This window comes from Pseudomonas putida (genome assembly GCF_028682475.1).
Taxonomy (GTDB): domain Bacteria; phylum Pseudomonadota; class Gammaproteobacteria; order Pseudomonadales; family Pseudomonadaceae; genus Aquipseudomonas; species Aquipseudomonas putida_AG.
The window spans coordinates 54601-111407 of the sequence record NZ_JANHLE010000017.1 but is presented as its reverse complement, the minus strand read 5'-3'; the positions used below and the strand labels follow the sequence as shown (position 1 = coordinate 111407).

51 protein-coding genes (2 of these 51 only partly in view) are annotated in these 56807 nt (G+C 61.7%); 27 read left to right on the top strand and 24 right to left on the bottom strand.

What is annotated here, in order from left to right:
- Positions 1-719 carry the 3' portion of an RNase adapter RapZ gene (gene rapZ, locus NPS47_RS15865; protein ID WP_274295797.1) on the top strand. 136 nt of this gene lie to the left of the window's left edge, so 719 of the gene's 855 nt are visible here — the last part of the coding sequence; its start codon lies beyond the left edge, outside the window; it ends in the stop codon at positions 717-719.
- A gap of 20 nt (positions 720-739) precedes the next feature.
- Positions 740-1012 carry an HPr family phosphocarrier protein gene (locus NPS47_RS15860; RefSeq protein WP_274295796.1) on the top strand — a complete coding sequence of 91 codons (273 nt, stop codon included), beginning with the start codon at positions 740-742 and terminating at the stop codon, positions 1010-1012.
- 16 nt (positions 1013-1028) lie between these two features.
- Here the strand turns inward: NPS47_RS15860 and NPS47_RS15855 are convergent, their stop codons facing one another.
- From NPS47_RS15855 to pmbA, 6 genes are all read right to left on the bottom strand, one after another.
- The gene (locus NPS47_RS15855; RefSeq protein ID WP_274295795.1) at positions 1029-1922 is read right to left on the bottom strand and encodes a ZIP family metal transporter; all 894 of its coding nucleotides are present in this window, start codon (positions 1920-1922) and stop codon (positions 1029-1031) included.
- Positions 1923-1933: 11 nt separating this feature from the next.
- The gene (locus NPS47_RS15850) at positions 1934-2545 is read right to left on the bottom strand and encodes a superoxide dismutase (protein ID WP_274295794.1); all 612 of its coding nucleotides are present in this window, start codon (positions 2543-2545) and stop codon (positions 1934-1936) included.
- Between the two features lie 2 nt (positions 2546-2547).
- Positions 2548-3009, bottom strand: coding sequence for a hypothetical protein (locus tag NPS47_RS15845; protein WP_274295793.1), 462 nt, complete (start codon positions 3007-3009; stop codon positions 2548-2550).
- A gap of 20 nt (positions 3010-3029) precedes the next feature.
- Entirely contained in the window at positions 3030-4406 is a 1377-nt protein-coding gene (locus NPS47_RS15840; protein ID WP_274295792.1) for a class II fumarate hydratase, read from the bottom strand.
- Positions 4399-4800, bottom strand: coding sequence for a FagA protein (locus NPS47_RS15835; RefSeq protein ID WP_274295791.1), 402 nt, complete (start codon positions 4798-4800; stop codon positions 4399-4401). The genes NPS47_RS15840 and NPS47_RS15835 overlap by 8 nt, the downstream gene beginning before the upstream one ends.
- 120 nt (positions 4801-4920) lie before the next feature.
- Positions 4921-6267: a metalloprotease PmbA gene (pmbA, locus tag NPS47_RS15830; RefSeq protein ID WP_274295790.1), complete on the bottom strand. Its 1347-nt coding sequence runs from the start codon at positions 6265-6267 to the stop codon at positions 4921-4923.
- Between the two features lie 108 nt (positions 6268-6375).
- Between pmbA and yjgA the strand changes: the two genes are divergently transcribed.
- Entirely contained in the window at positions 6376-6897 is a 522-nt protein-coding gene (gene yjgA, locus NPS47_RS15825) for a ribosome biogenesis factor YjgA (RefSeq protein ID WP_274295789.1), read from the top strand.
- Positions 6898-6939: 42 nt separating this feature from the next.
- Here the strand turns inward: yjgA and tldD are convergent, their stop codons facing one another.
- The 8 genes from tldD to mreB all read right to left on the bottom strand — a co-directional run bounded on the left by tldD (position 6940) and on the right by mreB (position 18078).
- Positions 6940-8379 (bottom strand): metalloprotease TldD, encoded by a 1440-nt coding sequence (gene tldD / locus NPS47_RS15820; protein ID WP_274295788.1) that lies wholly within the window; start codon positions 8377-8379, stop codon positions 6940-6942.
- Positions 8380-8381: 2 nt separating this feature from the next.
- Positions 8382-9233: a carbon-nitrogen hydrolase family protein gene (locus NPS47_RS15815; protein WP_274295787.1), complete on the bottom strand. Its 852-nt coding sequence runs from the start codon at positions 9231-9233 to the stop codon at positions 8382-8384.
- Positions 9234-9247: 14 nt separating this feature from the next.
- Complete coding sequence (locus NPS47_RS15810) at positions 9248-13057, bottom strand: YhdP family protein (protein WP_274295786.1); 3810 nt, start codon at positions 13055-13057, stop codon at positions 9248-9250.
- Between the two features lie 85 nt (positions 13058-13142).
- Positions 13143-14600, bottom strand: coding sequence for a ribonuclease G (rng, locus tag NPS47_RS15805; protein ID WP_038614418.1), 1458 nt, complete (start codon positions 14598-14600; stop codon positions 13143-13145).
- Between the two features lie 81 nt (positions 14601-14681).
- Positions 14682-15287: a Maf family protein gene (locus NPS47_RS15800; protein ID WP_274295785.1), complete on the bottom strand. Its 606-nt coding sequence runs from the start codon at positions 15285-15287 to the stop codon at positions 14682-14684.
- A 34-nt stretch (positions 15288-15321) separates the two neighbouring features.
- Complete coding sequence (gene mreD, locus NPS47_RS15795) at positions 15322-15810, bottom strand: rod shape-determining protein MreD (protein WP_274295784.1); 489 nt, start codon at positions 15808-15810, stop codon at positions 15322-15324.
- The gene (mreC, locus tag NPS47_RS15790) at positions 15810-16844 is read right to left on the bottom strand and encodes a rod shape-determining protein MreC (protein WP_274295783.1); all 1035 of its coding nucleotides are present in this window, start codon (positions 16842-16844) and stop codon (positions 15810-15812) included. The genes mreD and mreC overlap by 1 nt, the downstream gene beginning before the upstream one ends.
- Positions 16845-17040: 196 nt before the next feature.
- Positions 17041-18078 carry a rod shape-determining protein MreB gene (gene mreB, locus NPS47_RS15785; protein ID WP_008371426.1) on the bottom strand — a complete coding sequence of 346 codons (1038 nt, stop codon included), beginning with the start codon at positions 18076-18078 and terminating at the stop codon, positions 17041-17043.
- A gap of 202 nt (positions 18079-18280) precedes the next feature.
- Between mreB and gatC the strand changes: the two genes are divergently transcribed.
- The 6 genes from gatC (at position 18281) to NPS47_RS15755 (ending at position 23467) form a co-directional block, all read left to right on the top strand.
- On the top strand, positions 18281-18568 hold the full coding sequence (gatC, locus tag NPS47_RS15780) for an Asp-tRNA(Asn)/Glu-tRNA(Gln) amidotransferase subunit GatC (protein ID WP_038614429.1): 288 nt from the start codon (positions 18281-18283) through the stop codon (positions 18566-18568).
- Between the two features lie 16 nt (positions 18569-18584).
- The gene (gatA, locus tag NPS47_RS15775; protein WP_274295782.1) at positions 18585-20036 is read left to right on the top strand and encodes an Asp-tRNA(Asn)/Glu-tRNA(Gln) amidotransferase subunit GatA; all 1452 of its coding nucleotides are present in this window, start codon (positions 18585-18587) and stop codon (positions 20034-20036) included.
- Between the two features lie 11 nt (positions 20037-20047).
- A complete protein-coding gene (gene gatB, locus NPS47_RS15770; RefSeq protein ID WP_274295781.1) occupies positions 20048-21493 on the top strand; it encodes an Asp-tRNA(Asn)/Glu-tRNA(Gln) amidotransferase subunit GatB in 1446 nt (481 codons plus the stop codon).
- Positions 21494-21601: 108 nt separating this feature from the next.
- Entirely contained in the window at positions 21602-21973 is a 372-nt protein-coding gene (locus tag NPS47_RS15765; protein WP_274295780.1) for a septal ring lytic transglycosylase RlpA family protein, read from the top strand.
- 62 nt (positions 21974-22035) lie between these two features.
- The gene (locus NPS47_RS15760) at positions 22036-23079 is read left to right on the top strand and encodes a calcium/sodium antiporter (protein ID WP_274295814.1); all 1044 of its coding nucleotides are present in this window, start codon (positions 22036-22038) and stop codon (positions 23077-23079) included.
- A gap of 10 nt (positions 23080-23089) precedes the next feature.
- The gene (locus tag NPS47_RS15755) at positions 23090-23467 is read left to right on the top strand and encodes a carboxymuconolactone decarboxylase family protein (protein WP_274295779.1); all 378 of its coding nucleotides are present in this window, start codon (positions 23090-23092) and stop codon (positions 23465-23467) included.
- A gap of 22 nt (positions 23468-23489) precedes the next feature.
- On the opposite strand, the gene NPS47_RS15750 is transcribed toward NPS47_RS15755, so the two are convergent.
- The 4 genes from NPS47_RS15750 to NPS47_RS15735 all read right to left on the bottom strand — a co-directional run bounded on the left by NPS47_RS15750 (position 23490) and on the right by NPS47_RS15735 (position 27854).
- Positions 23490-24863 (bottom strand): amino acid permease, encoded by a 1374-nt coding sequence (locus tag NPS47_RS15750; RefSeq protein WP_274295778.1) that lies wholly within the window; start codon positions 24861-24863, stop codon positions 23490-23492.
- 51 nt (positions 24864-24914) lie between these two features.
- The gene (locus NPS47_RS15745; RefSeq protein ID WP_274295777.1) at positions 24915-25856 is read right to left on the bottom strand and encodes an AEC family transporter; all 942 of its coding nucleotides are present in this window, start codon (positions 25854-25856) and stop codon (positions 24915-24917) included.
- A 181-nt stretch (positions 25857-26037) separates the two neighbouring features.
- Positions 26038-26598, bottom strand: coding sequence for a response regulator transcription factor (locus NPS47_RS15740; RefSeq protein WP_038614443.1), 561 nt, complete (start codon positions 26596-26598; stop codon positions 26038-26040).
- Positions 26598-27854 (bottom strand): ATP-binding protein, encoded by a 1257-nt coding sequence (locus tag NPS47_RS15735; protein WP_107023588.1) that lies wholly within the window; start codon positions 27852-27854, stop codon positions 26598-26600. Before NPS47_RS15735 ends, NPS47_RS15740 begins: the two co-directional genes overlap by 1 nt.
- Before the next feature lie 202 nt (positions 27855-28056).
- Between NPS47_RS15735 and NPS47_RS15730 the strand changes: the two genes are divergently transcribed.
- The 9 genes from NPS47_RS15730 (at position 28057) to NPS47_RS15690 (ending at position 39734) form a co-directional block, all read left to right on the top strand.
- Positions 28057-28767, top strand: a complete 711-nt coding sequence (locus tag NPS47_RS15730; protein ID WP_274295776.1) for an SIMPL domain-containing protein — start codon at positions 28057-28059, stop codon at positions 28765-28767.
- A gap of 311 nt (positions 28768-29078) precedes the next feature.
- On the top strand, positions 29079-30704 hold the full coding sequence (locus NPS47_RS15725; RefSeq protein WP_274295775.1) for an ABC transporter substrate-binding protein: 1626 nt from the start codon (positions 29079-29081) through the stop codon (positions 30702-30704).
- Positions 30705-30956: 252 nt separating this feature from the next.
- On the top strand, positions 30957-32549 hold the full coding sequence (locus NPS47_RS15720; protein ID WP_274295774.1) for an ABC transporter substrate-binding protein: 1593 nt from the start codon (positions 30957-30959) through the stop codon (positions 32547-32549).
- Between the two features lie 216 nt (positions 32550-32765).
- Positions 32766-34091: an OprD family porin gene (locus NPS47_RS15715; protein ID WP_274295813.1), complete on the top strand. Its 1326-nt coding sequence runs from the start codon at positions 32766-32768 to the stop codon at positions 34089-34091.
- A 75-nt stretch (positions 34092-34166) separates the two neighbouring features.
- A complete protein-coding gene (locus NPS47_RS15710; protein ID WP_274295773.1) occupies positions 34167-35762 on the top strand; it encodes an ABC transporter substrate-binding protein in 1596 nt (531 codons plus the stop codon).
- 74 nt (positions 35763-35836) lie between these two features.
- Positions 35837-36847, top strand: coding sequence for an ABC transporter permease subunit (locus NPS47_RS15705; protein WP_038614460.1), 1011 nt, complete (start codon positions 35837-35839; stop codon positions 36845-36847).
- Between the two features lie 10 nt (positions 36848-36857).
- Entirely contained in the window at positions 36858-37787 is a 930-nt protein-coding gene (locus tag NPS47_RS15700; RefSeq protein WP_274295772.1) for an ABC transporter permease subunit, read from the top strand.
- A gap of 10 nt (positions 37788-37797) precedes the next feature.
- Entirely contained in the window at positions 37798-38766 is a 969-nt protein-coding gene (locus NPS47_RS15695; RefSeq protein ID WP_274295771.1) for an ABC transporter ATP-binding protein, read from the top strand.
- On the top strand, positions 38766-39734 hold the full coding sequence (locus NPS47_RS15690; RefSeq protein ID WP_274295770.1) for a peptide ABC transporter ATP-binding protein: 969 nt from the start codon (positions 38766-38768) through the stop codon (positions 39732-39734). The genes NPS47_RS15695 and NPS47_RS15690 overlap by 1 nt, the downstream gene beginning before the upstream one ends.
- 199 nt (positions 39735-39933) lie before the next feature.
- On the opposite strand, the gene NPS47_RS15685 is transcribed toward NPS47_RS15690, so the two are convergent.
- Positions 39934-40836: a hypothetical protein gene (locus NPS47_RS15685; protein WP_274295769.1), complete on the bottom strand. Its 903-nt coding sequence runs from the start codon at positions 40834-40836 to the stop codon at positions 39934-39936.
- A gap of 249 nt (positions 40837-41085) precedes the next feature.
- On the opposite strand from NPS47_RS15685, the gene NPS47_RS15680 reads away from it, so the two are divergent.
- The 4 genes from NPS47_RS15680 (at position 41086) to NPS47_RS15665 (ending at position 44873) form a co-directional block, all read left to right on the top strand.
- Positions 41086-41895: a helix-turn-helix domain-containing protein gene (locus NPS47_RS15680; RefSeq protein WP_274295768.1), complete on the top strand. Its 810-nt coding sequence runs from the start codon at positions 41086-41088 to the stop codon at positions 41893-41895.
- A gap of 63 nt (positions 41896-41958) precedes the next feature.
- The gene (locus NPS47_RS15675; protein ID WP_274295767.1) at positions 41959-43365 is read left to right on the top strand and encodes an NAD(P)/FAD-dependent oxidoreductase; all 1407 of its coding nucleotides are present in this window, start codon (positions 41959-41961) and stop codon (positions 43363-43365) included.
- 32 nt (positions 43366-43397) lie between these two features.
- On the top strand, positions 43398-43739 hold the full coding sequence (locus NPS47_RS15670; protein ID WP_274295766.1) for a cupin domain-containing protein: 342 nt from the start codon (positions 43398-43400) through the stop codon (positions 43737-43739).
- Positions 43740-43793: 54 nt separating this feature from the next.
- Entirely contained in the window at positions 43794-44873 is a 1080-nt protein-coding gene (locus NPS47_RS15665; protein ID WP_274295765.1) for a polyamine ABC transporter substrate-binding protein, read from the top strand.
- A gap of 81 nt (positions 44874-44954) precedes the next feature.
- Here NPS47_RS15665 and NPS47_RS15660 read toward each other — a convergent pair whose 3' ends face one another.
- Entirely contained in the window at positions 44955-46538 is a 1584-nt protein-coding gene (locus tag NPS47_RS15660; protein ID WP_038614477.1) for a peptide chain release factor 3, read from the bottom strand.
- Between the two features lie 117 nt (positions 46539-46655).
- Entirely contained in the window at positions 46656-47228 is a 573-nt protein-coding gene (locus tag NPS47_RS15655; protein ID WP_274295764.1) for a hypothetical protein, read from the bottom strand.
- Positions 47229-47603: 375 nt separating this feature from the next.
- Here NPS47_RS15655 and NPS47_RS15650 point away from each other — a divergent pair, with 375 nt between their 5' ends.
- Genes NPS47_RS15650 through NPS47_RS15635 form a run of 4 tightly spaced genes read left to right on the top strand, consistent with a single transcriptional unit; the run spans position 47604 to position 51041 of the window.
- Positions 47604-48317, top strand: coding sequence for an ABC transporter permease (locus NPS47_RS15650; protein WP_274295763.1), 714 nt, complete (start codon positions 47604-47606; stop codon positions 48315-48317).
- A 14-nt stretch (positions 48318-48331) separates the two neighbouring features.
- Complete coding sequence (locus tag NPS47_RS15645) at positions 48332-49240, top strand: glycine betaine ABC transporter substrate-binding protein (RefSeq protein ID WP_274295762.1); 909 nt, start codon at positions 48332-48334, stop codon at positions 49238-49240.
- A complete protein-coding gene (locus NPS47_RS15640; protein ID WP_038614486.1) occupies positions 49237-49890 on the top strand; it encodes an ABC transporter permease in 654 nt (217 codons plus the stop codon). The genes NPS47_RS15645 and NPS47_RS15640 overlap by 4 nt, the downstream gene beginning before the upstream one ends.
- Positions 49887-51041: a betaine/proline/choline family ABC transporter ATP-binding protein gene (locus NPS47_RS15635; RefSeq protein WP_274295761.1), complete on the top strand. Its 1155-nt coding sequence runs from the start codon at positions 49887-49889 to the stop codon at positions 51039-51041. The genes NPS47_RS15640 and NPS47_RS15635 overlap by 4 nt, the downstream gene beginning before the upstream one ends.
- Positions 51042-51160: 119 nt before the next feature.
- Here the strand turns inward: NPS47_RS15635 and NPS47_RS15630 are convergent, their stop codons facing one another.
- From NPS47_RS15630 to NPS47_RS15620, 3 genes are all read right to left on the bottom strand, one after another.
- Entirely contained in the window at positions 51161-53614 is a 2454-nt protein-coding gene (locus tag NPS47_RS15630; protein ID WP_274295760.1) for a TonB-dependent siderophore receptor, read from the bottom strand.
- A gap of 121 nt (positions 53615-53735) precedes the next feature.
- The gene (locus tag NPS47_RS15625; RefSeq protein ID WP_274295759.1) at positions 53736-54710 is read right to left on the bottom strand and encodes a FecR family protein; all 975 of its coding nucleotides are present in this window, start codon (positions 54708-54710) and stop codon (positions 53736-53738) included.
- A gap of 17 nt (positions 54711-54727) precedes the next feature.
- Positions 54728-55216, bottom strand: coding sequence for a sigma-70 family RNA polymerase sigma factor (locus NPS47_RS15620; RefSeq protein ID WP_274295758.1), 489 nt, complete (start codon positions 55214-55216; stop codon positions 54728-54730).
- Between the two features lie 659 nt (positions 55217-55875).
- On the opposite strand from NPS47_RS15620, the gene NPS47_RS15615 reads away from it, so the two are divergent.
- On the top strand, positions 55876-56807 hold the 5' portion of the coding sequence (locus tag NPS47_RS15615; RefSeq protein WP_036993923.1) for a type III PLP-dependent enzyme. 232 nt of this gene lie beyond the right edge of the window; the window shows 932 of its 1164 coding nt (coding positions 1-932); the start codon lies at positions 55876-55878; the stop codon falls past the right edge of the window.

Here is a 56807-nt window from a genome sequence, read left to right as displayed (position 1 = left end):
TCAACACCGAGCTGATGCAGCCCAAAGTGGCCGTTTCGATCGATGCGCGCAACCTGCCCAGCCATCTGACGCGCTTCCCCGAGCTGCTCGAAGATGCCCGCAACAAGCATATCCAGTGTGATGTGCTGTACCTGGACGCCGACGAAGAAACCCTGCTCAAGCGTTTCTCGGAAACCCGCAGGCGTCACCCGCTGACCAACGCCAATCGCTCGCTGGCCGAAGCGATCAAGGTCGAGACCGAGCTGCTGGGCCCCATCGCCGACCTCGCCGACCTGAAGATCGATACCACCAATCTGAACCTCTATCAGCTGCGTGACTCGATCAAGCTGCGCCTGCTTAACCAGCCGGAACCCGGGACCGCATTCCTGGTCGAATCCTTCGGCTTCAAGCGTGGCATGCCGGTGGACGCCGACCTGGTGTTCGACGTGCGCTGCCTGCCCAACCCTTACTGGAAGCCGGAGCTACGCGATCACTCCGGCCTGGAACAGCCGGTCATCGATTACCTGGCCAGCCAGCCTGACGTCGAAGAAATGTTCCAGGACATCTCCAGTTACCTGCTCAAATGGTTGCCGCGCTTTGCCGCCAGCAACCGCGCTTACGTCACCATTGCCATTGGCTGTACCGGTGGACACCACCGTTCGGTTTACCTCACCGAGCGCCTGGGCCAGTTGCTGCAGCAATCCCTGAAGAATGTCCAGGTTCGCCACCGCGACCTCTAGCCCACAGGACTACCGCTGCGATGCCCGCTCGTGAAATCACCATCATCAACAAGCTGGGGCTGCACGCCCGGGCTGCGGCAAAGTTTGTCGGCGTGGCCGGACGCTTTCCTTGCACCGTGCGTGTCGGTCGCGCGCCTGACAAACTGATCGACGGCAAGAGCATCATGGCCGTGATGATGCTCGCGGCGGGCAAAGGCACCCAGGTACACCTGCATACCGAAGGCGAGCAACAGGACGAAGCGCTGGATGCGTTGATCGAGCTGATCAACAACTACTTTGACGAGGGCGAGTAATCGTCCCCTTTCCCGCTCAAGACAGCGCCGTATCCATCACCATCATCAGGCAGAAGCCGACGCTCAGTCCCAGGCTGGCCAAGCGATGATGACCATTGCTACGTGATTCAGGAATGATCTCCTGAGTCACCACCAGCAACATGGCCCCGGCCGCACACGCCAGCCCCAGCGGCAATAACAACTCCGCAACAGTCACCAGCCAGGCGCAAATCACCGCAGCCACCGGCTCGACCAGTCCAGACGCCGCACCAATAGCGAATGCCTTGAAGCGCGCCATGCCGGCCCCGGCCAATACCAGGGCAATGACCAGGCCTTCAGGCACATCCTGCAAGGCGATGCCCATGGCCAGACTGTCGGCATCTGCCATCCCACCTCCGGCCGACACACCGATGGCCATGCCTTCCGGGATGTTGTGGGCAATGATGGCAATGACGAACACCCAGACCCGAGCGGCGATCACCGGCTGCTGGGCAGTGCCGACCAAGGCTTCTGGCGAAGCGCCAGACACCTTGAGATCGACCAGGTAAAGGCAGAAAGCGCCGAACAGCAAACCGAAACTGATCAGCCCTCCGGCGCCCCATTTGCCCAGGCCAATGGCCTGGGCGGCGTCGAGCCCGGGGATGATCAGGGAAAATGCTGTTGCCGCCAGCATCACCCCGGCCCCGAAACCCAGCAAGGTATCAGCCAACGCTACCGGCATGCTGCGGATCACCAGCACCGGCACTGCCCCCAGCGCTGTGCCCAAGGCACACAGGGCCCCTCCTTCAAGCGCACGCATCATGCGCGGCTCAAGGTCCAGCCAGGCCAAGCCCTGCGCTGCCAGCAAAGCGCAGCCGACCAGCAGCAACAGGGTACCCAGCGCCAGGCGGAACAAACGCACGCTGCTGATGGACATCACATCCGTACGCATAGCGGGACGACTCACACCAGGGCGGCTACATAACGGCGCTCTACCTCGGACCAGTCGATCACGTTGTAGAAGGCATTGATGTATTCAGGACGGCGGTTCTGGTACAGCAGGTAATACGCATGCTCCCAGACGTCCAGCCCCAGGATCGGCGTATTGCCGTGCATCAGCGGGCTGTCCTGGTTACCGCTGCTCTCCACCACCAGCTTTTTCTCCGGGGTCACGCTGAGCCAGGCCCAACCGCTGCCGAAACGGGTCAATGCCGCCTTGGTGAAAGCGTCCTTGAAGGCCTCGAAGCCGCCCAATTGCTCATCGATCGCCTTGGCAACCGTGCCCTGGGGCTGACCACCGCCCCGGGGCGACATGACCGTCCAGAACAGCGAGTGGTTGGCATGTCCGCCGCCCTGGTTGATCACCGCCGCCTGCAGGCTCGATGGCAACTGCTTGACCGCGGCCACCAGTCGCTCGACCGGCCATTCGGCCCATTGGCTGCCTTCGACGGCGGCATTGAGGTTGTTGATGTAGGTCTGATGGTGCTTGCTGTGGTGAATCTGCATGGTCTGGGTATCGATGTGCGGTTCCAGAGCATCGTAGGCGTACGGCAATGCAGGCAAGGTATAAGGCATTCTCAATGGATTCCGTATTGATGTGCAGAAGACCCGGCGCGTTCCTGACCGGCGAGTACCGCCGGTTGCGGGCCATGGCTGTGGAGCAGGCGTTCGGTTCGTGGGTACTGGCCGTAATCACTGATGAAATTGAGCAACTCGGTGTAGGTCTTGCCGCTGTGACGCAGCGCCGCTTCGCGCAGCGCTGGCGTCAGGCGTTGATCCTGCATGGCCTGCAACAGCCGTTGATGGATGGCACAGAGGTACTCCGCGCTCTCCTGCGGCTGATTCAGGCGCAGGTGCAGGTCGGCCAGGTTGTGGTGAGCAATCACGCACACGGCCACCGCCTCATCGGCGTCATGCCAGCGCTCGAACAACACCTGGGCCAGGGCCAGGGCCTGCAGATACAACTCGCGGGCATCGACCAACTCGCCCTGGTCGAACAGGCGGTTGGCGATTTCGGTGGTGCGATTCCAGTGCTGCATGACAAACCTCCAGGGCCTTATCAGATACCGCCAGCGGTGAGCTTTTCCGGGTCGAGCAGCACTTCCAGCTGGCTGCGCGGCAAGTCGGTGTGCTCCAGGGCCACCTCGATGATCGGACGCCCTTGCTTGTAGGCGGTCTTGGCGATCACGGCGGCTTTCTGGTAGCCGATGATCGGGTTCAGTGCCGTCACCAGAATCGGGTTACGCGCCAGTGCCTCCTTGAGCTTGGGTTCATTGACCTTGAAGCTGGCGATTGCCTTGTCGGCCAGCAAGCGGCTGACATTGGCCATCAACTCGATGCTGCTCAGCAGGTTCTGGGCGATGATCGGCAGCATCACGTTGAGCTCGAAATTGCCCGACTGACCGGCCACGGCGATGGTCGCGTCGTTACCGATGACCTGCGCAGCGACCATGGCGGTGGCTTCCGGGATTACCGGGTTGACCTTGCCCGGCATGATCGAGGACCCAGGCTGCAAGCCCTCCAGCTCGATTTCGCCCAGGCCCGCCAGCGGCCCGGAGTTCATCCAGCGCAGGTCGTTGGCGATTTTCATCAAGGCCACAGCGGTGGTCTTGAGTTGACCCGACAAGGCAACGGCAGTGTCCTGGGAGCCGATCAGGGCGAATAGATTCTGCCCCGGGGTGAATGGCACCTTGGTGAGTTCAGACAGCTGCTGGCTGAATCGCCCGGCAAATTCGGGATGCGCATTGATCCCCGTCCCCACCGCCGTACCGCCTTGGGCCAGCAACTGCAGAGCAGGCAAGGTCGATTCAATATGCGCGGTGGCAGCAGAGATCTGCGCAGCCCATCCGCCGAGCACCTGGCTCATGCGCACCGGCATGGCGTCCATCAGGTGGGTGCGGCCGGTCTTGATGAACGGATGAACCTCGACTGCCTTGCGCTCGATCACCTGCACCAGGTGCTTGAGGGCCGGCAACAGCTGCTCATGCAAGGCCAACGTGGCACTGACATGAATGGTGGTGGGAATGATGTCGTTGCTGCTTTGCCCGCAGTTGACGTGATCGTTCGGATTGATCTTGTCGCCGAAGATCCGGCTTGCCAGGGTGGCAATCACTTCGTTGGCGTTCATGTTCGAGCTGGTGCCGGAACCGGTCTGGAAGATATCCACCGGGAAGTGCTGGATGAAATCACCCGCCAGCAGTTGCTCGACTGCTTTGACAATGGCCGTGCCCTGCCCGTCGTCCAGTTGCTTGAGTTCGATGTTGGCCTTGGCCGCAGCGGCCTTGGCCAGCAGCAGGGCACGTATGAACTGGGTCGGCATGCGCTGCTGGCTGATCGGGAAGTTGTTCACCGCGCGCTGGGTCTGAGCGCCATACAGGGCCTCGGCCGGCACCTGCAGTTCACCCATGCTGTCACGCTCGATACGGGTATTACTCATCATCAAGTCCTTGCATCAGTTCAGCGAAAGAAATCGAAGGCAGTAGCGTGCAGTTCGCCAGCTGCAGGGCGAGAGGCTGCCAACGCTGGCCGTGCTCGCCACCGTCGAGCTTGCGCAGCTGCAACAGCGGCTTCCAGGCCTGATCCAGGCACAGGCAGCGCCAATGCCAGGGCAGCATGCGGTCGCACGCGGTATCCAGAAGCAGGCGGAATGAGGTCAGGGCGACGGTCCATGCCGAGGTCTCGGTGCAGCACACCAAGTAGCGGCCTTCGGCCAGGTAATGGTCGATCAAGCGCGGTTCGTCCGGCTCTATCGCACAACGGATACGACGGCTGAGCCAGCGCCAGTTTTCGAGGTAGGGCAATTCGTGAAGGACGGGTTTCATGAACATCATCGCCTAGATAATGATATTCATTATTATGTGATAATCAGAATCACTTCAAGAAGAGCTAAGAAGAAAAACAAAAAAGCCCGACACATGGCCGGGCTTCAAGGGGACACACTAGTTGACCGCTTAACTACCCGCCACAGTCATCCGCTCGATCAACACCGAGCCGGTGTGAATGTTGCTGCGGGTTTCAAGATCATTACCGATCGCGACAATCTGCTGGAACATATCCTTCATATTGCCGGCGATCGTCACTTCCTGAACAGCAAACTGGATCTCGCCATTCTCGACCCAATAACCTGCGGCACCACGGGAGTAGTCACCGGTCACCATGTTCAGGCCATGGCCCATCAATTCGGTAACCAACAGCCCACGGCCCATGCGCCGGATCAGCGCGGCCTGATCCTCAACCCCGTGGGTGACGTACAGGTTATGCACGCCACCGGCATTGGCAGTACTCGGCAAGCCCAGTTTGCGTCCGGAATAAGTACCCAGTACGTAGGAGACCAACTCGCCTTTTTCGACGAACGGTTTTGCGTAGGTGGCCAGGCCATCGCCATCGAACGCCGCACTGCCCAGGGCGCGCATCAGGTGTGGACGTTCATCCAGGGTCAACCAGCTGGGGAACAGGCGCTGGCCCATGGTGCCCTCAAGGAACGATGATTTGCGGTACAGGTTGCCGCCCGAGATCGCCGACAGGAAACTGCCGAACAGGCCGCCGGCCAGCTCTGCCGAGAACAGCACCGGCACTTCGCAGGTTGGCACCGGCCGCGCGCCTAGACGGCTGGCCGCCCGTTGCGCAGCGCGCTGGCCGATGCTGCGCGGATCGGCAAGCAACTCGCCCTGGCGATTGACGTCATACCAGTAGTCACGCTGCATCTGCCCGTCGGCTTCGGCGATCATCACGCAGCTCAGGCTGTGACGGGTCGACGCATAGCCACCGATAAAGCCATTGCTGTTGCCATACACGCGGCAGCCCTGATGGGTATTGAGCGTGGTGCCGTCGGCGTTCTTGATCCGCGCATCGGCATCAAAGGCTGCCGCTTCGCAAGCCAGTGCCTTTTCGATTGCCTGCTCCGGGGTGATGTCCCAGGCGTGATACAGATCGAAGTCAGGCAGATCGCGGGCCATCAACGCCGGATCGGCAAGCCCTGCACAATCATCCTCGGAGGTGTGCTTGGCAATCGCCAGTGCCGCGGCGACGGTCTCGCGAATGGCCTCGCTGCCGCTGGCCGAGGTGCTGGCCGAACCTTTGCGCTGGCCAACGTACAGGGTGATACCGAAACCCTGGTCGCGGTTGAACTCCACGGTTTCCACTTCACGCTGGCGTACCGAGGTCGACAAGCCCTGCTCCAGCGATACTGCGACTTCACAGGCGCTGGCCCCCTGGCGCTTGGCTTCGGCGATGATCTGTTCAACCTGCTCCTGCAACGCCGGCAGGGCCTGTGGACCTACGCTCTGGACTGCACTCATGGTTTTCTCCACTCAAATTCTGCGTTCGGCACGGGTCAATCTACGACCGGGCCGGACAAGCGGCCCCCGACTGGTTATCATGGCGGCGATTCTCAGCGGACTGCCCCCATGGTTGATTCTTACGACACCGCCTTCGAAGGCGAAAAAAGCAAAACCCAGATCAAGCGCGAAATGCAGGCGCTGGTCGATATGGGCGAGCGACTGACACTGCTCAAGCCCGACATCCTGGCCAAACTGCCCTTGACCGACGAACTGCGCGCGGCCCTGGAAGAGCACAAACGCCACACGGCGAACGAGGCCAAAAGGCGTCACAAGTCGTTCATCGGCAAGCTGATGCGCGACCAGGACATCGACGCGATCACTGCGTTGCTTGACCAGCTCGACGCCTCCTCGCGCCAGTACAACGAGCGCTTCCACGGCCTCGAACGCTGGCGCGACCGGCTGATCGACGGCACCGACGAAGTCCTGGAGAAATTCGTCCAGGAATACCCGGAAGCCGACCGCCAGCAGCTGCGCTCGCTGATCCGCCAGGCCCAGCATGAGCTCAAGACCAACAAGCCGCCTAGCGCCAGCCGCAAGATCTTCAAGTACATTCGCACCCTCGACGAGGTTCAACGCGGACTGCGTTAAGCCCCGCGACCGGGCAGGCGCCCTGCCCGCCCGGTTTCAACTTCATGCGCCCGTGCCACCCACGGTGATCGCATCGATCTTCAAGGTTGGCTGGCCGACGCCAACCGGCACCGACTGACCATCTTTGCCACAGGTGCCCACACCGCTGTCCAGGGACAGGTCGTTACCGACCATCGACACCCGGCTCATGGCTTCCGGACCGTTGCCGATCAAGGTCGCGCCTTTGACCGGAGCGGTAATTTTGCCGTCTTCGATCAGATAGGCTTCGCTGGTGGAGAAGACAAACTTGCCGCTGGTGATGTCCACCTGGCCGCCGCCGAGATTGGCGCAGTAGATACCGCGCTTGACCGACTTGATGATTTCTTCCGGATCGCTTTCGCCGGCACGCATGTAGGTGTTGGTCATCCGCGGCATGGGCAGGTGCGCATAAGACTCGCGGCGCCCGTTGCCAGTGACCGCCATGCCCATCAGCCGGGCATTGAGTTTGTCCTGCATGTAGCCCTTGAGAATGCCGTTCTCGATCAGCGTGGTGCATTCGGTTGGCGTGCCTTCGTCATCCACGCTCAACGAACCGCGACGACCTTCCAGGGTGCCATCATCGACGATGGTGCACAGGCTCGAAGCAACCTTTTCGCCCATGTGGCCGCTATAGGCCGAGCTGCCCTTGCGGTTGAAGTCACCTTCCAGACCATGGCCGACTGCCTCGTGCAGCAACACCCCCGACCAACCCGAGCCGAGGACCACCGGCAAGGTGCCGGCCGGTGCCGGAATCGCTTCCAGGTTGACCAACGCCTGACGCAGCGCCTCACGGGCAAAGCCCATGACCCGCTCGTCAGTGAAATAGCGATAGTCGGTACGCCCGCCACCGCCATGACCGCCGCGCTCACGCCGACCGTTCTGCTCGACGATCACACTGACGTTGAACCGCACCAGCGGACGCACATCCGCGGCCAGGCTGCCATCGGCGGCGGCGATCAGGATGCGTTCCCAGACCCCGGCCATGCTCACGGTGACTTGCTGGATACGCGGGTCAAGCTTGCGCGTGGCGGCATCGACACGCTTGAGCAGCTCGACCTTCTCGGCACGGCTGAGCACTTCCAGCGGGTTGTCGGTGCCATACAGCTGGGTGACATCCTGACTTTTGAACGCCTGCACACTGCCATTCTGCCCGGCACGGGAAATCGAGCGGGCGGCACGGGCAGCCGAGGTCAGGGCTTCAAGGTTGATGGCGTTGCTGTAGGCGAAACCGGTTTTCTCACCAGACTGGGCACGTACGCCCACACCCTGGTCGAGGTTGAAACTGCCTTCTTTGACGATTCCGTCTTCAAGCGCCCAGGATTCGGAAATCTGCCCCTGGAAATACAGGTCGGCAGCATCGATGCCCGGCCCGGCCAACTCTCCCAGCACTGACTGCAGGCTGTCGAGGGTCAAGCCGCCCGGCGCCAGCAGATGCTCGCTGACAGTGGATAACATCTCGCTCATAGTCACTCCGAGGTGTGCGCAGGCCGCAAGGCGTCCTGCGAGAAAAAGCGCCGGTGCAAGGCCACCGGCATCCGCGCCCGGATGGACGCCTGTTCGCTGCTGTCGCGTTCGCCCAGCAGCACGGCCTCGCCGCTGGCCTGTTCGGCGATGATTCGCCCCCAGGGATCGACGATTGCCGCATGACCGTAAGTTTCCCGTGGCCCCGGATGGGTACCGCCCTGCGCGGCAGCCAGGACATAACACTGGGTTTCAATTGCCCGCGCGCGGATCAGCACCTCCCAATGCGCCGCCCCGGTCACGGCGGTGAACGCGGCAGGAGCACTGATCAATTCGGCCCCGGCAGCACGCAAGGCGCTGTACAGTTCAGGGAAGCGCAAGTCATAGCATACGCTCAAGCCCAGCCGTCCGACCGGGGTATCCGCCACCACCACCTGGCTGCCATGCGCATAGTCATCAGACTCCCGATAGCGGCCGCGGTTGTCGGCGACATCGACATCGAACAGGTGCAGCTTGTCGTAGCGCGCAACCGTCTGGCCATGCTCGTCGATCAACAACGAACAGGCATGGGACTTGGCCTCAGGCTGCCCGGCCGGCGGCAACGGCAAGGTGCCAGCCACCAGCCATAACTTGAGGTCGCGGGCGGTCTGTTTCAACCACGGCAGAATCGGCCCCTCGCCCAGCGCCTCGGCGCGCCCGATCGCGGCGCTGTCGCGACGGCCCATGGCGGCGAAGTTTTCCGGCAATACCGCCAGGCGCGCTCCGCCAGCAGCCGCCTGCTCGAGCAATCGCCGAGCCTGCTCCAGGTTGGCCGGGATATCGCTCTGGCTGACCATCTGGATCACTGCTGACTTCATTGGCGCTCCCTAGGCTACTTTTCGAAGGGTTTGATAAAGCTGATTTTAGGCTCTTTCCACGGACCTTCGACGCGATAGTGCACGCTGGCATAACGCGCCACACGATCACCCAGCAGACGATCAACCAGGAACAAGGCACCACCGACCGCCGGTGCCCCGACAATCAAGGCTGCCAGCGGCAGGTTGTTAGTCACCGGCAGGGTCACCTGCAGTTTCGCGTCAACCCGGTCACGGACCATGTCCAGGGTGCCGTCGAGTTCGAAATTGCTTGAAGGTCCGGTCACGGTGATCGGTTCGCGGGTCACATACACACCTTCGCTGGCCACCAGCAGACCTTTGACCCGGTCGTAGCTCAGGCCCTTGTCGAACAGGTCGGAGAAGTCCAGGCGCAAACGCCGGCCAATCGAGTTGAAGTTGAGCAGGCCAAACACCCGCAGGGCCTGTGCGCCCCCTTCAACCTCAACAAACTGACCTTTACGCAAGGCGGCATCGAGGCTGCCGGAGAGGCGTGCCAGGCTGACCCAGGCCGGCGATCCCGGCCAGCGCGCGTCGACGTCCAGACGAAAATCGCGGCTGGTGACCGTCGGGGCAAAGTTCCACGCTTTGAGCACGTCGGCCAGGTTCTTGCCCTCGATGCGTCCCTTGTACCAACTGCCGCTGGCGCCCGGTGCGCCTTCCCAGCCGCCATTGCCGTCGATCTGCAGCCCCTTGAGACTGAGATCAAGGTCATTGAGGGTGATGCCCTTGGCGGTCGAGCGCACCTTGAGCGCTACGCTGCCGAGCAAGTCGTCGCCGCGGTACAGCTTGTCGATACTCAGGTCGATGGACGGAATCTTGCGCGGATCGATCTTGGCCATCGGGTCGGGCGCGTTGGGCACAGCCACCTCGGCCGGATCCTGGGGCGGCAGGTGAATGGTCTGCAGGTTGACCACCAGCGGCGCGCCCTTGGCGTCTGGCAGGCGCGCGTTGCCGATGACTTCCTTGCTGTCCAGGCGCAACGCCCAATTGTTCGGGTTACGCTGCAAGCGCACCACTGCCTGGTTCAGTTCAAGGCCGACGCCCTTGAGCCGGGCAATGCTCAAGTCGACACTGCGCAATAGCTGGCGGGCACTGCCGCCTGGGTCCTTGCCGGCCAGACTGTCCATTTGCTGCTGCCAGGGTGCCAGGTCAAGTTCAGCCAGTTTGCCGCGCACCTGCAGGCCCTGGGCGCTGGGCAATTGCGCGCTGCCACCACCAAACACCAGTTCGCCACGGCCCTGATCGAGCTTGTCCATGGGCGCGGCATAGAGCATGTTGGCGACATCGGCGTAGCTGGCGTTGAACCGCCGCTCAGGCCCTTGCAGGGTCATACCGAACTGGCTGTTGCGGGTTTCTCCGGCTGTTTTGCCGAAGGGTGCAGGCAGGTTGATGGCCAAGCCTCTGAGACTGGAGTCAACCTTGAGCTGATTGTCACGGCTGCCCAGGTTGAGCTGCAGCTGATAGGGCAGCTCGCCGGACAACGGCAAGGTCTGCTTGACCTGCAACCATTGGGTCAAGGTGGTGAGCGCTACCTGACCTTTGGCCTCGACCCGGGTTTGCAACTCACCCGGTTTACCCTCGGCAAAGATCTGCGCGGTGATCGGTTTGTCGAATACTCGTGCGCTGATGTCCTGGCCGCTGAGGCCCTTGCTGTAGTCGAAGCGGAACGCACCCTTGAGCTGCTGCAGTTCAATCACCGGGGCGGCAATTTTCAGTCGCGCATCGTTGGTGTCGAAATCCACTACTACCTGCGGTTGCTGGCCCTTGGCCAAGGGGATATCGAGCTTCAGCTTACCCTTGAGGCTACCCTCACCTTCCCAGCCCGCGAACATGGCCGCCGTGCCAATTGGCGCTTCCTGGAGGATTTTCAGGCCATCACCCAGACCGCCATCGAATGCCCCATCCAGGTACATATGCGGGTGCTCACCACTGGCGACGTGGGGAATGTTGACCTGCACATCGCTGACTTTGGTATCGAGCAGTTGTCCGCGCCGGGCATTGACGCGCACGCCCTCATCGTCGATGTACACATCACCATCGACCTGCTGCACCTGCGGCCAGCCAGGCTGGAAATCCAGCGCAGCGTCATGGACCTTGAAGAACAGGCTGATGCTGCGCGCCTGTTCGGATGCACCATGATTGAGCGAACCCTGGTACTGGAAATAGCCTTCGTCGACCGCGCCTTTGAGGATCGCGGTGCGCAGCCATTCATCCAGCGCCGGACTCAGGACCTCGGGCAGGTACTTGGCGGTGTAGCGTCCATCGCCATCGACCAGGCCGACACGCAGGTCCATGTAGTCTTCACGTGCTTCATCGAACAGCAGACGGATGAGGAAGTCACCGGCGATCTTGCCCTCTTCGCCCAACACCTTCAGGTAGGGGGCGATCAGGGTGAAGCCTTCTTGGTCGAGGCGCCAGGTCAGGCGCGCATTGGCTTTCTGGTAATTCCACGGTTTGGCGAAGATCGGGTAGAGGTGGAGCATGAAAGCGTCAGTGTCCAGGCGCAACTCGCCATGGCCCAGGTCACCGCTGATGCTACCGCTGACGTTCCCCGCCGCTGGCGCACCGTGATAGGCACTGAAGCCCACGCGCTCAAGATTGGCGGCAAAGCTCAGACGCTGGTCCCCGCTTGCCTTCGGGCGGATATCGAGCAGGACATTGCGCAAGCTGCCCTTGACCTTCAGCCCTTCGACCACGGCCATGACCTTGTCCGGCAAGGGTGCCAGCGACTGGATCAGGGGCGTGAGCGGGGTCAGGTCGAGGCGATCGGCCTGGATTTTCCAGGATTCTTCAGCCGCCTCGCTGGCAGCGTTCTGATTCAGTTGCAGGTGCGATTCCCAGCGGTTCTTGCCCAGGCTCAAGGCCAGCGAATCGAGCTGCACATCAAAACCTTGTTCGCGGCGCTGGAACCAACCATTGAGCGCGAGGTTTTCCACCTTGGCTTCTTCACGACCGGCATAGGAGCCGCGTAACTGCGGTGCATTCAGGCGTACCACGGTGCTTTGCAGCTGGCCCTTGCTCCAGTTCAGCCAGAATTCACCCCCGGCTTTAAGCTCCTTGGCCTGCCATTGCCCCAGCAAGCGCGGCGGCAGCCAGCGCGCCCAGTCACTCTGGGGCAAGCTGAGGTAGGCATCGAGCTGGCCATCACGCCAGTGGGCCGGACGCACGCGGCTGCGCACGCTCATGGCCACCGGTTGACCATCGGGCAAAGTCAGGCGCAGGTCCAGACGCTGGCGGCTGCTGCCGGTCTGCAAGCCGAGGCTGACATAAGTGAGGGTCATCGGATCGCGCTGGAACGGCTCGAGCGTGACCTGACTGTCGAGCACGGTGATCTTCGCCACCGCTTGCATGCGCTCGAGCAACTGCTGCGGATCCAGCGGCTTGTCGTCGGTTTTCGGCAACCCGTCGAGGGTCCAGGCGCCCTGTTCATCTTCGTGCAGGCTCAGGTGCAGGCCCGCCACTTCCAGGTTGGCCAGGCGCAGCTGACGCTCACTCAGGCTGGCCCACAGATCCGGCACCACCTTGACCCCGTCCAGGCGTAACGCTGTGACACCTTCGCCGACTTGGATATCGTTGACCACCAGCACCGGCGCCAGGCCGCTCCAGTGCCCTTCCAGGCTGCCGATGTGCACAGGCAGGCCCAGGGCCTGTTCGGCTTTGTCTTCGACTTCGGCGCGGTATTCGGCCACCAGTGGCACCAGTTGCCGGCCCAGGCTGACGTACAACGCCACCAGCACGGCCAGCAAGGCACAGATACCCAGGCCCCAGCGGGTCATCGCGCCAAGAACGCGGATCAGACGCTCCATGGCAATGGCCCTCCAATTCGAGCCTTAACTATGGCCGCAACCGGGCGCTTTGCCAGCCCCTGCAGCAGCCCGGTGAATTCGGGCCTCAGAGCAGCACCACATCGTACTGTTCCTGGGAGTACATCGATTCGACCTGAAAGCGAATGGTTCGGCCGATGAACGCCTCAAGCTCAGCGACGTTGCCCGACTCTTCATCCAGCAGCCGGTCGACCACTTTCTGATTGGCCAGCACTCTATAGCCTTCAGCTTGATAAGCACGGGCTTCGCGCAGAATTTCGCGGAAAATCTCGTAACAAACCGTCTCCGGGGTTTTCAGCTTGCCGCGCCCCTGGCAGCACAGGCAGGGCTCGCACAGCACCTGCTCAAGGCTTTCGCGGGTACGCTTGCGCGTCATCTGCACCAGACCGAGCTCGGTGATGCCAATGATGTTGGTCTTCGCATGGTCGCGTTCGAGCTGCTTTTCCAGGGTGCGCAACACCTGACGCTGGTGCTCCTCGTCTTCCATGTCGATGAAGTCGATGATGATGATGCCGCCGATATTGCGCAGGCGCAGTTGCCGGGCAATGGCAGTGGCCGCCTCCAGGTTGGTCTTGAAGATCGTCTCTTCAAGGTTGCGGTGGCCAACGAATGCCCCGGTGTTGACGTCGATGGTGGTCATCGCTTCGGCCGGATCGACCACCAGGTAACCGCCGGATTTAAGCGGCACCTTGCGGTCCAGGGCGCGCTGGATCTCATCTTCGACGCCATACAGATCAAAGATCGGCCGTTCGCCCGGGTAGTGCTCAAGACGGTCGGCAATTTCCGGCATCAGTTCGCCGACGAACTGCGTGGTTTTCTGGAAGGTTTCCCGCGAGTCGATGCGGATCTTCTCGATTTTCGGGTTGACCAGGTCGCGCAGGGTACGCAAGGCCAGGCCCAGGTCCTCATAGATTTCCGTTGGCGCGCCGACCGTCTTGATCTGCGCACCGATCTGGTCCCAGAGCCTGCGCAGGTAGCGGATATCCATGAGGATCTCATCAGCCCCGGCGCCTTCGGCCGCGGTACGCAGGATGAAGCCGCCGGCATCCTGGATGTTTTCCTGGGCGACGCAGTCGGTCACCACCTGCTTGAGGCGCTCGCGTTCGGCTTCGTCTTCGATCTTCAGGGAAATACCGACATGACTGGTGCGCGGCATGTACACCAGGTAACGCGAAGGAATCGACAGCTGGGTGGTCAGCCGCGCACCTTTGGAACCAATCGGGTCCTTGGTGACCTGCACCACCAGGCTCTGGCCTTCATGCACCAGCGCACTGATGCTTTCCACCGACGAGCCTTCGCGCAGGGAGATTTCCGAGGCGTGGATAAATGCGGCGCGATCCAGGCCGATGTCGACGAAGGCCGCCTGCATCCCGGGCAACACGCGAACCACCTTACCCTTGTAGATATTGCCGACAATGCCACGCCGCTGGGTGCGCTCGACATGCACTTCCTGAAGAACACCGTTCTCCACCACCGCCACGCGTGATTCCATCGGTGTGATATTGATCAGAATCTCTTCACTCATGGCAGGCTCTCGTCAAAGGACTTCAGTAATGATGGATCGCTCGTCGGCGACTGGCTAGCAGCAGTCTTGTCCTGTCCTCGCTTAACGGGCCGACAACGGCTGCCAACAGGGAATGGCAAATTGCCCAAGCAGCTCGGCGGTCTCACTCAGCGGCAAGCCCACCACCGCCGAATAACTGCCCTCGATGCGTTGCACGAACACCGCGCCCAGGCCCTGGATGGCATAGGCGCCGGCTTTGTCCAGCGGCTCGCCGCTGGCCCAGTAAGCTTGAGCTTCTTCGGTAGAAATCGGGCGAAAACGTACCTGGCTGGCGACACATACGCTCAGGCAGCGCTGCTGATCGGCGACCGCAACGGCCGTCAGCACCTGATGCTCACGGCCCGAAAGCGCGGCAAGCATGGCCAGGGCATCGTCGCGATCAACCGGTTTGCCCAGGATCTGCCCATCGAGCACCACCGCGGTGTCAGCGCCGAGCACCGCCAGCGCAGTGCTCGCCTCAACAGACCCCAGTGCCGCCAAACCGGCGCTGGCCTTGGCCCGCGCCAGGCGCTCGACGTAAACCGGCGCGGCCTCGTTCGGCAACGGGCTTTCGTCGACCGTAGCACTGAGCGTGGTGAAAGGAATGCCGATCTGAGTCAGCAATTCCCGACGGCGGGGTGAACCAGAGGCCAGGTACAGCGGGGTCATCGTGACTTCTCCCTGTCAACGTCGGGAAGCGGGCTCAGTTGATGCTCAGACGCAAACGCAGCCCGCGCAGGGCGAAGCTGATCCACGGCCAGAGCAACGCGCTGATGACCGCCGACCAGATCAGCGCCAGGGTCGGCAGGCGGTTGCCGGTCAGCGCACTCAGCCACAGTTGCACCAGCTGGGCCAGGCCGAAGACCACCAGGATCACCAGGCTTTGCTGCCACATCGGGAACATCCGCAGGCGCTGCTGCAAGGTCAGCACCAGGAAGGTGATCAGGGTCAGCACCAGGGCGTTCTGCCCCAAGAGCGTGCCGTACAGCACATCCTCGGCCAGGCCCAGGATAAACGCCGTGGTCATGCCGACCTTATGCGGCAGGGCCAGGGTCCAGAAAGCCAGGAGCAAGGCCAGCCACATCGGCCGGAAGACTTCCATGAACTGCGGCAACGGTGAAACGCTGAGCAGCAGGCCAATTGCGAAGGTCAGCCAGACCACCCAGCCATTTCGGCTGCGAGTACTCACCATCAGTGTCTCTCCCGGGATGGGGTCGTGGCAGCGCCGCTGGCGGCAGCCGGGGCTGCGGGGGCGGCCGCGGGCGATGCGACTGGAGCCGGGTTGGCAGGCATCGTCGCTGCTGGCGCGGGCGCCGCAGCAGGAACGGGCGTGACGCCAGGCTGTGCGGGTGCTGCCTCGGCATTGCCAGGCAAGCCCTGACGGTCAGCCGCCTCCTGGGCCATGGCGGCATCGGTGGCACGCTGCTCGGGGGTACGGCTGTCGGTAAACACCAGCAACAGGTAGCGGCTACGATTGAGGGCCGCAGTCGGAACTGCGCGAACAATGGCGAACGGCTGGCCGGAGTCGTGAATCACTTCTTTTACCGTGGCCACCGGATAGCCAGCCGGGAAGCGCTGCCCCAGGCCCGAACTGACCAGCAGGTCGCCTTCCTTGATGTCGGCGGTATCGGCGACATGGCGCAGTTCCAGGCGCTCAGGGTTACCGGTACCACTGGCAATCGCCCGCAGGCCGTTGCGGTTGACCTGCACCGGAATGCTGTGGGTGGTGTCGGTTAGCAGCAGAACCCGCGCGGTGTAAGGCATCAGCTCGACCACCTGGCCCATCAGGCCGCGGGCATCGAGCACCGGCTGGCCAAGCACCACGCCGTCACGCTCGCCCTTGTTGATCAGGATGCGGTGGGTGAACGGATTGGGGTCGACACCGATCAGCTCGGCGACCTCGACCTTCTCATTGACCAATGCCGACGAATTGAGCAGTTCGCGCAGGCGCACGTTCTGCTCGGTCAAGGCCGCGAGCTTCTGCACGCGCCCTTGCATCAGCAAGGCTTCGGTCTTGAGTTTTTCGTTCTCGGCGATCAGCTCGGTGCGACTGCCGAACTGGCTGGCAATCCCCTGCCACAGGCTCTGCGGCAAGTCGGTGATGTGATAGGACTCCATCAGCACCAGCCCCATCTGGCTGCGTACCGGTTTGAGCAGGGTGAAGCGCGCATCGACCACCATCAGGGTGATCGCCAGCACAACCAGCACGAGCACGCGCACACCCAACGAAGGGCCCTTGGCGAAAAGCGGTTTAATAAGCCGCTCCTCGTGGACGACGATTCAAGAGGTCATTCATACGGCAACGCACCGGCCTGCTTGTGGATTGACGGAAAATGACGCCCACACGGACGTCAGCCCAGCACATACAGGTAGCACTGTGAGCACTACCTGTAAACCGGGCGGCATGTTTGCTGCAGCCAGCTTACTCGCTGGAGAGCAGGTCCATGGTGTGTTTGTCCATCATTTCCAGGGCGCGGCCACCGCCACGGGCAACACAGGTCAGCGGGTCTTCGGCAACGATTACCGGCAGGCCGGTTTCCTGGGCCAGCAGCTTGTCGAGGTCGCGCAGCAGGGCGCCACCACCGGTCAGCACCAGGCCACGCTCGGCGATGTCCGAAGCCAGCTCCGGAGGCGATTGTTCCAGGGCGCTCTTGACCGCCTGAACGATGGTCGCCAGGGATTCCTGCAGGGCTTCGAGCACTTCGTTGGAATTGAGGGTGAAGGCACGTGGCACGCCCTCGGCCAAGTTACGGCCGCGAACATCGACTTCACGCACTTCGCCACCTGGGTAGGCGGTGCCGATTTCCTGCTTGATACGCTCGGCGGTGGATTCGCCGATCAGGCTGCCGTAGTTACGGCGCACGTAGGTCACGATCGCTTCGTCGAAGCGGTCACCACCGACCCGTACGGATTCGGCATAGACCACACCGTTGAGGGAGATCAGTGCGATTTCAGTGGTACCACCACCAATATCGACGACCATCGAACCACGGGCTTCCTCGACCGGCAGGCCGGCACCGATAGCGGCAGCCATGGGCTCTTCGATCAGGAAAACTTCGCGGGCACCGGCACCGAGGGCCGATTCACGAATGGCGCGACGCTCGACCTGGGTCGATTTGCACGGCACACAGATCAGTACCCGCGGGCTTGGCTGCAGGAAGCTGTTCTCGTGAACCTTGTTGATGAAGTACTGCAGCATTTTTTCGCAAACGCTGAAGTCGGCGATCACGCCGTCCTTCATCGGACGAATGGCAGCAATGTTGCCGGGCGTACGGCCCAGCATGCGCTTGGCTTCGGTACCTACTGCGACGACACTTTTCTGGTTGCCGTGAGTACGAATGGCCACAACCGATGGCTCATTCAGGACGATACCGCGCTCACGCACGTAAATAAGGGTGTTGGCAGTGCCCAGGTCGATAGACAGATCGCTGGAAAACATGCCACGCAGTTTCTTGAACATGGGAAAGTGACCCTAGGCAACGCGTGGGTAAAAAAGTGCGGCAAACTCTAACAACGGCGGGGATTTTGGGCAAGGCGCCAATATGTTAAATTGGCAGTTTTTCCGAGCAAGCCAGCACACAATCGCGGCCTTATGACCGTAAATCTGCCAGCATGTTCCTCATCGCGGACCAAATCCGTAGTTGTTTCCCCAGGAGATCCCCATGGCGCTTGAACGCTGCGACGTGGAAAAGATCGCCCATCTGGCCCGACTGGGCCTGAATGAAGCCGATCTGCCACGCACTACCGATGCCCTGAACAGTATTCTGGGACTGGTCGACCAGATGCAAGCCGTCGACACCACTGGCATCGAGCCACTGGCGCACCCGCTGGAAGCCAATCAGCGCCTGCGCGCCGATGTGGTAACAGAAAGTAACCATCGCGACAGTTACCAGGCCATCGCCCCGGCGACGGAAAACGGCCTGTACCTGGTTCCGAAAGTCATCGAGTAAGGGAATAGAGCCTGCCATGCATCAACTGACCCTGGCCGAGATCGCCCGCGGACTCGCCGACAAAAAGTTTTCTTCCGAAGAGCTGACCCGCACCCTGCTGGCGCGGATCAACCAGCTCGACCCGCAACTCAACAGTTTCATCAGCGTCACCGAAGAGCTGGCCATCAGCCAGGCCCGCACCGCCGACGCCCGTCGCGCCGCCGGTGAGAACGGCCCGCTGCTCGGCGCGCCTATCGCCCACAAAGACCTGTTCTGCACCCAGGGCATCCGCACCAGCTGCGGCTCGAAGATGCTCGACAACTTCAAGGCCCCGTACGACGCCACTGTGGTCAGCAAGCTGGCCGAAGCCGGCACGGTGACCCTGGGCAAGACCAACATGGACGAGTTCGCCATGGGCTCGGCCAACGAATCCAGCTACTACGGCCCGGTGAAAAACCCGTGGAACCTGGAGCACGTACCGGGCGGCTCGTCCGGCGGCTCGGCGGCGGCCGTGGCGGCACGCCTGCTGCCGGCGACCACCGGCACCGACACTGGCGGCTCGATCCGCCAGCCGGCGGCACTGACCAACCTCACCGGTCTGAAACCGACGTACGGTCGTGTTTCGCGCTGGGGCATGATCGCCTACGCCTCCAGCCTCGACCAGGCTGGCCCGCTGGCACGTAACGCCGAAGACTGTGCCCTGCTGCTGCAAGGCATGGCCGGTTTCGACGCCAAGGACTCGACCTGCATCGATGAGCCGGTGCCGAACTACAGCGCTGGCCTGAACGGCTCGCTTGAAGGCCTGCGCATCGGCCTGCCGAAGGAGTACTTCGGTGCCGGTCTCGATCCGCGCATTGCCGACCTGATCCAGGCCAGCGTCAAAGAGCTGGAAAAGCTCGGTGCCGTGGTCAAGGAAATCAGCCTGCCGAACATGCAGCACGGGATTCCGGCGTACTACGTTATCGCCCCGGCTGAAGCCTCGTCCAACCTGTCGCGCTTTGACGGTGTGCGCTTTGGCTACCGTTGCGAGAACCCGGCCGACCTCACCGACCTGTACAAACGTTCCCGTGGCGAAGGCTTCGGCGCCGAAGTGCAGCGCCGCATCATGGTCGGTGCCTATGCCCTGTCGGCCGGCTACTACGACGCCTACTACCTGCAAGCGCAGAAGATCCGTCGCCTGATCAAGAACGACTTCATGGCCGCCTTCAACGACGTCGACGTGATTCTCGGCCCGACCACGCCAAACCTGGCCTGGAAGATCGGCGCCAAGAACAACGACCCGGTCGCCGCGTACCTGGAAGACGTCTACACCATCACCGCCAACCTCGCGGGCCTGCCGGGCCTGTCGATGCCGGCCGGTTTTGTCGACGGTCTGCCGGTTGGCGTGCAACTGCTCGCCCCGTATTTCCAGGAAGGCCGCCTGCTCAACGTCGCGCACCGCTATCAGCAAGTGACTGACTGGCACACTCGCGCACCTAACGGCTTCTGAGGGATCACCACATGCAATGGGAAGTTGTCATCGGGCTGGAGATTCACACCCAGCTCGCCACCCAGTCGAAGATTTTCTCCGGCAGCGCCACCACCTTCGGTTCCGAGCCGAACACCCAGGCCAGCCTTGTCGATCTGGGCATGCCCGGCGTGCTGCCGGTGCTCAACCAGGAAGCGGTGCGCATGGCCTGCATGTTCGGTCTGGCGATTGACGCCGAGATTGGCCAGCACAACGTGTTCGCGCGCAAGAACTACTTCTACCCCGACCTGCCCAAGGGTTACCAGATCAGCCAGATGGAGCTGCCGATCGTCGGCAAGGGCCACCTGGACATCGCCCTCGAAGACGGCACGGTCAAACGCGTCGGCATCACCCGTGCGCACCTGGAAGAAGATGCCGGCAAGAGCCTGCACGAAGACTTCAGCGGTTCCACCGGCATCGACCTGAACCGTGCTGGTACCCCGCTGCTGGAAATCGTTTCCGAGCCGGACATGCGTAACGCCAAGGAAGCCGTGGCCTACGTCAAGGCGATCCACGCCCTGGTGCGCTACCTGGGCATCTGCGACGGCAACATGGCCGAAGGCTCGCTGCGTTGCGACTGCAACGTCTCGGTGCGGCCGAAAGGCCAGGTCGAGTTCGGCACCCGCTGCGAGATCAAGAACGTCAACTCGTTCCGCTTCATCGAGCGCGCGATCAACAGCGAAGTCCAGCGCCAGATCGAACTGATCGAAGATGGCGGCAAGGTTGTCCAGGAAACCCGCCTGTACGACCCGAACAAGGACGAGACGCGCTCGATGCGCAGCAAAGAGGAAGCCAACGACTACCGTTACTTCCCCGATCCGGACCTGCTGCCAGTGGTGATCGAAGGTGCTTACCTCGACGGCATCCGCGCCACCCTGCCGGAACTGCCGCCGCAGAAGCGCGAGCGCTTCCAGAGCCAGTTCGGTCTGTCGGCCTACGATGCCAACGTTCTGGCTTCGAGCCGTGAACAAGCCGACTACTTCGAACAAGTCGTTGCGGTGTGTGGCGATGCCAAGCTAGCCGCCAACTGGGTCATGGTCGAGCTGGGCAGCCTGCTCAACAAGCTCGGCCTGGAAATCGACCAGGCGCCGGTGAGCGCCGCACAACTGGGCGGCATGCTGCAGCGCATCCTCGACAACACCATCAGCGGCAAGATCGCCAAGGTGGTGTTCGAGAAGATGGCCGCCGGCGAAGGCGACGCCGACCAGATCATCGAAGCCGAAGGCCTGAAGCAGGTGACTGACAGCGGCGCGATCGAGAAGGTGCTGGACGAAATGCTCGCGGCCAACGCCGAGCAGGTCGAACAGTACCGCGCCGCCGATGAAGCCAAGCGTGGCAAGATGTTCGGCTTCTTCGTCGGCCAGGCGATGAAAGCCTCCAAGGGCAAGGCCAACCCGCAGCAAGTGAACCAATTGCTCAAGAGCAAGCTCGAAGGGTAATTCGCGTCGCCTGCTTATCGCTGGCAATGCCAGCTCCCACAGGATTTTTGCTATCCCTGTGGGAGCTGGCGTTGCCAGCGATAGCCACCCCACGGAGCATCTGCAAACATGTGGCGTCCCCTCAGCGCACTCGCGCTCTTTACCCTGCTGGCCGGCTGCGCCAGTCACGATATCGATCCTCGCGGTTACGACAAATCCGGCACCGCCTCCTATTACGGCTCCCGTCACCACGGCAAACGCACCGCCAGTGGCGAGCCCTTCAATCAAAATGGCATGACCGCTGCCCATCGCAGCCTGCCCTTCGGCACCCGGGTCAAAGTCACCAACCTGAACAATGACCGCAGCGTAGTCGTGCGCATCAATGATCGCGGCCCGCACACCCGTGGCCGGTTGATTGACCTGTCGCGCGCCGCCGCAGAAAAACTCGGCATGATCCGTAGCGGAACGGCGCGCGTACGGGTACAAAGTCTCAGCGACTGACCCTGCACCGGAGCACGACCATTTTCGACCTGGCCGCCTTACCCACCTTCAGCCTGCTGCAACTGGCCTTCGGCTTGCTCCTGCTCATCGCTGGCGCCGAGCTGCTGGTGCGCTCGGCCCTTCGAGTGGCGTCCAGCCTGCAGGTCCGTCCACTGATCATCGGTTTGAGCCTGGTGGCCTTTGGCAGCAGCGCCCCGCAGCTTACCGTCAGCCTGCAAGCGGCCTACACCGGCGCCCCGGATGTGGCGGTGGGCAGCGTGATTGGCAGCAATATTTTCAACATATTGGTCACTTTGGGTCTGGCTGCCCTGATCATTCCTTTACGAGTTTCACGCCAGTTGGTACGCCTGGACATCCCGGTAATGATCGGCGCCAGCCTGCTTGTCTACCTGCTGGCACTCAATGAGCTACTCGGACGCCTTGAAGGCGCGCTGCTTCTGCTTGGGTTGCTCGCCTACCTGGCAATTCTCTGGCACCAGTCACGCCACCATGCCCGCACCTTCCCTGCCCCCGGCCCACGACCACAGCAAGGGGCCGGATTCTGGATTACCAGCCTGTTGCTGATGCTGACTGGGCTGGGTTTGCTGAGCGCGGCCGGGCACCTGCTGCTTGAAGCCGCTGTCGAAGTCGCCAGCGACCTGGGCCTGTCTGAACGGGTCATCGGCCTGACAGTGGTCGCGGTCTGTACCTCGCTGCCGGAACTGGCCACCTCGCTGATTGCCGCCCTGCGCGGCGAACGCGAAATCGCCGTGGGCAACGTGATTGGCAGCAACCTGTTCAACCTGCTGGCCGTGCTCGGTCTGACCGCAGTGGTGGCGCCCGAACCGCTGTCGATCTCGCCCAACGCCCTGGATTTTGACCTGCCGGTGATGCTCGGTGTCGCCGCCTTGAGCCTGCCGGTGTTCTATTCCGGTTACCGGGTAACCCGCGCCGAAGGTCTGGTGTTTCTTGGCTTGTACCTGGCTTATGGTCTGCATGTGGTGGCCTTCACCACCGGCATGCCATTGGCCACCCGCCTGGAAAAACTGATGCTGTTCTATGCACTGCCAGCGCTCGGGGCGTTGCTTTTGTTTACGACCCTGCGCGCCTGGCGCCGCCAACACTAAGGAAAACAATATGGGCGACACCACCAAAACCGGCGAACAGGTCCGCCGCCAGGTCATGGGCGATACATTTGTCGATCGCGCACTGGGAAATGCCACCGAGTTCACTCAGCCGTTGCAGGACTTCGTCAATGAACATGCCTGGGGCAGTGTCTGGAGCCGTGAAGGCTTGCCGCTGAAAACCCGCAGCCTGATCACCCTGGCTGCGCTGACCGCGCTCAAGTGCCCACAGGAGCTCAAGGGCCACGTCCGTGGCGCCTTGAACAACGGCTGCAGTGTCGAGGAGATTCGCGAAGCGCTACTGCATTGCGCGGTGTACGCCGGCGTCCCGGCGGCCATCGATGCATTTCGCGCCGCCCAGGAAGTGATCGACAGCTACCAGCAGAGCTGATCGATCACTTGCACACGGGCCGTCAGTCGGCAGCGACGGCGGCCTTGTGGCCTTTTTTCTTCAGCCAGAAGGCCACGCCCAGCACCGCCAGCCAGACCGGAATCAACAGCACCGAAATGCGGATGCCCGGTGTCAGGTACATGATCACCAGAATCAGCGCGAGGAAGGCCAGGCAGACATAGTTGGTCAGCGGGTAGCCCCAGCTTTTGTAGAACGTCGTCTCGCCAGCCGCTTGCTTGGCGCGGCGGAATTTCAGGTGGGTAATGCTGATGATCCCCCAGTTGATCACCAGCGACGACACCACCAGCGCCATCAACAGGCCGAAGGCTTCGGCCGGCATCAGGTAGTTGATCAACACGCAGAGCCCGGTCGCCAGCGCCGAGATCCCCAGGGCTGCCAGCGGTACACCACGGTCGTTGACCTTGAGCAGACGCTTGGGCGCATCGCCCTGCACCGCCAGACCGAAGAGCATGCGGCTGTTGCAGTACACGCAGCTGTTGTAAACCGACAATGCCGCCGTCAGCACTACCAGGTTGAGGATGGTGGCCACCAGATTGCTGTCCAGGGCATGGAAGATCATCACGAACGGGCTGCCGCCCTGCACCACTTTCTGCCACGGGTACAGCGACAGCAGCACGGCCAGGGCGCCGATGTAGAAAATCAGGATGCGGTAGATCACCTGATTGGTCGCCCGCGGAATGCTGTACTTGGGGTTGTCGGCTTCGGCGGCGGTGATACCCACCAGCTCCAGGCCACCAAAGGAAAACATGATCACCGCCAGCGCCATCATCAGGCCGCTGATGCCGTTGGGGAAGAAGCCGCCGTATTGCCACAGGTTGGCCACGCTGGCATCCGGCCCACCGTTACCGCTGATCAACAGGTAGCCACCGAAGGCGATCATGCTGACGATGGCCACCACCTTGATCAAGGCAAACCAGAACTCCATCTCGCCATAGACTTTTACCTGGCTGAGGTTGATCAGGTTGATCACGGCGAAAAAGATTGCCGCCGTTGCCCAGGTCGGAAAGCCGGGCCACCAGTACTGGATGTAGATGCCCACGGCGGTCAGTTCGGCCATGCCGACCAGCACGTACAGCACCCAGTAGTTCCAGCCGGACATGAACCCGGCGAATTCGCTCCAGTAACGGTGGGCAAAATGGCTGAAGGTACCGGACACCGGCTCTTCGACCACCATCTCACCGAGCTGGCGCATGATGAAAAAGGCAATCAGGCCGGCGATGGCGTAGCCCAGCAGCACGGACGGACCGGCCAGCTGGATGGTCTGGGCGATACCGAGGAACAGACCGGTGCCAATCGCGCCACCCAGCGCAATCAACTGGATATGGCGATTTTTCAGCCCGCGGTGTAACCGCTCTGGGGTGATCTCGTCTTGCATGAAGTGTCCTCGAAGGTAAGAGGCAGTGTTGGAATTATTTTTTTACAGAATCTAGATCCAGCCGCCCCACTGCAAGAAAAAGATGCCGATATTGGTGGTAATGGCAGCCATCAGGGTGGTTATGACGATGATTGCCGCCGCCAGCTCGTGGTTGCCGTTGGTGGACCTCGCCATGACATAGCTGGCCGCCGCCGTCGGGCTACCGAAGTAGAGGAACAAGATACCCAGCTCGGCCCCGCGAAAACCACAGGCAAACGCGCCAAGGGTGGCGAGCAATGGCAGCCAGAGCATCTTCAGCAAGCTGACACTGACGGCCAGCCCGCCACTCTGGCGCAACGAGGCGAGCGACAAGGTGCCACCAATACAGATCAGCGCCAACGGCAGGGTCATCTGCGCCAGATAGTCGCCGGAAGTCAGCAACCAGTTCGGCAGGGCCACCTGCCCATAAGCCAGCACAGCCGCCAGCAGCACACTGATGATCAGCGGATTGCGCAGGATGCTCTTGCAGATGCTCCAGGGGTCGGACTTGGCACTTGGGCTGTACACCGCAAGCACCACGACCGACAGCGAGTTGTAGAGCAGGATCACCAGCCCGGCGAGGACCGCACCCAGCGAAATGCCGTAGTCGCCATACATGCTCGCGGCCAGTGCCAGGCCGATCACCCCGTTGTTGCCGCGGAACGCGCCCTGGGTGTAGATCCCGCGGTCTTGCCGGGGGCAGCGCCAGATCGCCAGGCCCCAGGCCAGACCGAAGCCGATCAGGGTGGCGATGGCGAAGTAGAGCAACAGCCCGGGCTTCACCGCTGCGCTCAGGTCCGCATGGTAGATCCCGAGGAACAGCAGTGCCGGCATGCAGACGTTGAACACCAGCGACGAGGCGGTATGGATAAAACCATCGTTGATCGCGTTGATGCGCCTGAGGAACACGCCCATGAACAGCATGGCGAATACCGGCGCCGTGATGTTCAGCGTCTGTAAAAAGAGGGCGAGCATGCAAGGCGGTTCCGGTGGCTGTCGTTAGGGGGCTAATGATACGCCAACGACGGCTATCGAGGGCCTAGCCCGCTGACTGTAATTGCCATCCCCGGTGGGAGCGGGCTTGCCCCGCGATGCGATGTGACTGAACAACCGCAATCGCGGGGCAAGCCCGCTCCCACCGGGGTGTATGAGTGCCTCAGCGGCGAACCGGACGCTTCTGCAGTTTGCGCTGCAAGGTGCGCCGATGCATGCCCAGCGCTCGGGCGGTGGCGGAGATGTTGCCTTCGTGCTCGGTCAGCACCCGCTGAATGTGCTCCCACTGCAGGCGGTCGACCGACATCGGGTTTTCCGGTACCAGGCTGTCCAGGTCAGCATGCTCGGACAGCAACGCAGCCAGTACGTCATCGGCGTCGGCCGGTTTGCACAGGTAGTTGCAGGCACCGCGCTTGATGGCCTCCACGGCAGTGGCGATGCTCGAGTAACCGGTGAGGATCACCACGCGCATTTCCGGGTCGAGCTCGAGCAGCTTGGGCAACAACACCAGGCCCGAGTCGCCATCCATCTTCAGGTCCAGGGTGGCGTAGTCCGGTACATCCTGCTGAGCCAGCAGCAATCCCTCTTCAGCGGACCCCGCGGTGCTCACGCGAAAACCACGGCGGCTCATGGCCCGGGCCATGACGCGGGTAAAGGTGGCGTCATCATCTACCAGCAACAGGTGCGGGAGCTCTTCGCCTTCAACCTGGATTTCATCACTCATCACACATCTCCTCGCGCGTCACGCGGCAGGCGCAGCTCGGTGAGCGTACCGCCTTCCTCATGACTATAGAGTTTTACCGAGCCGCCAGCACGGGTCACGCTGGCCTTGCTCAAGAACAGGCCCAGGCCGAAGCCTTTGCCCTTGGTGGTAAAGAAGGGTTTGCCGATCGACTCGGCAATGGCCACCGGCACGCCCGGACCATGGTCGCGGATGCTGATCACCATATCCTGCGCATCCCAGTCCAGGCGTACTTCAAGCTCGTCCGGACAGGCATCGGCTGCATTGTTCAAAAGGTTCAGCAACGCCTGGGTCAGGTCAGGCGGTGGCGCCAGGCGCGGCACACTGCCCTGCCCCAGACGCTGAAAACGGTAACTGGCCTCGGGACGCATCAGGTGCCAGCGGTTCAGGGCCTCATCCAGCCAGGCCGTGACCTCCTGATCTTCCACCGCCATGCGCCGGTTGGCTTCGGCGGCACGCACCAGGTTCTGCAGGGTCTCTTTGCACAACTTGACCTGGTCCTGCAGCACCGCCAGGTCTTCCTGCAGCAACGGGTCGTTGTGGTCCTGGCGCATTTCCTTGATCAGCACGCTCATGGTCGCCAGCGGTGTACCCAGCTCATGAGCAGCACCTGCGGCCTGGGTGGCAACCGCCAGCAGTTGCTGGTCGCGCAGGCCTTCTTCACGCCGCTCGGCACGCAGCTGCTCCTGACGGCGCAGTTCTTCGGCCATTTTCGCCGCAAAGAAGGTGATCACCGCCGCCGCCAGGGCAATGCTCAACCACATGCCGTAGACCTGCATCTTCTCCCGCGCCATGGGGAAGGTCTCCAGCGGGTAGAACTGCACCAGCAACAAGCTGTAGGCCGCCAGGGCAATGCCCGAGAGGACCAGGGAATAGACCCAGGGCAAGGTCACCGCAGCAATCGCCAGCGGTACCAGGTAATAGGACACGAAGGGGTTGGTCGAGCCCCCGGAGTAATACAGCAAGGCACTGTGGATCAACAGGTCACAGGCCAGCTGAAAAGCGTATTCCAGCTCCGTAACCGGCAACGACAGGCGCAGGCGCAGGGCGGTGAACGCACACAGCAGGCTCGACAGCCCGAGGGTGATCACCAGCGACAGCCACGGCAGCGGCAGCAGTTCGGTCCAGTAGGCAACGCCCACCGAGCCGGCCTGGGCGGCCAGTACCAGAATGCGGATGAAGGTCAGGCGCCAGAGGTTCTGACGGGTTGCGGACAGCAGTTGTACGGGGGCGAGCATGAGCTCTCCTGATGAGTGCTCCAGGGCGAATCGTGGCGAGTATACCGAAGCTATGCTGTGCGCTGCAGACATGCGGCAAAGCGCCACACTTTTTTACATAACAATGATGGCCATTTTGAACCTCACTACACTGCTGCGAGTCTCATGGGCCTGCGTGGAATGGATTTCACAGCGTCCACGCCTCATTTTCAAGGAGTCATACATGCTTAACACCCGCCGCAGCGCCGCCCTCGTCATGGCCACCAGCCTGCTCGCCAGCCTCCCCGCGCTGGCAGAAGAACCACGCTACAACCAGATCTCGCTGCGTGCCGAAGTCAGCAAGGAAGTGGCCCGCGACCTGATGACCGTGACCCTCTACAGCGAAGCGCAGAACACCGATCCGGGCAAGCTGGCCAAGGAGATCACCGAGACCATGAATAAAGCGGTGCAACAGGCCCGCGAGGTCAAGGAAGTGAAAATCAGCCAGGGCAGCCGTAACAGCTACCCGATCTATGACAACAAGGGTCAGAAGATCACCGGCTGGCGCGAGCGCGCCGAACTGCGCCTGGAAAGTGCCGACTTCCCGGCCCTGTCGAAACTCACCGGGACCTTGCTGCAGGACCTGAAAATGGGCGGCATGGACTTCTCCATTGCCCCGGCCACCCGCAAAACCAGCGAGGACGAACTGCTCAAGGACGCCGTCAATGCCTTCAAGACCCGCGCCCAGCTGGCCACTGAAGCCCTGGGTGGCAAAGGCTACAAAGTGGTCAACCTCAACCTCAACAGCAGCGGCTACCCGCATCCCTATGCGCGAAGCGCTCCTATGATGATGAAAGCCGGCATGGCCGAAGACGCCGCGCCAGCGCCAGACATCGAAGCCGGCACCAGCCAGGTCAGCCTCAGCGCCGACGGTACCATCGAAGTCCAGATGTAACGTTACGGGTGTGCAGATTCGTGGCAGCTGCGGCTGCCGCGAACACTGTTACGCGTGGTAACCCGATGCACCATTGCGGTGCCAGGCGTGACTATCCTTACCCGTAACGTCTCCGAAACATACTGAAATACCCCCTCGCAAACGTTCAACTCCGTAAAAAATTATACGGATGCGACATTCCTGTACGTTCGTTCCACTGTTTGCCGCCACACATCCCATTGAGTGTTGCATTGGGTATGGGCCCTGCATAAGTATCCGCAGGACGGCTCACAAGGCCCCCTCAAATCAAAAATGACAACAATGAGGCCACCATGCTCAAACACGCGGTCATTCCGTTTCTGGTCGGCGCAGGCTTGCTTGCCGGCGCACCTTCTGCCCTCGCGGCGACTAACCTGGTGTTCTGCTCCGAAGGCAGCCCCGCTGGCTTCGACCCGGGCCAGTACACCACCGGAACCGACTTCGATGCCTCAGCCGAGACCGTCTTCAACCGCCTGAGCCAGTTCGAGCGTGGCGGTACCGCTGTCATCCCGGGTCTGGCGACCAGCTGGGACATTTCCGATGATGGCCTGACCTACACCTTCCACCTACGTGAAGGGGTCAAGTTCCACACCACCGACTTCTTCAAGCCGACCCGCGAATTCAACGCCGACGACGTCCTGTTCACCTTCAACCGGATGCTCGACAAGGACATGCCGTTCCGCAAGGCCTACCCCACCGAGTTCCCGTACTTCACCGACATGGGCATGGACAAGAACATCGCCAAAGTGGAGAAGGTCGACGATCACACGGTCAAGTTCACCCTCAATGGCGTCGATGCCGCGTTCATCCAGAACCTGGCCATGAGCTTCGCCTCGATCCAGTCGGCCGAATACGCCGATCAGTTGCTCAAGCAAGGCAAGCCCGCCGACATCAACCAGAAACCGATCGGCACCGGGCCGTTCGTGTTCAGCAAATACCAGAAAGACGCGCAGATCCGCTTCAAGGGCAACAAGGACTACTGGCAGCCCGATGATGTGAAGATCGATAACCTGATCTTCGCCATCACCACCGACGCCTCGGTGCGCATGCAGAAACTCAAGAAAAACGAGTGCCAGGTCACCCTCTTCCCGCGCCCGGCCGACATCGAGCCGCTCAAGGCTGACCCGAACCTGAAGATGCCCGACCAGGCTGGCTTCAACCTCGGTTACATCGCCTACAACGTGATGGACAAAATCAAGGGCAGCGACGAAGCCAACCCGATGGCCCAGCTCAAGGTCCGCCAGGCCCTGGACATGGCGGTGAACAAACCTGAAATCATCAAGTCGGTGTACCAGGGCGCCGGCCAACTGGCGGTCAATGCCATGCCGCCGACCCAATGGTCCTACGACACCACCATCAAGGACGCACCGTTCGACCCGGAAAAAGCCAAGCAACTGCTCAAGGAAGCCGGGGTCAAGGAAGGTACCGAAATCACCCTGTGGGCCATGCCGGTGCAACGCCCCTACAACCCCAACGCCAAGCTGATGGCCGAGATGCTCCAGTCGGACTGGAAGAAGATCGGCATCAACGCCAAGATCGTCAGCTACGAGTGGGGTGAGTACATCAAGCGCTCCAAAGGCGGTGAGAACGGCGCCATGCTGATTGGCTGGAGCGGTGACAACGGTGACCCGGACAACTGGCTCGGCACCCTGTTCGGTTGCGACGCCGTTGCCGGCAACAACTTCTCCAAATGGTGCGACAAGCCCTACGACGACCTGATCAAGCAGGCCAAGGCCACCTCCGACCAGGCCAAGCGTACCGAGCTGTACAAGCAAGCCCAGCACCGCCTCAAAGACCAGGTGCCGATGACACCGATCGCCCACTCGACGGTGTATCAACCGATGCGCAGCACCGTACAGGACTTCAAGATCAGCCCGTTCGGCTTGAACTCCTTCTATGGGGTAAGCGTGAGCAAATAGCAGCCACCTGCTCTGACTCCGGACACCGCCTGGCGTCCGGAGCCATGACCTGGTGGCCTGGCAGGTCAACCGCTAGCGCATCGACACGGAATCGTCGCCTCGCGCTATCGGACACCTCCTACACATCCTTGCGTAATCGTACCTACCGACAACGCCATGACGGCTCTACCGTCAAGGCAGCGTCGCAGTTGGCGCGATTTGTACGGCTGTGCGCCATGGACCGCTCAAAACAACAAGAAATCAAGGATCGTTATGCGCCATACACCCATTTTTGCAGCGTTACTGGGCCTCGGCCTGCTTACCCAGGCCCCTGTGAGCCTGGCCAAGAGCCTGGTGTTCTGCTCCGAAGGCAGCCCCGGCGGTTTCGACACCGCGCAGTACACCAGTGCCACCGACAACGACGCCGCCGAGCCGATCTACAACCGTCTGGTCGAGTTCGAACGCGGGGCCACTGCGGTCAAACCGGCCCTGGCAAAAAGCTGGGAAGTGTCCGATGACGGCCTGACCTACACCTTCCACCTGCGTGAAGGCGTGAAGTTTCACCGCAACAAGGATTTCACCCCAAGCCGCGAGATGAATGCCGACGACGTGCTGTTCACCTTCAATCGCATGCTCGACAGGGAACATCCGTTTCGCAAGGCCTACCCCACCGAGTTCCCCTACTTCGTCGGCATGAGCCTGGACAAGAATATTGCCCGGGTCGAGAAGACCACGCCGATGACCGTGGTGTTCACCCTCAACAGCGTTGACGCCGCCTTCGTGCAGAACCTGGCGATGAGTTTCGCCGCCATCCTGTCAGCCGAGTACGCCCACCAGTTGATGACCTCCGGACGCCCCAGCGACATCAACCAGAAACCGATCGGTACCGGCCCGTTCGTGTTCCAGCGTTACCAGAAGGATTCGCAGATCCGCTACCGCGGCAACAAGGACTACTGGGACCCGGCGCAGGTCAAGCTCGAGCAGCTGATCTTCTCGATCAACATCGACCCTTCGGTGCGCATCCAGAAGCTGCGCAAGAACGAGTGCCAAATCACCCTGCACCCACGCCCGGCCGACCTTGATGCGTTGAAAAATGACCCGCAGCTGCAGGTCATCGAAAAACCCGGTTTCAACCTTGGCTACATCGCTTACAACGTTCAGCACAAACCCTTCGACCAGCTCGAAGTACGCCAGGCGATGGACATGGCGGTGAACAAACCGGCCATCGTCAAGGCGGTGTACCAGCAGGCCGGGCAACTGGCGGTGGGCAGCATGCCGCCGACCCAGTGGTCCTACGACGAAACCATCAAGGACGCCGGCTACAACCCGGACAAGGCTCGCGAGCTGCTCAAGGCCGCCGGGGTCAAGGAAGGTACCGAAATCACCCTCTGGGCCATGCCCGTGCAACGCCCCTACAACCCCAACGCCAAGCTGATGGCCGAAATGCTCCAGGCCGACTGGGGCAAGGTCGGCCTGAAGGTGAAGATCGTCAGCTACGAATGGGGCGAATACCTCAAGCGCACCAAGGACGGCGAACACGATATCTCGCTGATCGGCTGGACCGGCGACAACGGTGACCCGGACAACTGGCTGGGCACGCTGTACAGCTGCGACGCCATCGGCAGCAACAACTACTCCATGTGGTGCGACCCGCAATACGACGCGCTGGTCAAGAAAGCCAAGACCATCACCGATCGCGAGCAACGCACCGTGCTTTATCAACAGGCCCAGCAGCGCCTCAAGCAGCAGGTGCCGATTACCCCGATCGCCCACTCGACGGTCAACCAGCCGCTCAGTGCCAAGGTCGAGGACTTCAAGGTAAGCCCCTTCGGGCGCAACGTCTTTTCTGGCGTAAGCCTCGATTAACCCCGGCAACGTTCAAGGGAGTGCAACCCACTCCCGCGAACGCTTGCAGCCCGAATATGCCCGATTGTCGTCGAGCAAACGATTGCAACCCTTGTTCCACCCAAAAAGACGCCCAGCTCACAAGGCCCGGCGGCAAAAAAAGAGAAGAAAGGGAGCTTTACCTTGAGACCAACCAAAACCGCAGTACTGGCATTGTCCTTGAGTGGCCTGTCAGCCATGGCCCAGGCCGAACCCGTTAGCCAGGACTTTGTTCCGGTCAGCGTCAAATCCACCAGCGCCCAGAGCGAAGCCAAAGGCTTCATCGAAGGCCAGAGCCTGTCCGGCTCGACCCGCAACTGGTACGCCCGCGAACGCGCCACCCGTGCACCGCTGTGGAAGTACCGCAAAAGCGACGGCAGCCTTCACGACACCCACAGCCGGGACAACTGGGTGCAAGGCACCATCCTCAACTACAGCTCGGGCTTCACCGAGGGCGCTATCGGCTTCGCCACCGAAGTCGCCGCCTACAACGCCATTGCCCTTGAACAGGGCCGCGCAGCCGTGGCCGGGCCGAACAACCGTACCCTGACCCACAGTGACGGTGACGTTATCAGTCAGTGGAGCAAGCTGGGCCTGGCCAACGTCAAGGCCCGTGTCTCCAACACCACCCTGACCGCCGGCCGCCAGTCCATCGACACCCCGGTCATCGCCTACATCGGCAACCGTGCCTTGCCGTCGAGCTTCGAGGGCGTAACCCTGCGCAGCGAAGAATTCGACAACCTGTCCTTCGATATCGGCACCTTCGACCGCCTTTCAACGCGGACCGAACAAGGCACCAGCAAATTTGTCGCCGAATACGGTGATCGCGCCTTCGAAGCCGATCACGTCAACATCGCCGGTGTGAACTACCAGCCACTGAAGAGCCTGAGTACCAGCTTCTACGTGTCCAACGTCGAAGACTTGTGGAACCAGTACTATTTCGGTGCCAACCACGTATTGGGCGACAGCTCGGTGCTGAGCCTTACCACCGGCCTGAACTACTACAAGACCAAAGATGAAGGCAAAAGCCAGCTCGGCGAGATCGACAACGACACCTACAGTCTGTCGTTCGGCCTGACGCACCAGGCACACAACCTGAGCTTCTCCTACCAGCAGGTCAACGGTAACGAATACTTCGATTACCTGCACGACACCAACGCGATCTACCTGGCCAACTCCCTGCTTTCGGACTTCAACGGCCCGAACGAGAAATCGATGCAGATCGCCTATGTGCTGAACATGGCCCAGTACGGTGTACCCGGCCTGAAATTCAACCTGTACAACGCCCGCGGCTGGGGCATCGATGGCACCCACTACACCGGCACCGGCTATGACGTGAAGAAGCTGGACGACGAGAACCACTACGAGTGGGGTATCGGTACCACCTACGCGGTACAGAGCGGCTCACTCAAGGACACCACCATCCGCGCCACCTACACCGCGCACCGGGCCAGCAAGAACCAGGGCGACGGCAGCCTCGACGAGCTGCGGATCGTGACCACCATTCCATTCAACATTCTCTAAGCGTCAGTTGTCGCGGCCGGTTCACCGAACCGGTCGGGGCGACTACGCTGGCTTAATTGATAGCAGGGAGGTTTCATGAAATTGCTACCGCTTCAGGCTGCCCTGGCAGCCGTCCTGTTGAGCGCTGCGGCGGGCCTGGCGGCCAAGCCGCTGGTGGTCTGTACCGAGGCCAGCCCGGAAGGCTTCGATATCGTCCAGTACACCACGGCGGTGACCGCTGACGCCTCAGCCGAAACCGTGTTCAACCGCCTGGTCGACTTCAAGCCCGGCACCACCGAGATCCAGCCGGCCCTGGCCGAGCGCTGGGAGATCAGCGACGACGGCCTGACCTACACTTTCCACCTGCGCCAAGGGGTGAAGTTCCACACCACCGACTACTTCACCCCGACCCGCGAGATGAATGCCGACGACGTGCTGTGGAGTTTCCGACGTCAGCTGGACCCGAACCACCCGTGGCACAACAAGACCAGCATCGGCTTCCCCTATTTTGAAAGCATGGGCTTCAAGGACCTGCTCAAGAGCGTCGAGAAAACCGACGATTACACCGTGGTCTTCACCCTCACCCGCCCGGAGGCGCCGTTCCTGCCTGACCTGGCCATGGCCTTCACCTCGATCTATTCCGCCGAGTACGGCGACCAGCTGCTCAAGGCCAACAAGACCGCCGATCTCAATAGCAAACCGATTGGCACCGGCCCGTTCATCTTCCAGCGCTACGTCAAGGACGCCCAGGTCCGCTACAAGCCCAACCCCGATTACTTCCGTGGCAAGCCGCCAGCCGATGCGCTGATTTTCGCCATCGCCAGCGACAACAATGTGCGCCTGCAGAAGCTCAAGGCCAATGAATGCCAGGTGGCGCTGTACCCCAAGCCCGACGACATCCCCAGCATCAAGGCCGACCCCAAGCTGAAAGTCGCCGAGATGGAAGCCCTGACCACCGGTTACATCTCGCTCAACACCGAGCACAAATACCTCAGCGACGTGCGTGTACGCAAAGCCATCAACATGGCCTTCGACCGCCAGACCCACGTCGACCAGCTGTTCGGCAAAGGCAATGCGCTGGTGGGCATCAACCCTTATCCACCGACCCTGATGGGTTACAACACCGCCAACCAGAACCCGCCCCGCGACCTCGACAAGGCCCGCGCGCTGCTCAAGGAAGCCGGGGTACCGGAAGGCGCGGTGCTGACCCTGTTCACCCGCAATGGCGGTGGCCCAACCAACCCCAACCCACAGTTGAGCGCGCAGATGCTCCAGGCCGACCTGGCCAAGATCGGCCTGAAAGTCGATATAAGGGTGATGGAATGGGCCGAAATGCTGCGCCGCGCCAAGAAGGGCGAGCCCGACATGGTTTCAACCGGCTGGGCAGGCGACAACGGCGACCCGGACAACTTCCTCACCCCGCTGCTCAGCTGCGATGCGGTGAAAAGCGGCGAGAACTATGCCCGCTGGTGCAATCAGAAATTCCAGGCGTTGATCGACGACGCCCGCAAGGTAACCGACACGGATGAGCGTGCAGCGCTCTATGTAAAGGCGCTGGCGGTGTACGATGAAGACCAACCGTGGATCAGCATGGCGCATCCGAAGATGTTCACCGCCATGCGCAACAACGTTGAGGGGTACCACATCAACCCCCTCACCAATAACAACTTCGCCACTACCCAGGTGAAGTAGAACAAGAACGGCCGCCGGCCCCCTACCCGGGTGCTGGCGGACATGCCTGACCGGCTGATGAGGTACACCAGAAGATGTTTAGTTTTATTGCCCGGCGCCTGGGATTACTGATCCCGACCTTTTTCGGCATCACCTTGCTGACGTTCGCGCTCATACGGCTGATACCCGGTGACCCGGTGGAAGTCATGATGGGCGAGCGCCGGGTGGACCCCGAGATGCACGCCCAGGCCATGGAGCGCCTCGGCTTGAACAAGCCGCTGCCAGCGCAGTACCTGGACTATATCGGCAAGCTTGCCCAGGGCGATCTGGGTGAATCGCTGCGCACCCGCGAAAGCGTCTGGACCGAGTTCCTCGCGCTGTTCCCGGCGACCCTGGAACTGGCCATCGCGGCGTTGTTTTTCGCCGGGGTGATCGGCCTGCTGGCCGGGGTGATTGCCGCCCTCAAGCGCGGCTCGCTGTTCGATCACGGCGTCATGGGCATTTCCCTGGCCGGTTATTCGATGCCGATCTTCTGGTGGGGCCTGATCCTGATCATGTTCTTCTCCGTGAGCCTGGGCTGGACCCCGGTGTCCGGACGCATCGACCTGCTGTACGACATCGAGCCGAAAACCGGCTTCATGCTCATCGATACCCTGCTCAGCGATGAAGAAGGCGCGTTCAAGGACGCCCTGATGCACCTGATTCTGCCGGCCATCGTCCTCGGTACCATTCCACTGGCGGTGATCGCCCGGATGACCCGCTCGTCGATGCTCGAAGTGCTGCGCGAAGACTACATCCGCACCGCCCGGGCCAAAGGCCTGTCGCCGGCGCGGGTGGTGTTCGTGCATGGCCTGCGCAACGCCTTGATTCCGGTGCTCACCGTATTCGGCCTGCAGGTCGGCACCTTGCTGGCCGGCGCAGTACTGACCGAAACCATCTTTTCCTGGCCGGGCATCGGCAAATGGCTGATCGAAGCCATCGGCGCCCGTGATTACCCCGTGGTACAGAACGGCATCCTGTTGATTGCCTGCCTGGTGATCCTGGTCAACTTCGTCGTGGATATCCTCTACGGCCTGGCCAACCCACGCATCCGTCATCAGCGCTGAGGGCCCCGCCATGACAACCCCAATTGCAAAGACCGTCACCACGCCGGCCACCGCTGTCGACCAGAGCCTGCTCTACCCCTCGCCCTACAAAGAATTCTGGCAGGCGTTTTCGCGCAATAAAGGCGCGGTCGCCGGGCTGATGTTCATGAGCCTGATCGTGTTCTGTGCGCTGTTCGCGCCCTGGGTGGCGCCACACAACCCCAGCGAGCAATACCGCGACTTTCTGCTGACCCCGCCAGTGTGGCTCGAAGGCGGTAACTGGCAGTTCATTCTCGGCACCGACGAACTGGGCCGCGACCTGCTCTCCCGCCTGATCCAGGGCTCGCGCCTGTCGCTGCTGATCGGCCTGTCGTCGGTGCTGATCTCGCTGATCCCGGGGGTTTTCCTCGGCCTGCTGGCCGGGTTCTTCCCGCGCATTCTCGGCCCGTCGATCATGCGCCTGATGGACGTGATGCTGGCGCTGCCATCGCTGCTGCTGGCCGTGGCCATCGTCGCCATCCTCGGCCCTGGCCTGCTCAACACGGTGATCGCCATCGCCATCGTGTCGCTGCCGTCCTATGTGCGCCTGACCCGTGCCGCGGTCATGGGTGAACTGAACCGTGACTACGTCACCGCCGCGCGCCTGGCCGGTGCCAGCCTGCCGCGCCTGATGTTCGTCACCGTGCTGCCCAACTGCATGGCGCCGCTGATCGTCCAGGCCACCTTGAGCTTCTCCTCGGCGATTCTCGATGCCGCGGCCCTGGGCTTCCTTGGCCTCGGTGTACAACCGCCGACCCCGGAGTGGGGCACCATGCTGGCCTCGGCCCGCGACTACATCGAACGCGCCTGGTGGGTCGTGAGCCTGCCGGGCCTGACCATTTTGCTCAGCGTGCTGGCAATCAACCTGATGGGTGACGGACTGCGCGATGCGCTGGACCCGAAACTCAAGAATGCCGCCTGAGGAGATCGCCATGTCACTTCTAGAAATCAAGAATCTGAATGTGCGCTTCGGCGATGCCAGCGCGGTTCCGGTGGTCGACGGTCTCGACCTGACGGTAGACGAAGGCGAAGTCCTGGCCATTGTCGGCGAGTCCGGCTCGGGCAAATCGGTGACCATGATGGCGCTGATGGGCCTGATCGACGCGCCCGGGCGGATCACCGCCGACGCCCTGACCTTCGACGGCAGCAACATGCTCAAGCTCAGCGGCCGGCAGCGACGCAAGGTGGTCGGCAAGGATATGGCGATGGTCTTCCAGGACCCGATGACCGCCCTCAACCCCAGCTACACCGTGGGTTTTCAGATTGAGGAAGTTCTGCGTCAGCACCTCGGTCTGCGTGGCAAGGCAGCCCGTCAACGTGCTCTGGAGCTGCTCAAGAAAGTCGAGATTCCAGCAGCCGAAAGCCGTCTGGATGCCTACCCGCATCAACTCTCGGGCGGCATGAGTCAACGTGTGGCCATCGCCATGGCCATTGCCGGTGAACCCAAGCTGCTGATCGCCGACGAACCGACCACCGCCCTCGACGTAACCATTCAGGCACAGATCATGGAGCTGCTGCTCAACCTGCAGAAAGAGCAGAACATGGCGCTGATCCTGATCACCCACGACCTGGCAGTGGTTGCCGAAACCGCCAAACGGGTGTGTGTGATGTATGCCGGGCAAGCCGTGGAAGTCGGTCAGGTGCCGGAGCTGTTCGATGTCCCGGCACACCCGTACAGCGAAGCGCTGCTGGCGGCGATTCCCGAGCACAGCGAAGGTGCCGAGCGCCTGGCGACCCTGCCCGGTATCGTCCCCGGCCGTTACGACCGTCCCGAAGGCTGCCTGCTGTCGCCGCGTTGCCCGTATGTGCAGGACAACTGCCGCCGCCAGCGTCCTACCCTCGATCCCCAGGCGCACAGCCAGGTCCGTTGTTTCTACCCGCTGAACCAGGAGGTGGCGTAATGACCGTCGTCCTTACCGCCCGTGAACTGACCCGTCACTATGAAGTTTCCCGTGGCCTGTTCAAGGGGCATGCCCTGGTCCGTGCACTGAACGGCGTGTCTTTTGAACTGGAAGCTGGCAAGACCCTCGCCGTGGTTGGCGAGTCGGGCTGTGGCAAATCGACCCTGGCGCGGGCCCTGACGCTGATCGAGGAACCCTCTTCCGGCTCGCTGAAAATTGCCGGCCAGGAAGTCGCAGGCGCCAACAAGGCCCAGCGCAAGCAACTGCGCAAAGACGTGCAAATGGTGTTCCAGAGCCCCTACGCCTCGCTCAACCCACGGCAGAAGATCGGTGACCAGCTGGCCGAACCGCTGCTGATCAACACCAGCCTGTCGAAGAGCGAACGGCGGGAAAAGGTCCAGGCCATGATGCAACAGGTCGGCCTGCGCCCGGAGCATTACCAGCGTTATCCGCACATGTTTTCCGGTGGTCAGCGCCAGCGCATCGCCCTGGCCCGGGCGATGATGCTGCAACCGAAAGTGCTGGTGGCCGATGAGCCGACCTCGGCGCTCGACGTGTCGATCCAGGCCCAGGTGCTGAACCTGTTCATGGACCTGCAGAAAGAGTTCAACACCGCCTACGTGTTCATCTCGCACAACCTGGCGGTGGTGCGTCATGTCGCCGACCAGGTGCTGGTGATGTACCTGGGCCGGCCGGCGGAAATGGGGCCCAAGGAAGATATCTACAACAAGCCGTTGCACCCCTACACCCAGGCGCTGCTGTCGGCCACCCCGACCATTCACCCGGACCCGCTCAAGCCGAAGATCAAGATCGCCGGCGAGCTGCCCAACCCCTTGAATCCACCACCGGGTTGCGCGTTCCACAAACGCTGCCCGTATGCCACCGAGCGTTGTGCGGCGGAAGAGCCGGTGTTCCGGCAGGTGGGGACGCGGCAAGTGGCGTGTCATTACGCCGAGCAGTTCCTCTAACTCCCGGTAGGAGCGGGCTTGCCCCGCGATTGCGGTCTATCAGTCATACCGCAATCGCGGGGCAAGCCCGCTCCCACTGGGGTATTCACCATTACCCTTCAATGCATAAAAATCGCGATCAGAATGATGACCGGAATAGGAACCCCGAGCATCCATAGCAATACAGAGCGCATGACAGTTCTCCTCGTTGGTTGAAGCGTTATCGAATCGGTGCGCTAGCGTGCCGAGCGGTGTAGTCCGCCGCATCACCCTCCAGCCACTGCACCTGGTCGCGCTGACGGCCACCGAACAGCGCCGCGAAGCTGGCAAAGAACGCGCCGCACAGCAGGGCAACAAAGGTCCATAGAGCAGTCCATGCCGCCACCTTGGCGGCGGTATCAGCCGCCTGCTGCGCCTGGACCTTGGCTTGCTGGATCTGCGCGAAGACTTGATCGACGCGTGCCTCGGCCTCGACCTGGCTCACGCCGATACGCTGGGCGACCAGTTGGGCCAGATAGGTACGGTCGGCTTCACCCAGCGCACCACCTTGAGCGATTGTCCTGGCCAGAATTCGCCCCGCCACGCCGTTGGCAGCGTCTTCATTGACTGTATTCGGGGTTTCACTACGGAACAGGCTGTCGACGAAATAGCCCATGGGGTCGGACTTGGCCACAACGGTGGACGCTGCGGCCATTGCCCCTGCTCCCGCTTGCGCGCCTGCGCTGACCAGGCCGCCAGCGCTGCCCACGATCAACATGGCCGCCACCAGCGTGGCCACCGCCCAGGCGAGAAAGCCATGGGCCGTGTCGCGAAAATACACTTCATCGCCATGCAGGTTGGCCCATTTCACCCGCAAGCGGCCGGCAATGTAACCACCGAGCCCTGAGGCAAGAATCTGCGTCAGCAGCAGCCAGATGATGGTCGAGATGCCCAGGGCTTCGGCGCTGGCGCCTTCGTCAGCCCAGGGCGAAGTGGCCGCGAATCCCAGCCCCGCGCCCAGGACCAGCAGAATCAACGAGAGGGCAGCAGCGGCGGCGGCGCCGGCGAAAATCGCCGCCCACGATACGCCCGAGCGATTGGGGGCGTCAGTAGCAACGGATGACAGTTCGGCAGAAGTAATCATGAGATAGCGCCTTTAGTCGTGAACAACAGATCCAGTTGGCTTGCTCTGAAAACGGTGCAGGCGCTGTGCCAAATGTGTCAAAAAATATCCTGGAGAATAATCAATGGCTTAGATTTCGGCTTAATTCACGGATCGTGCAAAACACCCGGATGGCCGTTCCCGACTCAGGGTTTATGCAATGAATGCCGGCAGTTTTCCTCAGGCCCCGTTGGACTTGTGTCAAAGCCGAGCCCCCGGCACTATCTCTCCATGACCCTGACCACGCTCGCCGACGGCCCCGAACAAACCCCGATTACCGCCGACACCGTCCTGCGCTACCACCTGTGCTGGAAGCATCGCGACCTCGACGGCGTGATCGCGCTCTATCACCCGGACGTTCAGTACCACGACTTCTTCCAGAACCGCGTGCTCGGCTACAGCGAGCTGCGCGATTACGTACGTGCCTGCCTGCCCCATGAGGCGGGCGAAGACATCGTTCACAGCGACCGCATCCGTGTCGACGGCTGCACGGCGTTCATCCAGTACCAGGTCACGGTCCAGGGTGGCGAAGGCCTGGTGGCGTTCCAGTCCAGCGAAGCGATTACCGTGAAGGACGGGCTGATCTGGCGGGTCAATGAATACGCCACCCTGATCCGCCGAGACAGCAATGGCAGCGCCCGTTCCGGCCCTCGCCCGGCCACCAGCCGCCTGGGCCTGTCGCCCCGCCAGCTGTCGACCATGGCCCAGGACCTGGAGCACTACTTTCAGCGCCAGCGCCCCTACCTCGACCCGGAGCTGGACCTGCAACAGGTTGCTGACGCCAGCGGCTACAGCCGCAACCAGATTTCCTACCTGCTCAACCAGGTGCTCGGCCAGAGCTTCTACCGCTACGTCAACCAGGCGCGTCTGCAGCATCTGCTCGATGGCCTGGAGCAAGCGCCTGCCAACGCCAAGGTCGACGACCTGGCCTTTGCTGCCGGTTTCAATTCGCTGTCGGCGTTCTACAAGTGTTTCCGTCAGCACACCGGGCTCTCGCCCAAGGCCTGGGTCAAGCAGAATTCTCTGCGTGCACGCAGCTAAGACAGCGCCCCCTGGCAGCTTCTAGGATCGCCCACAGACCGTAACGGATGTGGAGCCGAAACAATGCAGGCATGGCGCAAGATCAGCCTTTGGATGGACCAGCTGGATGAGACGCTGAGCGTACGTGCGGCCCTGCAGCAGGACCTGGACGTGGATGTCTGCATCATCGGCGCCGGCTACACCGGGCTGTGGACCGCCTACTACCTGAAACGCCAAGCCCCGCAGCTGAACATCGCCATCGTCGAAGCCAATATCGCCGGCTTCGGTGCCTCCGGCCGCAATGGCGGCTGGCTGATGGGCAATCTGCTCGGCGAGGATCGCCTGCTCGCGGCCAGTTCCCCCGAGCAACGCCGGGCCTCCTATGACTTGCTGCATGGCATCCCCGACGAAGTGCAGCGCGTACTCGAACGCGAAGCAATCGACTGCGACTATCGCAAGGGCGGCGTGCTGTATTGCGCGGCACGTTATCCAGAACAGCAAGCCAGCCTGCGCGCCTATCTGGACAAGCTCTACAAGCAAGGCCTGAACGAAGCCGACTACTGCTGGCTGAGCCCTGAGCAACTGGCCAGCCAGCTGCGCGTCAGAAAAGCCTACGGGGCGATCTTCAATTCCAATGTGGCAACCATTCAACCGGCCAAACTGGTGCGCAGCCTGGCGCGGACGGTGGAAGGCATGGGCGTGCGCCTGTACGAAAACAGCCCGGTACTCGACTGGCGTGCAGGCGAAGTCCGTACCGCGCAGGCACGAATCAAGTGTCAGTGGCTGGTACCGGCGGTCGAGGGCTACTCGGTCAGCCTGCCGCCGCTGGGCCATTACCAGATGCCCGTGCAAAGTCTGCTGGTCGCCACCGAGCCACTACCGGAGGATGTCTGGCAGAAGATCGGCCTCAATCGCGGCCAGGCCTTCAGCGAAAACAGCCGCCAGGTCACCTATGGTCAGCGCAGCGCCGACAACCGTCTGGTGTTCGGCGCCCGTGGTGGCTACCGCTTTGCCGGTCGTCTGCGGGAAAACTTCGACCTTACCAGCAGCGAGATCGAACTGCGTCGCTACCTGTTCGGCGAGCTGTTCCCGCAGCTCAAGGACGTCGCCATCACCCACGCCTGGGGCGGCAACCTGGGCATGGCCCGGCGCTTCCAGCCGCACATGCTGTGTGACCGCAAGCAAGGCATTGCCCTGGCCGGTGGCTACGGCGGCGAAGGCGTCGGCGCCAGCAACCTGGGCGGACGGACGCTGGCCGAGCTGATTCTTGAACGGCGCAGCGAGCTGACCGAACAACCCTGGGTTCACCCTGACAGCACGCTGTCCAGCCTCAAAGGCTGGGAGCCGGAGCCGTGCCGCTGGCTGGGCTACAACGCCATCATCAAGAGTTTCGTCCATGAGGACCAGACCCTCGCCGACCCGGCCAGCGCCCCCTGGCGCCGACGCCTGGCCAGTGGCGTGGCGGACTTCATGGAAGGTTTCATGCGCTGACTTTTCGTTCCCCCTGCACAGGATCCACCGGTATGAGCATTACCCAGTTCAAGAACACCGACACTGTCGCTTTGCAAGAGTCCAACCCCGTCGCCGTGCCCCTCGGCGAGCCGGTTTCGATTGCCTCGGTGACCGCTGTCGAGCGCAGCGACGGCGTTGAAACCGGCATCTGGGAATGCACCCCGGGGCGCTGGCGTCGGCAGATTGTCCAGCAGGAGTTCTGCCACTTCATCAAGGGCCGCTGCACCTTCACCCCCGACGGTGGCGAGCCACTGACCATCGAAGCCGGCGACGCCATCATGCTGCCGGCCAACAGCACGGGTATCTGGGACATTGAGGAAACCGTGCGCAAAACCTACGTACTGATTTTCTGATCGTTTGATCGCCTGCCTCCTTCGATAAAAACAGACAAAGCAAGGAATCCAGACATGCGCGCATTGCTCATCGCCCCCCTGTTGCTGGCTACCGCTGTGGCCCAGGCGGCCGACTCGGTGAAAATCTACAACTGGTCCAGCTACATCGCCCCCGATACCCTGAAGAACTTCCAGCAAGCCAGCGGTATCGTGCCGACCTACGACGTCTTCGACAGCAACGAAACCCTCGACGGCAAGCTGATGACCGGCAACTCCGGCTACGACGTGGTATTCCCGTCCAACCACTTCATGGCCCGGCAGATCCAGGGCAAAGCGCTGAAAAAACTCGACAAGAGCCAGCTGCCGAACTGGCAGAACCTCAATCCGGTGCTGCTCAAGGCGCTGGAGGTCAACGATCCGGGTAACCAGTATGGCTTCCCGTATCTGTGGGGCAGTACCGGGATCGGCTACAACATCGACAAGGTCAAGGCGGTGCTGGGCGACGATGCCCCGGTGGATTCCTGGGACCTGATCTTCAAGCCCGAGTACATCAGCAAACTCAAGGGTTGCGGCGTAGCGGTGCTGGACAACGGTCCGGAGCTGCTGCCGATCGCCCTCAACTACCTGGGCCTGCCGCACCACAGCCAGGACCCGAAGGACTACGACAAAGCCAAAGAACTGCTGATGAAGGTGCGCCCGTACATCAGCTACTTCCATTCATCGAAATACACCGGTGACCTGGCCAACGGCGATATCTGCGTGGTGGTGGGTTTCTCGGGGGACGTGCTGCAGGCCAAGAACCGTGCAGAGGAAGCCAACAACGGCGTACAGGTCGGTTATTCGATTCCCAAGGAAGGTGCGCCGATGTGGTTCGACATGGTTGCCATGCCGGCCGATGCCCCGGATGAAAAAGCCGGTTACGCCTACATGAACTACCTGCTGCAACCGGAGGTGATGGCCAACATCAGCGACCATGTGCAGTACGCCAACGGCAACCTCAAGGCTGACACTCTGGTGGATCCGGCGTTGAAGGCCAACACCATGATCTACCCGAGCGACGAGATGCTCGGCAAGCTGTATGCCCTGGAGGCGATGCCGGCCAAGATCGACCGTATTCGGACGCGGATCTGGACCAGTATCAAAGCGGGGAATTGAGACAATCGCGGGGCAAGCCCGCTCCCACCGGGGGGTAGTGATATACCGGTGGGAGCGGGCTTGCCCCGCGATGTTTTTTACTTAATGGTGCTCGCGAGTAGCGCGGAATTTCACATCCGGCCAGCGTTCTTCCATCAGCGCCAGGTTGACCCGGGTCGGGGCCAGGTAGGTCAGGTGACCACCACCGTCGATGGCCAGGTTCTCCACGGCCTTGTTCTTGAATTCCTCAAGCTTCTTCTTGTCGTCACAGCTGATCCAGCGCGCGGACCACACGGTGATCGGCTCGTAGGCGCATTCGACCTTGTACTCTTCCTTCAGGCGGCTGGCGACCACATCGAACTGCAGCACACCAACGGCGCCGAGGATGATGTCGTTGCTGCGCTCGGGGAAGAACACCTGGGTCGCGCCCTCTTCGGCCAGCTGCTGCAAACCCTGACGCAATTGCTTGGACTTGAGCGGATCTTTCAGACGAACGCGGCGGAACAGTTCCGGGGCGAAGTGCGGGATACCGGTGAAGCCCAGCGCTTCGCCTTCGGTGAAGGTGTCGCCGATCTGGATGGTGCCGTGGTTGTGCAGACCGATGATGTCGCCGGCCCAGGCCTCTTCCAGTTGCTCACGCTCGGAGGAGAAGAAGGTCAGCGCGTCGCCGATGCGCAGGTCCTTGCCGGTACGCACGTGACGCATTTTCATGCCCTTCTCGTACTTGCCTGAGCAGATACGCATGAAGGCAATACGGTCGCGGTGCTTGGGGTCCATGTTCGCCTGGATCTTGAACACGAAACCGCTGAATTTCTCTTCCACCGGCTCGACGCTACGCTCGTTGGCAACCCGTGGCAACGGACGTGGCGCCCAGTCGACGACAGCATCGAGCACATGGTCAACACCGAAGTTGCCCAGTGCGGTACCGAAGAACACCGGGGTCAGCTCGCCGCGCATGAACTCGTCCTGGTCGAATTCGTGGCAGGCGCCCTGCACCAGTTCCAGCTGTTCGAGGAAGCGCTCGTACTCGTCCCCCAGGTGTGCGCGGGCTTCGTCGGAGTCGAGCTTCTCGATGATCTTCACCTCGGTGCGCTCGTGGCCATGGCCCGGGGTGTAGACGATGATGTAGTCGCCAGCGAGGTGGTAAACGCCTTTGAAGTCGCGGTAGCAACCGATCGGCCAGGTGATCGGCGCGGCCTTGATCTTCAGGACCGCTTCGATCTCGTCGAGCAGTTCGATCGGGTCGCGGATATCACGGTCGAGTTTGTTGATGAAGCTGACGATTGGCGTATCACGCAGGCGGCAGACGTCCATCAGGGCAATGGTTCGCGGCTCTACACCTTTACCGCCGTCGAGCACCATCAGCGCCGAGTCGACGGCGGTCAGGGTGCGGTAGGTATCTTCGGAGAAGTCTTCGTGACCGGGGGTGTCGAGCAGGTTGATCATGTGCTCGCGGTACGGGAACTGCATCACCGAGGTGGTAATCGAGATACCCCGCTGCTTTTCCATTTCCATCCAGTCGGAGGTGGCATGGCGGTCGGACTTTCGCGATTTCACCGTACCGGCAACGGCAATCGCCTTGCCCATCAGCAACAGCTTCTCGGTGATGGTGGTCTTACCCGCGTCGGGGTGGGAAATAATGGCGAAGGTGCGGCGTTTCGCGACTTCGGCGGCCTGGTTGGTCATGGGAAATCGCCTGGCAAGGGATTCAAAAAAGGGCGAAGATTATACCCGAAACCCGTGGCGGACCCAACCAGCGGCGCCTGCATCCCAGCCGAAATGGCCGGAATGCGGGTGCATCGGTCAATGATCGTCGAGCAGTTCTTCACCGATGTGGGTAATTTCCAGACACAGGTCCAGCGCCTGCCCGCCACCGGTCGCCGCCGAGGCGAACCACTGATCGCCCACCCGTCGGCGGTCGACCGCCTGTAGATCAAGGTTCGAGCGCGTGCGGATTCGCGCGTCGATCTTCTGCCCGACTTCCACAATCGAGGTCATGCTGGCGAAGCGACCGTCCTGAAGGGTCATCACCTTCCAGAGGCGCTGATCTTCGGGAGTTTCAGCGTACAGCCCGGGGAATCCGTTGTAGCTGCAGTCCAGGTGACGTTTCCTGGAATTGAAGTCACGACCGCTACGACGGCTCCAGGACTGGATGTCGTAGTAGGGACGACCAATGGATGCGTCAAACAGGCAACGAAACCAGAAGTAATGAGGCTCACGCGCCAGCATTGACGTCACGATCATCCAGTCATCGGCGACCCGTGCAGCCTGGCCATCCTTGATCGCTAGCCTGGCGCAATCAAGATACCCCTCGTAACCCGGCGTCGTACAAGCAACGCGGGCAATGAACGAACGATCATAGTTGTGTTTGAGCATCGTTAGCTTTCCTTTGTGAGATTTTTCAGGGTCCGCAGACCACTCGTCGGAGTCTCCTGCAGCCCTGTATTCAAGGGGGCTGACGAGGAAAAGCGCAGAGGGAAACGGGGAGCCATCAAGCAATCAACGCTGGCCAAATGCTGCTTCAGATGGGAACCTTTACGGCTGTGGAGGCGTCCACTCCCCTGATTCGCACTCGGCTTTGACCGTTCGTCAGGGGTGGTTTTACCGGCACTACGAGCCTGACGAGGCTTCGCTTATGGCGTGTTCTGCTCCGCTTCGGACAGCACGCTGCTTATCGCGATCGCACTGCCTGCCACCTGGAATGGTGGCCGCCACGGGAGTGTGTTCGCCGACAACAAAAGGAGTCCGCCTGTGGCTAAACGCTATGGCAAGGGGCTGATGGGATGTGCCTTCGCGCTCGTCATCCTGGCCCTGCTGATCCACTGGATCGGCATCGATACGATCGCGCACTACCGCGCCGATCTGTGGTTCTACCTGCAAGCGCACCTGATGCTGGTGCTGCTGTCGATGGTGGCGGCGTTAGCCGTGGGCATACCCGCTGGGATTGCCTTGAGTCGACCACACCGGGTCGACCGCGCCGAACGTTTCATGCAGCTGTTCAACATTGGCAACACCATCCCCCCGCTGGCCGTTCTGGCCATTGCCCTGAGTTTTCTCGGCATCGGCGCCGGTCCCGCGATCTTCGCCCTGTTCCTCGCCTCCCTCCTGCCCATCGTGCGCAACACCTACGAGGGCCTGAAAAACGTTCCCGCCTCGCTCAAGGAAGCCGCTACCGGTATCGGCATGACAGCCCGTCAACGGCTGTGGCAAGTCGAACTGCCCAATGCCGTGCCGATCATCATCGGTGGTGTGCGGGTGGCTCTGGCAATCAACGTCGGCACCGCACCGCTGTCGTTCCTGATCGGTGCCAACAGCCTGGGCAGCCTGATTTTCCCTGGCATCGCCCTGAACAATCAGCCGCAACTGCTGCTCGGCGCAGCCTGCACTGCCTTGCTCGCACTGCTGCTTGACGCCCTGGTGGCGCAAGGTAGCCGGCGTTGGCTTGAACGCGGCCTGGCCCACTAAGCGAAGGAACTCCAATGAAAAGAATCGCCTTGTTACTGGGCGCGGCCCTGCTGTTCTCGGGATTTGCCCAGGCCGCGACAAAACCTGTGATCCGCCTCGGCGCACGGGTCTTCACCGAACAGACCGTGCTGGCAGAAATCACCGCCCGCTACCTCAACCAGAATGGCTTCGATGTGCGTATTACCGGTGGCCTGGGCAGCAATCTGGCGCGCAGCGCGCATGAAACCGGCCAGCTGGACATGGTCTGGGAATACACCGGGGTGTCGCTGGTGTCCTACAACCATATCGCCGAGCGCATGCCCAGCGCTGCGGCTACCTATGCCAAGGTCAAGGAACTGGATGCGCGCAAAGGCCTGATCTGGCTGACGCCGTCGAAGTTCAGCAACACCTACGCCCTGGCCCTGCCGCGCAAGATCGCCGAGCAGTATCCGCAGGTGAACACCATCAGCCAGCTGAACCAGGTACTGCGCGAAGAGCAAGAGCGCACCCATGTGATCGCCCTGGACACCGAGTTCGCCAACCGCCCCGACGGCCTGGTCGGTCTCACCGAAACCTACGACCTGCAACTGAGCCGCAGCAACATCCGCCAGATGGACGCGGGCCTGGTCTACACCGCGCTGCGCAACGGCCAGGTATTCAGCGGCCTGGTCTACACCACCGACGGGCGCCTGAACGCCTTCGACCTGAAGCTGCTCGAAGACGACAAACACTACTTCCCCGATTACACCGCCGCCCCAGTGGTACGCAAGGAAATCCTCGACGCCCACCCGCAACTGGCCACCCTGCTCAAACCGCTGGCCGAGCAACTGGATGACCAGACCCTGCGCGAGCTCAACGCCAAAGTCGACGTCGAGCACCAGAGCCCGGGCAAGGTCGCCGCCGAGTACCTGCGCCAGCATCCACCTGCACAGGAGCAGCCATGACCATGCTCGATACCTTCGCTCACCTGGACTGGGCCCAGGTCCTGCACCTGACCTGGCAGCACATCACCCTGGTCGGCATCGCCGTCAGCCTGGCGATTGTGTTCGGCGTACCGCTGGGCATCCTGATGACCCGCTTCCCTGCCCTCGCCGGTCCCTTGCAGGCCTGCGCCACCGTTTTGCTGACCATTCCCTCGATCGCCCTGTTCGGCCTGCTGCTGCCGTTCTACTCCAAGTTCGGTCAGGGCCTCGGACCTCTGCCAGCAATCACTGCAGTGTTCCTTTACTCATTACTGCCAATCCTGCGCAACACCTACCTGGCGCTGACCAATGTCGAGCCGGGGATTCGTGAAGCCGCACGCGGTATCGGCATGACCTTCGGCCAGCGCCTGCGCATGGTCGAACTGCCCATCGCCGTGCCGGTGATCCTCGCCGGCGTGCGTACCGCCGTGGTGATGAACATTGGCGTCATGACCATCGCCGCGACCATCGGCGCCGGTGGCCTGGGCGTCCTGATCCTGACTTCCATCAGCCGTAGCGACATGTCGATGCTGCTGGTCGGTGCCTTGCTGGTGAGCCTGCTGGCCATCTTCGCCGACCTGCTGCTGCAAACCCTGCAACGTGCCCTGACTCCAGAAGGACTGCGCAAATGATCGAACTCCAGAACCTGAGCAAGACCTTTCATGCCAACGGCAAAGACGTCAAAGCCGTGGACGCCATCAGTCTGACCGTCAATGAAGGCGAGATCTGCGTGTTCCTCGGCCCGTCCGGTTGCGGCAAGAGCACCACGCTGAAGATGATCAACCGCCTGATCGCGCCGACCTACGGCAAGGTGCTGATCAATGGCGAGGACACCACGGGTCTCGACGAAGTGACCCTGCGCCGGCGCATCGGCTATGTGATCCAGCAGATCGGTCTGTTCCCCAACATGACCATCGAAGAGAACATCACCGTGGTCCCGCGCCTGCTCGGCTGGGACAAGCAGAAGTGCCATGAGCGGGCGCGCGAATTGATGAGCATGATCAAGCTCGAACCCAAGCAGTACCTGCAGCGCTATCCGCGCGAGCTGTCCGGTGGCCAGCAACAGCGCATCGGGGTGATCCGTGCCCTGGCCGCCGAAGCACCGCTGCTGCTGATGGACGAACCGTTCGGCGCGGTCGACCCGATCAACCGCGAGATGATCCAGAACGAGTTTTTCGAGATGCAGCGGGCGCTGAACAAGACCGTGATCATGGTCAGCCACGACATCGACGAGGCGATCAAACTGGGCGACAAGATCGCCATTTTCCGTGCCGGCAAACTGATCCAGATCGACCATCCGGACACGCTGCTGGCGCACCCGGCTGACGACTTCGTGAGCAACTTCGTCGGTCAGGACAGCACGCTCAAACGCCTGCTGCTGGTACGCGCCGAAGATGCCGCCGACAACGCGCCGTCAGTCAGCCCGCAAACGCCGGTCAACGACGCCCTGGAGCTGATGGACGAGCATGACCGCCGCTACGTGGTGGTCACCGATGCGCAGAACCGGGCCATGGGGTATGTGCGTCGCCGCGACCTGCATCGTCAGCAAGGCAGTTGCGCCGACTTCCTGCGCACCTTCAATGCCACCGCGTCCCACGACGAGCACCTGCGCATCCTGCTGTCGCGGATGTACGAGTTCAATCGTTCGTGGTTGCCAGTGCTCGATGCCGAGCAGGTGTTTCTTGGGGAAGTGACGCAGGAGTCGATTGCCGCTTACCTGAGTTCGGGGCGTTCGCGGGGTGGCAAGACGTGCATCGTCTCGCCGGCTGAAGCGTTGGCCTGATCGGTAGGATCAACTGTCTTGCACTTGCCGGTGGGAGCGGGCTTGCCCCGCGATGCGATGTGACTGAAAAACCGCAATCGCGGGGCAAGCCCGCTCCCACCGCCTGCACCACCGCGGGATCAGAACCCTACACTGGCCTGCACATAGAAGGTGCGTGGCTCACCCAGGTAGATCCCCGAGTTGTTGTCGCTGGAGCGGGTGTAGTACTGCTTGTCGAAGATGTTCTTCACCCCCGCCGCCAGCTTCAGGTTCGACAGCTCCTGGCCAAAGTCATAGCCACCACGTGCCGCCCAGGTGACGTAGCCGGGAATATCACCGAACTGACCATCGGCGCTCGGCTCGGTGATGTAGTCACCGTTGAAGCTGCCGTCTTTGTTCATCCCGGTACCTGGTGCGCGCTGTTTCGATTGGGCAAAGGCATCCAGGTTCCAGGTCCAGCGATTGATCTGGTAACGCAGTCCGGCGTTAACCACTTGCCGCGAATAGAACGGCAGGTCGCGGCCCTTGAAGCCAGGAATCTCCCCTTCATAGGTAGCGCGGGTGTAGGTGAACGCGGCATTGGCGCTCAGGCCCTGCAAGCGTGGATCGAGACCCGAGAGGTCGTAATGCATCGACGCCTCGATACCCTGGTGCTTGGTCGCGCCGAGGTTGGTCCAGCCGATGTCGTTGCTGATGTATTGCAGCTCGTCATCGAAGTCGATGTAGAACGCGGTCAGCTCTCCACCCCAGGTGCCGTTGTTGTAGCGGGTACCGACTTCATAAGTCTTGGCTTTTTCCGGCTCCAGGCCATTGGCGGTCTGGTCACCGCTGCCACCCTGGCCCAGCTGGAAGTACTGCAGGCTGCCGAACGAGGTTTCGTAGTTGGCGAACAGTTTCCATTCATCGGACAGGTGATACATCACGCTCAGCGCTGGCAACGGCTCGTTGCTGGTCACGCTGCGGTTTTTCTCCTGTACGCGCTTGCCGTCCGTGCCGATCACCGGGCGCTCGTGCCAGTCGGTGTTGATATGCTCGAAGCGGACCCCCGGGGTGATGGTCCAGTTGCCGACATCGATCTTGTCATCGATGTAATACGCGCTGGCTTCGGTGCCACCGGTGCGGTCCTGGAACACATGGCCGTCCGAGCCCGGCGCCGGGGTCGGGACATTGTCGATCAAGGCCAGGCGCGTGGATTGTTCGTGCATCGCTTCCTTGAGGTAGCGATAACCGACGCTGACTTCCTGGGTGCTCGGGCCGGCGAAGAAGATCCGCGACACCCGCGGTTCGATGGCGAAGGTGTGGTAGCTGCGCGGGTATGAAGACAGGGTCTTCTGGTCGCGGGCGGCGATGCTGCTGCCACGGAAGCTGTCGGTATAGTAGGTCTGCACTTCGAACTGGGTAAGGTCGTCGATCTGGCGCAGGTACTTGAGCGAGACGTCTTTACGGCGGCCGCTGAAGGTGTCGTAGTCGCGATCGGACTGGTACGGATCGTCGTCGAACTGCGCCTGGGTCAGGCCGCCGGGCATATCGGCCTTGGCATCGTAATAATGGAAGTTCAGCCACAACTCGTCGTTGTCAGTGACCGCCCAGTGGGTCTTGAACAACACGTCGTCGATGTCGTTACTGTTGTTGCTGCTGCGATAGCCATTACCGTTGACCCCGGAATACAGCAACGCCGCCCCCAGGCCGTTGTCCGCGGTACCGCCGAGGAACGCCGACTCGATATGCTTCCAGCCACCGTGACGGGAGGTTTCCATGGTAGTGGACAGCTCGCCGGTGGCCTTTTCAGGAATCGCCCGGGTGACGAAGTTGATCACCCCACCGACGTTCTGCGGGCCATAACGCACCGAGCCGGCACCACGGACCACATCGATACTGTCGAGGTTGCCGGAGGAAATCGGCGCCATCGACAGCTGCGGCTGACCATAGGGGGCGAAGGCCGCCGGAATGCCATCGATCAGCACCGTGGAGCGCGGCGACAAGCGCGAGGTCAGACCGCGCACGCCAACATTGAGGGCGATATCGCTGCCGCCGGTACCGTTCGAATCCTGCACCTGAACACCCGGAATGCCACGCAGCACATCGCGCACGTTCATCGCGCCCTGCTCGACCATCGCCTCGCGGCGCACCACCGTACGCGCGCCCGGATGGTTCTGGACCACAGTTTCTTCGGCGTTGCCGAGCCAGTCACCGACGACCTTGATGTCGGTCGGCGCCAGTTCGAGGCTACCGGTGCTCAAGGTACCTGCGCTCTGCGCGGGCTTGAGCACCACGCTGCCCTGGGACATCTCGTAAGTCAGCCCGCTGCCCTGCAGCAGTGTCTGCAGGGCCTGCTCCGGCGCCAGGGTGCCGGACACTGCCGGGGCTTGCTTGCCGGCCACCAGCTCAGGGCTGAAGAACAGTTGCAGCGAAGTCTGCTGGCCCAGTTGGCTCAAGGCCGAGGCCAGCGACTGGGCCGGGATCTGGATGCTGGTCGCAACTTGCTCGGCATAGCTGCTGGCGATCCCGCCACTGACCGCCAGGGCCAGCGCCAGTGGCAGTAAACGGGAGCGCAGGCGTGGGGCAGAACGCGGGGAAAACTTGTTGTTGTTCACGTCTTCGGGAAATCCTGAGGGGCCGGATAAAATGCCATCTGCATGCAAATGGAAATGCTTGGCAGTTGCAGTTGCAGTTGCAGTTGGCCAGGAAGACGAACAACTGAAAAAAAACCTGAATTTATTTTGAAATTATTTCGCTGGAGCCATCGGCATGGGTCTTGATGGCCACCGGCAGGATGCTCGGCAGGGCGCGCAACAAGGCATCGGTATCGTCACTGTTGAAGGTACTGCTCAGGCGTAGCGCCGCTACCTCGCCCGCGGTCACGCGCAAGGGTTGGGCACGGTAGCGCGAGACTTCCTCGACCACTTCGCTCAACGGCGCGTCATTGAACACCAGCTTGCCCTTGCGCCAGGCGGTCAGCGCCGCAGCGTCCACCGCATAAGGTGTGGCGACCTGGCCCTGGGCATCGATCTGCGAGCCAAGCCCGGCAGTGAGTAACGCCTGGCTGGCGCCCTCGCCATGTACCCTGACCGAGCCTTGCTCCACGGCAACCCGGGTGCGGGTCGGGTCCAGGCGCACGTCGAAACGCGTGCCGGTGACCGTCACCGTGCCATTGCCGGTGCGTACGACAAAAGGCCGTGAGGTGTCGTGGGCGACACTGAACATGACCTCACCGGCGACCAATTCGATGCGCCGTTGCCCGGAGTTGAAATCGACGTTCAGTTGCGTACGGCCATTGAGTTCCAGCTGCGAGCCATCCGGCAGCTCGAGTTGGCGGCGTTCGCCCAACGCCGTGTGCAACTGGTCCTGGTAGTTGAGCTGGTGCTGTTGCCAGCCGAACCAGCCAAGCCCCACGGCCGCGACTGCAACGCCAGCAGCCAGCGCCTGCTGGATGAAACGCCGGCGCGGCATCTGGCGCAGCGGATCGGCCTGGCACAAGGCCTCGAGACGCGCCCGCGGCAACACATCGGCTGCGCTCCAGAGCCGGGCGAGCAGATCGTATTCGTCCTGATGCTGCGGGTGCTGCACCAGCCAGGCGTCGAACAACGCCTGTTGATCGGCAGCCAACGCACCGTCACGGCTGCGGGCAAACCACTGGGCGGCCTGCTCGCGCACGGTTTCGGTGCCACACAGGCACGCGCGCTGATTCATGAAAACATTCGCCTGACTCATCTCGTCGACACATCCAGGTGCTCACGCAGATGCCGGAGCGTGCGGATCATATACTTTTCGACCATGTTCTTGGTCAAGCCCATGCGTTCGGCGATCTCAGCCTGGCTCAGCCCTTCGAGCTTCTGCCAGATGAACACCCGCCGGCAATTGAGCGGCAATTGCGCCAGGGCGCGCTCGACACTGTCCGCCAGCTCGATGGCATGCATGTAGGCCTCCGGGTCGCCACTGGCGTCGCTGGCGGGATCGAAAACATCCTGCTCGACGGCCTGGCGGCGGTCTTCGCGGCGGTAACCATCAACAGCAATATTGCGCGCGGTCTGATGCAGATAAGCGCGTGGTTGCTCGACCCCGGCCTGGTCATTTTCCAGCACCCGGACAAACGCATCATGTGCCAGGTCCTCGGCCTGCTGGCGATTGCGCAATTTGCGCGTCCAGGTGCCGATCAGCTCTTGGTAGTGGTCGAGAAAGCCTTTGTGTCGCGACACGATGCGGGGGTCTTCGCCAAGCGATGAGGAATGACGCGAATAGTAATGTTTCTTATTAAGTGCGGCAATCGGAGATCATGGCAGGCGACGAAGCGTGATCGGGGCAAAAAATTATCCAGTGGCCCAGGTGCGGGAGGGCCACAGAGCACGAAAAAAAAATTGAACGCCATCGCCCTGCCCTCCTGAAACGCATACGTGTTTTCTGGCGGACAACCGAGGACTTTTTTGCCACTTTCGTTGCTAAATTCGCCGATCGCACAGGATGAAAGGCAACTTGCCGGATAGCTGAAAGATCCCCGGGCATTTCGGTATTTTTAACGCTTTTGTCATCAAATTGAACATCTACTGTTTACCTGGGTCGGTTAAAAAGTGGCTGGGCGGGACGGGGCGACAGACGCGTGCAAAATCGCGACATTTTTTGTTGATCTTGAGCCCCTCAGGTCCTAAAGTTCGCGCCGAACGTCCATGCTGGAAACGATCCATCCGGCTCAAGTACTGACGACGAGACAGCAAGGTCACCCGTAGCTCGCTTCATCCGCACGGTTGACCTTTTTGCTTTCGGCGACATGCCTTGGGAAGTAGGCGAACCAAAGTGGGGATACGGAGGGCGTTCAGTTGCAGCCACTTTTTTATTCAGTTTGCCCATGGAGTCCCTAAGCATGTCGATTCAGGTCGAAGACTACTTCGCGCGCGATACCTTTCAGAAAATGAAGGCCTTCGCCGACAAGCAAGAAACCCCGTTCGTGCTCATCGACACCCAGATGATCAGCCAGGCCTACGATGACCTGCGCGCCGGTTTCGAATTCGCCAAGGTCTACTACGCGGTCAAGGCCAACCCGGCGGTGGAAATCATCGACCTGCTCAAGGAAAAAGGCTCGAGCTTCGACATCGCCTCGATCTATGAGCTGGACAAGGTCATGGGCCGTGGCGTCAGCGCCGATCGCATCAGCTACGGCAACACCATCAAGAAATCCAAGGACATCCGCTACTTCTACGAGAAGGGCGTGCGTCTGTATGCCACCGACTCCGAAGCCGACCTGCGCAACATCGCCAAGGCGGCGCCGGGTTCAAAGGTCTATGTGCGTATCCTCACCGAAGGCTCGACCACCGCTGACTGGCCGCTGTCGCGCAAGTTCGGCTGCCAGACCGACATGGCCATGGACCTGCTGATCCTCGCCCGTGACCTGGGCCTGGTGCCTTACGGTGTGTCGTTCCACGTCGGTTCGCAGCAGCGCGACATCAGTGTCTGGGATGCGGCGATTGCCAAGGTCAAAGTAATCTTCGAACGCCTGAAGGAAGAAGACGGCATCGAACTCAAGCTGATCAACATGGGCGGCGGCTTCCCGGCCAACTACATCACCCGTACCAACAGCCTGGAAACCTACGCCGAGGAAATCATCCGCTTCCTCAAGGAAGACTTCGGTGACGACCTGCCGGAAATCATCCTCGAGCCAGGCCGTTCGCTGATCGCCAACGCCGGCATTCTGGTCAGCGAAGTGGTACTGGTAGCGCGCAAGTCGCGTACCGCTGTCGAGCGCTGGGTCTACACCGACGTCGGCAAATTCTCCGGCCTGATCGAAACCATGGACGA

Excerpts from the sequence above, each read along its gene's own strand:
- NPS47_RS15855 (WP_274295795.1), bottom strand. The coding sequence starts at position 1,922 with ATGCGTACGGATGTGATGTCCATCAGCAGCGTGCGTTTGTTCCGCCTG.
- NPS47_RS15735 (WP_107023588.1), bottom strand. The coding sequence starts at position 27,854 with ATGCTCGCCCCCGTACAACTGCTGTCCGCAACCCGTCAGAACCTCTGG.
- NPS47_RS15670 (WP_274295766.1), top strand. The coding sequence starts at position 43,398 with ATGAGCATTACCCAGTTCAAGAACACCGACACTGTCGCTTTGCAAGAG.
- NPS47_RS15815 (WP_274295787.1), bottom strand. The coding sequence starts at position 9,233 with ATGAAGTCAGCAGTGATCCAGATGGTCAGCCAGAGCGATATCCCGGCC.
- NPS47_RS15765 (WP_274295780.1), top strand. The coding sequence starts at position 21,602 with ATGTGGCGTCCCCTCAGCGCACTCGCGCTCTTTACCCTGCTGGCCGGC.
- NPS47_RS15725 (WP_274295775.1), top strand. The coding sequence starts at position 29,079 with ATGCTCAAACACGCGGTCATTCCGTTTCTGGTCGGCGCAGGCTTGCTT.
- NPS47_RS15800 (WP_274295785.1), bottom strand. The coding sequence starts at position 15,287 with ATGACCCCGCTGTACCTGGCCTCTGGTTCACCCCGCCGTCGGGAATTG.
- gatA (WP_274295782.1), top strand. The coding sequence starts at position 18,585 with ATGCATCAACTGACCCTGGCCGAGATCGCCCGCGGACTCGCCGACAAA.
- NPS47_RS15700 (WP_274295772.1), top strand. The coding sequence starts at position 36,858 with ATGACAACCCCAATTGCAAAGACCGTCACCACGCCGGCCACCGCTGTC.
- yjgA (WP_274295789.1), top strand. The coding sequence starts at position 6,376 with ATGGTTGATTCTTACGACACCGCCTTCGAAGGCGAAAAAAGCAAAACC.
- mreD (WP_274295784.1), bottom strand. The coding sequence starts at position 15,810 with ATGGTGAGTACTCGCAGCCGAAATGGCTGGGTGGTCTGGCTGACCTTC.
- NPS47_RS15695 (WP_274295771.1), top strand. The coding sequence starts at position 37,798 with ATGTCACTTCTAGAAATCAAGAATCTGAATGTGCGCTTCGGCGATGCC.
- NPS47_RS15655 (WP_274295764.1), bottom strand. The coding sequence starts at position 47,228 with ATGCTCAAACACAACTATGATCGTTCGTTCATTGCCCGCGTTGCTTGT.
- NPS47_RS15660 (WP_038614477.1), bottom strand. The coding sequence starts at position 46,538 with ATGACCAACCAGGCCGCCGAAGTCGCGAAACGCCGCACCTTCGCCATT.
- rng (WP_038614418.1), bottom strand. The coding sequence starts at position 14,600 with ATGAGTGAAGAGATTCTGATCAATATCACACCGATGGAATCACGCGTG.
- NPS47_RS15635 (WP_274295761.1), top strand. The coding sequence starts at position 49,887 with ATGATCGAACTCCAGAACCTGAGCAAGACCTTTCATGCCAACGGCAAA.
- gatB (WP_274295781.1), top strand. The coding sequence starts at position 20,048 with ATGCAATGGGAAGTTGTCATCGGGCTGGAGATTCACACCCAGCTCGCC.
- NPS47_RS15715 (WP_274295813.1), top strand. The coding sequence starts at position 32,766 with ATGGCCCAGGCCGAACCCGTTAGCCAGGACTTTGTTCCGGTCAGCGTC.
- gatC (WP_038614429.1), top strand. The coding sequence starts at position 18,281 with ATGGCGCTTGAACGCTGCGACGTGGAAAAGATCGCCCATCTGGCCCGA.
- NPS47_RS15640 (WP_038614486.1), top strand. The coding sequence starts at position 49,237 with ATGACCATGCTCGATACCTTCGCTCACCTGGACTGGGCCCAGGTCCTG.
- NPS47_RS15845 (WP_274295793.1), bottom strand. The coding sequence starts at position 3,009 with ATGCAGCACTGGAATCGCACCACCGAAATCGCCAACCGCCTGTTCGAC.
- NPS47_RS15730 (WP_274295776.1), top strand. The coding sequence starts at position 28,057 with ATGCTTAACACCCGCCGCAGCGCCGCCCTCGTCATGGCCACCAGCCTG.
- NPS47_RS15675 (WP_274295767.1), top strand. The coding sequence starts at position 41,959 with ATGCAGGCATGGCGCAAGATCAGCCTTTGGATGGACCAGCTGGATGAG.
- NPS47_RS15690 (WP_274295770.1), top strand. The coding sequence starts at position 38,766 with ATGACCGTCGTCCTTACCGCCCGTGAACTGACCCGTCACTATGAAGTT.
- pmbA (WP_274295790.1), bottom strand. The coding sequence starts at position 6,267 with ATGAGTGCAGTCCAGAGCGTAGGTCCACAGGCCCTGCCGGCGTTGCAG.
- NPS47_RS15755 (WP_274295779.1), top strand. The coding sequence starts at position 23,090 with ATGGGCGACACCACCAAAACCGGCGAACAGGTCCGCCGCCAGGTCATG.
- NPS47_RS15710 (WP_274295773.1), top strand. The coding sequence starts at position 34,167 with ATGAAATTGCTACCGCTTCAGGCTGCCCTGGCAGCCGTCCTGTTGAGC.
- NPS47_RS15750 (WP_274295778.1), bottom strand. The coding sequence starts at position 24,863 with ATGCAAGACGAGATCACCCCAGAGCGGTTACACCGCGGGCTGAAAAAT.
- NPS47_RS15680 (WP_274295768.1), top strand. The coding sequence starts at position 41,086 with ATGACCCTGACCACGCTCGCCGACGGCCCCGAACAAACCCCGATTACC.
- NPS47_RS15840 (WP_274295792.1), bottom strand. The coding sequence starts at position 4,406 with ATGAGTAATACCCGTATCGAGCGTGACAGCATGGGTGAACTGCAGGTG.
- NPS47_RS15625 (WP_274295759.1), bottom strand. The coding sequence starts at position 54,710 with ATGAATCAGCGCGCGTGCCTGTGTGGCACCGAAACCGTGCGCGAGCAG.
- NPS47_RS15745 (WP_274295777.1), bottom strand. The coding sequence starts at position 25,856 with ATGCTCGCCCTCTTTTTACAGACGCTGAACATCACGGCGCCGGTATTC.
- NPS47_RS15860 (WP_274295796.1), top strand. The coding sequence starts at position 740 with ATGCCCGCTCGTGAAATCACCATCATCAACAAGCTGGGGCTGCACGCC.
- NPS47_RS15685 (WP_274295769.1), bottom strand. The coding sequence starts at position 40,836 with ATGATTACTTCTGCCGAACTGTCATCCGTTGCTACTGACGCCCCCAAT.
- NPS47_RS15705 (WP_038614460.1), top strand. The coding sequence starts at position 35,837 with ATGTTTAGTTTTATTGCCCGGCGCCTGGGATTACTGATCCCGACCTTT.
- NPS47_RS15835 (WP_274295791.1), bottom strand. The coding sequence starts at position 4,800 with ATGATGTTCATGAAACCCGTCCTTCACGAATTGCCCTACCTCGAAAAC.
- NPS47_RS15720 (WP_274295774.1), top strand. The coding sequence starts at position 30,957 with ATGCGCCATACACCCATTTTTGCAGCGTTACTGGGCCTCGGCCTGCTT.
- NPS47_RS15645 (WP_274295762.1), top strand. The coding sequence starts at position 48,332 with ATGAAAAGAATCGCCTTGTTACTGGGCGCGGCCCTGCTGTTCTCGGGA.
- NPS47_RS15850 (WP_274295794.1), bottom strand. The coding sequence starts at position 2,545 with ATGCCTTATACCTTGCCTGCATTGCCGTACGCCTACGATGCTCTGGAA.
- NPS47_RS15665 (WP_274295765.1), top strand. The coding sequence starts at position 43,794 with ATGCGCGCATTGCTCATCGCCCCCCTGTTGCTGGCTACCGCTGTGGCC.
- NPS47_RS15740 (WP_038614443.1), bottom strand. The coding sequence starts at position 26,598 with ATGAGTGATGAAATCCAGGTTGAAGGCGAAGAGCTCCCGCACCTGTTG.
- tldD (WP_274295788.1), bottom strand. The coding sequence starts at position 8,379 with ATGAGCGAGATGTTATCCACTGTCAGCGAGCATCTGCTGGCGCCGGGC.
- NPS47_RS15810 (WP_274295786.1), bottom strand. The coding sequence starts at position 13,057 with ATGGAGCGTCTGATCCGCGTTCTTGGCGCGATGACCCGCTGGGGCCTG.
- mreB (WP_008371426.1), bottom strand. The coding sequence starts at position 18,078 with ATGTTCAAGAAACTGCGTGGCATGTTTTCCAGCGATCTGTCTATCGAC.